This is a genomic window from Novosphingobium sp. RL4 (genome assembly GCF_035658495.1).
Classification (GTDB): domain Bacteria; phylum Pseudomonadota; class Alphaproteobacteria; order Sphingomonadales; family Sphingomonadaceae; genus Novosphingobium.
This window is the reverse complement of record NZ_CP141945.1, coordinates 1,407,036-1,464,706: the sequence shown is the minus strand read 5'-3', so window position 1 is coordinate 1,464,706 and position 57,671 is coordinate 1,407,036. Positions and strand designations below refer to the sequence as shown.

Genomic DNA, 57,671 nt, shown 5'->3' with positions numbered 1-57,671 from the left:
TTCCACCGGCGGCAGGCCGAGCCGCAGGCGGAAATCGATCGTGGTAATGCCCTCGCCGCGCATGTCTGTAAGGCCGAGCAGGTAATCCGGGCCGCCCGGAATACGGAAGGTTTCGCGGTAGTCGAGGATCTCGCGGACCAGTGTCACCGGCACCGCGAAGATCTCCGCCCCCAGACCGAAGGTCACGGCCTGGATTTCCTGCCCATCCGTCATGCCGCGTGCATCCCGAAAGCATCGTCGTGGTCGTCCGGGCCGCCCATGGCGAGGTCCAGCGCGAAGCCGTTGGGACGCGCCTGCCCGTTGCCGCTGGAAGGACGCTTCGCGCCGATCTTGAGCGGGGCCTTGATCGGCGCCGCCTTGCGCACCGGCGCAGCGGTCCGGCCCGGCGCCTTGCCGACGTTGTCGACGCGGAAGTAAGCGATGCTGGCCTGGAGTTCCTCGGCCTGCGCCGCCAGTTCTTCCGAAGTGGAGGAGATCTGCTCCGAAGCGCCGGCGTTCTGCTGCGTCACCTGGTCCAGCTGCTGGATCGCCTGGTTGATCTGGCCCGCGCCGATGTCCTGCTCGCGGCAGGCGGCGCTGATCTCCGAGATGAGTTCGGCGGTACGGCGAATATCGGGCACCAGCCTGGAGAGCATCTCGCCCGCTTCGGTCGCCGCGTCCACGGTGTTGGCCGAAACCGCGCTGATCTCGGCGGCCGCGCCCTGGCTGCGTTCGGCCAGCTTGCGCACTTCCGAGGCAACCACCGCAAAGCCGCGTCCATGTTCGCCGGCACGCGCCGCCTCGACGGCCGCGTTAAGGGCCAGCAGGTCGGTCTGGCGGGCGATTTCCTGGACGATGCCGATCTTCTCGGCGATCGTGCGCATCGCGCCCACCGCACGGTCCACCGCGATACCGCTGGCTTCGGCGTCCTGGGCGGACTGGCGGGCGATCTTCTCGGTCTGGGCCGCGTTCTCGGCGTTCTGCTTGATGTTGGCGGACATCTCTTCCATCGATGCCGAAGCCTGTTCGGCGGCGGCGGCCTGTTCGGTGGCCCCCTGCGAGACCTGCTCGGACGTCGAGGAAAGCTCCTGGCTGCCGCTGGCGACATTGTTCGCCGCAACCGTGGAATCGCCGACGACACCGCGCAGGCGCTCGATCATGCGGACAAGGGCATGGCCCAGCTTGTCCTGCTCGGACAGCGGCTTGTGGCTGACAGTCAGGTCGCCGTCGGCGATCTTGTCGGCCAGACCCGCGCTGACGCGCAGGTTCGCGGTCATCTTGTTGACGGTATCGACAAGATCCCTGATCTCGTCGTTCGAGGTCACTTCCACGTCATTGTCGAGATCGCCGATTGCCACCGCGTTGATCGCGGTGCCGACCCGGGCAAGCCCGCGCGAGACGATCAGCGAGATCCACACCGCGCCCACCAGCGCGCCAAGGATGGCGACGATGGCAACCGTCAGCAGCGTGGCGCGCGCCGAGGAATAGAGCGCATCGGTCTGCCGGTCGACCTGCTGCATGTCTTCCCGCGCACGGGCGACCAGATCGTCGGTCTGCTTGGTCACGCGGTCCAGCACGTCGCGGGCGCTGCCCAGCGCCAGTGCGGCCGCTTCCTCGTTCTGGTTGGCCCGCGCAAGGGTGCGGATGCGCGTGTCCAGCGGCTTGAAGTTCTCGAACGAGGACCGCATTTCGCGCCAGGTCTGCTTGGTTTCGGGCAAGGCATTCGCATCGCCCTCATCCAGCAGGCGCTCGAACTCGGACATCGAGCGCGTGGCCTTGTCGTCGAATTCCTTCACCAGTTCCGGGTCGTTCGTCATCGTCATGTTGCGCTCGTTGCGCGCAAGGGTGCCGAACACGACCTGCACCTGCTGGGCCCGGTCGAGCCGGGCGGCGGGGCCGCTGATGAGATCGCTGATCGCGGTGTTGAGCGTGCTCAGACGCGTCAGGCTGACGCCGACCACGACGGCCAGCAGGATCAGGATTATGGCGAATGTCACGCCCAGCTTCATTTTAATCGTAGCGCGCATGGGAAATGGAACCTTGGGACCCGGATGGGGGGAAAGAAACGGTAATCGGCGTCGGCGCGTCAGGCCGCGTGAGTGCTGAACGCCTCGTCCTCGCTGTCAGGCCCGCCGGTCGAGAGATCGAGCGCAAAGCCGCGGGCGCGGGCCTGCTGGTCGGCGACCGAGAGCGAACGGAGCGTGCGGGTGGGAGCGGCTGCCTTGCGGGCGGCGGCCACCGGCTGGCGGAATGTCACCGGCGCGGCCTTGCGGCGCGTGCCGTTCCCGTCGGTGCGGAAGTAGGCGATCGAAGCCTGAAGCTCCTCCGCCTGCGCGGCGAGTTCTTCCGACGTCGTGGAGATCTGCTCCGAGGCGCCGGCGTTCTGCTGCGTCACCTGGTCGAGCTGCTGGATCGCCTCGTTGATCTGCCCCGCGCCGATATCCTGTTCGCGGCAGGCCACGCTGATCTCCGAGACCAGTTCGGCGGTACGGCGGATGTCGGGCACCAGCTTCGAGAGCATGTCGCCGGCTTCGGCAGCAGCCTGCACGGTCTCGGTCGAGACGGCGCTGATTTCGGCTGAAGCCTGCTGGCTGCGCTCGGCAAGCTTGCGCACTTCGGATGCGACGACGGCAAAACCGCGCCCGTGCTCGCCCGCTCGCGCGGCCTCCACCGCCGCGTTGAGGGCGAGCAGGTCGGTCTGGCGGGCGATTTCCTGGACGATGCCGATCTTCTCGGCAATCGTGCGCATCGCGCCGACCGCACGGTTTACCGCCACGCCGCTGGCTTCGGCATCCCTGGAGGACTGGCGGGCGATCTTTTCGGTCTGCGCCGCATTGTCGGCGTTCTGCTTGATGTTGGCGGCCATCTCTTCCATCGAGGCCGAGGCCTGCTCGGCAGCGGCCGCCTGTTCGGTGGCGCCTTGCGAGACCTGCTCGGAATTGGCCGAAAGCTCCTGGCTGCCCGCCGAAACGTTCTCCGCCGCGACCGTGGCATCGCCGACCACGCCGCGCAGACGCTCGATCATCGTGTTCACATGGCCCAGCAGGTCGCTGATCTCGTCGTTCGAACGGATCTGGGCCGTGCGGGTAAGGTCGCCCTCGGCCACCTGGCTCATGGCATCCCCCGCCGACTTCAGGCCCCGCGAGATCAGCAGCGCGAGATAGGCCGCGGCGGCCACGGTGATGATGAACCCGGCAACACCCATGCCGATCATGAGCGAGCGCGCCGACCCGTAAGTGATCTCGGTGTCCGCGTCGGCCTTGGCCATCTTCTCCTGCTGGAGCTGGACGAGGTTTTCGACCGTCTTGGTCACGGCCTGGGCCCGGTCGCGCGATTCGCCCATGGTGAGCGCGGTGGCGGCGGCCTTGTCGCTGCGGCTGAGCTCGCTGACGTGCTGGTTCACCGGCTTGAACGCGTTCCACTGGTCGCGCAATTGCGCCCACGATGCCCGCGTCTCTTCCGAAGCGTTGGCATTGGCCTGTTCGACCTGTTCCTCCACCCGGTCGCGCCAGGTGACGATGCGGGTTTCGAGTTCGCGGATCTGCACCGGATCGTCCGTCAGGACGAGGTTCTTCTCGGAACGGACCATCATACTCACCCCGCCGTCGATGGCGCGGGCGCGGTCAAGCTGCTTTGCCGGCCCGGCCACGAGATCGCCGACCGAATCGTTCAGCGTCGACAGTCGGGAAATGCCGATCCCGATGATCGCTGCCATGATGATGAGGAGGAGGACGAAAGTACCTCCGAGCTTCAGCTTGATGGTTGCACGCATGATGGCCCCCCGGCTCAATGAAGTGTGGATGGCTGGATCGCGGCGGAATCGGTTCCGCCGACCAGTGAACGAAAGATGGCGGCAAGATCGGGCAGGACGACCACGCCGTCCTGCCGGCGAACCAGTTCGCGCACGAAGTCGCGCCGCCAGCGCAGGCCCACGGCGGGCGGGCTCTCGCTCGCGCTCTGCCGGAGCGTCGTCACCTCGTGGACCTTGTCCGTGCGGATGCCGATCTGGAACGTCTCGCCTTCGGCCTCGGTCTCGATCACGACGATGCGGCTGTCCACCGTGGCTTCGGCCGCGGGCATGGCGAAGGCCAGCCGCAAGTCGGCGATCGGGATGATCTTGCCGCGAAAGTTCACCACGCTGCCCAGCAGCGGCGCCGCGCCGGGAACGCGGGTTTCGGGCAGGAGATCAAGGATCTCGCGAACCAGCGTGGCCTCCAGCGCGAAAGTCTCCTCGCCGAGGTTGAAGGTCAGCACTTCGAGCTGGCCGGCGGCATCCCACCGGGTGGCTGCCTGGTCTTGGAACGGTTCGCTCATGGCTTATCCGGCGGCGCGAAGCCGCTCCTCCTGGTTCTGGCCCAGCATGACGAGCTGGACGACATCGAGGATCAGGGCGACACCGCCGTCGCCGAGGATGGTGGCCCCCGCGAAAGTGGCGACGTCCCGGTGCAGCGGCGACATCGACTTGATGACGGTCTGGTGGCTGCCGATGATCTGGTCCACCACCAGCCCGACGCGCTCGGCGCCAGTGGCGATGACGACGATCTTCTGATGCGGATCGGGCCGGGTGCCGGTGTCGAAGATCTCCCGCAGGCGCAGGAACGGCACCAGCCGGTCGCGCAGGGTGATGAAGCTGCGGCCGCGCGAACGCAGGTCTTCCTCAAGGCTGAGTTCGAGGCATTCCTCGACCGCGCCGAGCGGGATCACGTAGCGGCCGTTGCCCACCCGCACGAGCAGCCCGTCGATGATCGCCAGCGTCAGCGGGATGCGCAGCACCACGGTGGAGCCCTCGCCCGGCGCGGACGTGATGTCGATCGCGCCGCGCAGGCTCTCGATGGTGCGCTTCACCACGTCCATGCCCACGCCGCGCCCGGACAGGCTGGTGACCTGCGCCGCCGTGGAGAAGCCGGGATGGAAGATCATCTGGAGCAGTTCGTGATCGGAAATCTGCTGGCCGGGCTGGATCAGCCCCTGCGCCTCGGCCTTGGCGCGAACGCGCACGCGGTCGATCCCGCGCCCGTCGTCGCGGATGGTGATGAGCACTTCGCCGCCCGCCTGATGGGCGGAGAGGCGAACCTGCCCAGCGGCAGCCTTTCCGGCGGCGATCCGGTCTTCCGGCGTTTCCAGGCCGTGATCGCAGGCATTGCGGATCAGGTGGACCATGGGATCGGCCAGACGCTCGATCATGGTCTTGTCGACTTCGGTGGTCTCGCCCTCGGTCGAAAGCTCGATGGTCTTGCCGGTCTCGCGCGCAAGATCGTGGACGAGGCGGCGGAAGCGGCTGAACAGGCTGGCCACGGGAACCATGCGCAGCACCATCATGGTATCGCGCAGTTCACCCGCGAGCCGCTCGATCTCTTCGGAGATCGAGCGCAGCGCCAGTTCGTTGCCGACCGCCGAACCGCTGCCGGCGGCGAGCTGCGAAAGGCGGCTCTGGACGATCACGAGTTCGCCCACCCGGTCCATCAGCTCGTCCAGACGCTCGGCGGGAACGCGCACGCTTTCGCCCGCCTTGGCCGCCGGACGGCCGGCGGGATTCGCGCCGTCCTGCGCCGGTGCGGCCTGAGGCGCAGGTGCAGCCTCCACGGCGGCGGGGAGCGCGGCGGGCGCCTGATCTGCCGGTAATTGGGCAGCCGCCTCGGCAGGAACATCGTCCAGCGGCTCGATGGTGAGTTCCATGTCGTCCATCACGAAGATGAACACGTCATCGATGTCATCGCGCGAGATGTCGCCGCGAAGTTCGACATCCCAGCCGATGTGGCACTCGGTCGGCACCAGATCGGCCAGCGGCGGCACGGCATCGGTGCGCGCGGCGATCCGGCAATCGCCAAGATCGCGCAGTTCGTCCAGCAACATCAGCGGGTTGGTGCCGTTGGCCATGGCATCGGCGGGAAGCCGGAAGAACAGCCGCCAGCCGTTCCGGGCGGGGGAGGCGGCCGCAGGAACCGCAGCGGCAGTGGCATTGGCAGTGGCAGTGGCGGGCACCGTGTCCGCGCCGTCGATCGCGGCCTGGAGCTGGGCGAGGATCGCCGTGCCTGCGGCCTCCAGCCCGGCGCCGTCGCCTTCGATCAGCGCGCGCATGTGGTCCCGCGCCGAGAGGATCACCGCGACCAGTTCCTGCGTCGCCGGGGCCAGCCCCTTGCGCACGCGGTCGAACGCGGTCTCGCAATGGTGAGTGAAATCGGCCAGCGCATCGAAGCCGAACATCGCGCCCGAGCCCTTCAGCGTGTGCAGCCCCCGGAACACTTCGTCGATGAGCGCGCGGTCCTCCAGCCGGTGGCCGAGGTCCAGCAGGCCCTGCTCGATCTGGTCGAGCAGGTCGCCCGCCTCGACGCGGAACGCCGCGACCGGATCCTGCGTATTCAACGGCCCAGCACCTTGCGGGAGACCTTGATGAGCTGCTCCGGCACGAAGGGCTTCACCAGCCAGCCGGTGGCGCCGGCCGCCTTGGCCTGCTGCTTCATCGCGTCATCGCTTTCGGTGGTGAGGAAGATGATCGGAATCCCGGCCTGCTCCGGCGCCTTGCGCAGTTCGCGGATCATCGTCAGCCCGTCCATGTTGGGCATGTTGAGATCGGTGATGATAAGGTCGAACCGCTTGGCGCCGGCCGCGTTCAGCCCCTCGACGCCGTCTCCCGCTTCGGTGACGTCGTAGCCCGCGCCGGTCAGCGCGATGCGGATCGCCATGCGCAGGCTGGGGGAATCGTCGACGGTAAGGATCGAGGCAGTCATTGCGGCAGTTCTCCGTGGAACCAGAATTCGAGGTCCTGGGGGGTGGGGTCCGTCAGGAAGCCCGCGCGTTCGAGCAGCGCGGCAACCGGACCGCCGGCAGGATGCGCCAGACGCAGTTCACGGCCCGCGCGCATCCAGTGATCCCGCGCAGAGTAGACGATCTCAAGAAATGCAAGATCGACTTCGACAAGTGACGACAGGTCAAGATCAAGATCCTGCCCCGCATCGAACCCGGCAAGAATATCCTGCCTGAACTGATGCGCGGAACGCACCGTTACGGAACCTGGAACTGCTACGACCTGGCGCATCGCTTCCTCTTGGTATTGCCCATGAGCGCGATCGTTTCGGCGCAGCGGGCGGCCTTGTTATTTCTAGACGAAATCCCGCCGCGCCGGACTTTCCGGATCGGATTTTTTAATCGTTTGCGGCAGATCTTGTCGTTTGCGGAAAATGGCGTGCCCGCAGCGAAATTCCGCGCGGCGGCGCGGTTGCGGGGCGGACCGGGTTCGCGGACGCCCAAGGCGCTGGACCGGCGGCGGCATTTCCAATAGGCCTCTGCCCTGATGACGGCTCACCTTGCAGAACCCGACCTCCGGGATCACCGGAACAAGCGCCTGAAGGCGATCCTCGGCGGTTCCACCGGCAATCTCGTCGAATGGTACGACTGGTACGCCTATTCGGCCTTCACGCTCTATTTCGCACCGCACTTCTTTCCGAGCGAGGACCGCACCGCCCAGTTGCTGAGCGCGGCGGCAATCTTCGCGGTGGGGTTCCTGATGCGGCCGATCGGGGCATGGCTGATGGGCGTCTATGCCGACCGGCACGGACGCAAGAGCGGGCTCACCCTGTCGGTCGCGCTGATGTGCGCGGGATCGATGCTGATCGCGGTGACCCCGTCCTACCAGACGATCGGCATCGGCGCGCCGCTGCTGCTGGTCCTTGCCCGGCTGATGCAGGGCCTGTCGATCGGCGGCGAATATGGCGCCAGCGCCACTTATCTCTCCGAAATGGCGGGCCGCAACAACCGGGGCTTCTTCTCCAGCTTCCAGTACGTCACCCTGATCGCGGGGCAACTCGTGGCGATCTGCGTGTTGCTGACGCTCCAGGCGGTGCTGAGCGAAGCGCAGCTTGACGCATGGGGCTGGCGCATTCCCTTCGTGATCGGCGGAGCGCTGGCGGTGATCGTGTTCCGCGTGCGGCGCGGCATGGCGGAAACCGAAAGCTTCGAGAAGGCCCGCGCCGAAGGGGCGCCGCAATCCGGCTTCCTCGAACTGATCCGCAGCCACCCGCGCGAAACGCTGACCGTGATGCTGCTGACCGCGGGCGGGACGATCGCCTTCTACGCCTATTCGATCTACATGCAGAAGTTCCTCGTCAACACGAGCGGGCTCAGCCGGGAAACGGCCTCCGCGATCAACGGCATCACGCTGTTCGTGTTCATGCTGCTGCAGCCGCTGGCGGGCGCCCTGTCCGACCGGATCGGGCGCAAGCCGCTGATGATCGGTTTCGGCGTGCTGGGCGTGCTGTTCACCTATCCCATCTTCGCGACGCTGGCGACCACCAGGAACCCGGTCACCGCCGGATTGCTGGTCATGGCCGGACTGGTAATCGTGACCGGATATACCTCGATCAACGCGGTGGTGAAGGCCGAACTGTTCCCCGCCCATATCCGCGCGCTGGGCGTGGCCCTGCCTTATGCGCTGGCCAACACGCTGTTCGGCGGCACCGCCGAATTCGTCGCGCTGTGGTTCAAGCAGGCCGGGGTCGAACACGCCTTCTACATCTACGTCACCGTGATGATCGCCATCTCTCTGGCGATCTACATCCGCATGCGGGACACCCGCCAGCACAGCCGTATCCTGGAAGACTGACGGACAGGATCAGGAGCGCCTCCGATGTTGCTTACCCAATTGCTCGTTCCCACCTACACGCAGATGCTGCGCGGGCTGGCCGCATGGCTGGACAAGGCTTCCACACAGGAAACGGCCGACGGCGGCGATGCCGAGGCGCTGCTGTCCGCGCGGCTGGCGCCCGATATGTTCCCGCTCGCCGCGCAAGTGCGATTTGCCTGTTTCCAGGCGCAGGAAGCCGTTCATCGCCTGAAGGGCGAACCCGTGCCCGAGGCCCTTCTCGAAGTGCGCCGCGAAGGCTGGAACGCCGCAGAGCAGCCCGGCACCATCGCGCAGGCAAAGGCCCGCGTGGCCGAGGCGCTCGACCTGCTGAGCGCACAAGGGGCCGACACGCTTGAGGGCGGCGCCGATCTGCCGATGACGATCGAACTGCCCAACGGCATGAAATTCGACATGACCGGCAGCGAATTCGCGCGCGACTGGTCGCTGCCGCAGTTCTATTTCCACCTCAACGCGGCATACGCGATCCTGCGCAGCCATGGCACCGAACTGGGCAAGGCCGACTATGTCTCGCACATGTTCGCCTACTTGCGCCCGGATACCGCGCCGCAGGCCTGACACCCCCTCAGGCCGGCGCCGCCGATTGTCTCCCATGAGGAGACAGTCTGTAGCCTGACCGCAGACTAGTGGCATGGCTCCGCAGCCCATAGCGCCGGAGCCATGCAGACCCAGACCGCATCACGCCGGACCTGCCCGTCCCGCCCCAAGCCCGCCAAGGCGGGCGAAGCACGATGACGCCGTCCATCGCCGACCGTTTCGGCGTTACCGATGCGCTGTTCTCGCTCAAGTGCCTGGCAGCGGCGGCGCTCGCCTATTACCTTGCGCTCACCTTCCAGTTTCCCAAGCCGTTCTGGTCGGTGATGACCGCCTATATCGTCGCCAGTCCGATGACCGGCGCGGTCCATTCCAAGGCGTTGTTCCGCCTTTCCGGCACCGCGATCGGCGCGGCGGTGGCGGTGATCCTGCTGCCGAACCTGCGCGGATCGCCCGAATTCCTCACGCTGGCGCTGGCCGGCTGGCTGGGCCTGTGCATCTACCTCGCCGTGATCGACCGCACCGCGCGGGCCTATATGTACCTCCTGGCCGGGTTCACCGCGATCCTCGTTTCCATGCCGATCATCGACCGCCCCGAAGCCGTGTTCACAACCGCCGTCTCACGCGTACAGGAGATCGCGCTGGGCTTCTTCTGCGCCGGGCTGGTCCATTCGCTGGTTTTCCCGCGCAGCGTTTCCGACCGCCTGCTGGCCCGCGTCGACGCGATCGTGCGCGATGCCGAGCGCTGGTCGATCGACACGCTGGACGAAGCGGGCACCGTCCGCCTCGCGCGGGACCGGCGCCAGCTGGCGCTCGACATTGCCGAACTGCACCAGCTTTCCATCCACCTGCCGTTCGACACCGGCCGCAGGCGGCTGCGCGTCGGCGCGGTGCGGGCGCTCCAGCAGCAACTGGCGATACTCGCACCGCTTGCCGCCGCCGTGGAGGACCGGCTTCACGAGCTTCGCGGCGAAGGCCATGCCGATGCCCGGCTGGACCGGCTCGCCGCGCAGGCCCGCGACTGGCTGGACCGCGATGACGGCGGCTACCGCGAGGAAGCCGCAACCTTGCGCAGGCGGGCACAGGCGCTGGAGCCCGAGGTCGGCCCGGACATGGCAGCGCCGGACCTGCTGAAGCTGGGCCTGCTCGTTCGCCTCGGCGAACTGATCGAGGCGCATTGCCACTGCCGGGACTTGCGCCGCCAGCTCCACGCCCCCTCGCGCGCCGCCGTCAGCACGGACGTGCCCGCCCTGCTCGGCAGCGCGGTGCCGCGCGCCCTTCACGAAGACCGGGGCATGGCGCTGCGCTCCGGCCTCAACGCGGTGGCCACGGTCTGCATCGCGGTGGCTTTCTGGCGGCTCACCGCATGGCCGAGCGGGGACGGCGCGGTGATGATCGCGGCGATCTGCTGCTCCCTCTTCGCCGGGTTCGACCAGCCCGCCGTGCTGCTCAACAAATTCCTCGCCGGCTGGGTGATCGCCACGTTCGCCGCCATCGCCTATGCTTTCGCGATCCTCCCGCGCGTGACGGAGTTCGGCGTGCTGATCGCCGTTCTCGCCCCTTACCTGCTGGTGGGCGGATCGCTGCTGGCCAGGCCGCCACGGGCGCTCATGGCAACCGGGCTGCTGCTGGGCCTGCTCAACACGGTCGGCCTCAACGAGGAATATGCCGAGCATTTCCCGACCTTCATCAATGCCGCCATCGCCCAGCTCGCCGGCGCGGTGCTGTCGGCGGTGATGCTGCGCATCTTCTCCACGGTGGGCGCAGGGCGAAGCGCGGAGCGCATCGTGCAGGCGAGCTGGCGCGACATCGGCCGGTTCGACGCTCCGGGCGCGCCCGCGCCGGGTGCCTGGATCGGCGTGGCGCTCGACCGGATCGGCCTGCTCGCGCCGCGCCTTGTCGCCACCGGACGCGATCCCGGCGCGGCCCTGCTGGACGGACTGAACGATCTGCGCGCCGGAGCCGCCCTGCTGCGGCTGGGCAAGCTCGAACGCTCGTTACGCGGGGATGCGGCGTCGGCACTGGCCGCGGCAAGGCAGGCCGTCGCCGCGCACTACCGCGCGCAGGCCGCCGCCCGCATGGCCATCACCCCGCCAAAGATGCTGGAAAGCACGATCGATCACGGCATCCGCACCCTCGCCGCGTGCGAACCCGCCCATGCGCGCGAAGGCGTGCTGGCGCTGCTGACGCTGCGCCGCGTGTTCTTTCCGCACGGCCATCCGCCGGGCAGGCCGCCCGCCCCGGACGGCATTCTCGAGCGCGCGGCCTGACCCCCTCGCCATGGCCGCTTCGCGAAATGCTTGTAATCCGGCGCCGGTCCGGGAATGGCAGCCTGAAGGATCGGAACGCGGCAAAGGGGAGCGCGGCATGGAACTCGAAGACTTGCGCAGCTTCGCCATGGTCGTGCGGCATGGCGGTTTCTCGGCCGCCGAACGCGCCACCGGCGAGGCGCGCGGAAAGCTGTCCAAGCGGGTCGCCAAGCTCGAGCGCGAACTCGGCACGCGGCTGCTGGAACGCTCCACCCGCAACGTGCGCGTCACGGATGTCGGCCAGGAAGTCTACCGGCAGTGCGAAGTCATCGCCGATGGCCTCGCCGCCACCCGCGCCATCGCCGAGCGGGCGCGCGAAGACGTTTCCGGACTGCTGCGGATCAGCTGCCCGCCGGGCCTCGCCCGCTATCTCGGCGCGGAGGGGCTGGCCTCATTCCTCGCCCGCTATCCGCAAGTGCGGCTGGACATGCACCTCACCAGCCGCCGGGTGGACATCATCCGCGAAGGTTTCGACATCGCCCTGCGCGTCGACGTGGAGGAGGAAACCGATCTTTCGCTGACCATGCGCCAGCTCGGCCGCAGCCAGCGCATCCTCGTCGCCAGCCCGGAATTCCTCGCGGGCCTGCCGCCGATCGGGATCGACATGCTCCAGAGCCTCCCGACGCTCACGATCGGCGAACACGCCGAGCATCACCGCTGGGACATGACGAGCGAAACCGGCGAACGCGCCCGCATCTTCCACCGGCCCCGGCTGTGCAGCAACGATTCCACGATCGTGCGCGAAGCCGCGCTCGACGGACTGGGGGTGGCGCTGCTCCACGAACAGGGCTGCCGCGCGGACCTGCTACAGGGGCGACTGCTGCGGGTCCTGCCGCAATGGCATACGCGCGAAGGCATCGTCCGCATGGTCTTCGCGGCGCGGCGCGGCATGTCGGCAGCGCAGCGCGCCTTCATCGACCACTATGCCGCCCAGCCGTTCTTCCCGCCGCTGCCGGACACTCCTGATTGCCCGTCTCCCCGCGCCACGAACCGATAGATCGCAAGCGCGAAACCAGCTACTGCCCAACCGGGCTCTGGTACGTTTAGGTGTCGTTCAACACGATTACGAACTAGCCATGACGCAAGCTTTTGCGTATAGTCCCCAGATCACCGTCCAGAAACGCGCGTCGGTGACTGAGAGACACACTGCGCTCCCCGCAAACAGGAGAGCCGGATATGGACCTCAATCAACTTCTCTTTCACCATCAGATCGCCGTGATGCGCGGCCATCCCGGCGAAGCTCCCTCGCGGGGTTCGCGGTTCGATATCGTTGCTCACTACGAGCGGCGCATCGCCCGCCTGCGGCGGGAAACGGGCACTACGCCCTACCCGGACTGGTCGCGTTGATGAGGCTGGAAACCGCTTCGTCCGGGGGCGCGAGCCGATCCTAGATCTCGTGGAAACGCCGTTGCCGGCGACGTCGCCTGACCGCGCCGTCGTCCCCGAAGCAGTGGGCCGGGCCCACCGGACGCTGATGCACGCCTGCGACTTCTGGGTGCGCCATGCCCGGCTCGCCCCCGCGCCTTGTTCCGCAGCACCGCGCTTTCCGGGGCGGCCCGTGCCGGCAATCCCTTCGTCTCTGGCGCTGTCCGCCTTTACGCGGATGAGCGGCAACCGGTTGCACGAACTCGACCGCTTCCTTTCCGTCCTGCTGGATGCCGTGGCCGCGGGACATGGCGGCCACGATCACGATGACCGCCATTTCGCCAGCCGGCACAACACCTCCGGCAAGCTGCTGGTCGTCGAAGGCATGCTCGGGATGGAACACCACGCCCGCGCGCGGCTTCTGGCCATCGGGCGGATTTCCGCGCTATTGCGCCATTGCCCCAGCCCCGCCGATACACCCGCCCTGCGCGCGGACCTGCAACTGGCACTGGGCCGCGACACCCCCTGCCCGCCGCGCGCAGCGCCCGATTCCCCGATCCTGACCCGCGATTCCGTGCTCGTGATCTGCCGGTTCTATGCCACGCTGGGCGACCGGGTCCTGGCGGCGGCGGCCCGATAAGCGAGAACCCGGCGAGTTCGCTGGGGACTCCGCCAAGGCGATGTTAGGCTCTCTCGTCGGGTGCGATTCCCGGCAGGCGGATCAAGAGGTCTTTCGAACTCCAGTACCAAGGAACAGGGCATTGCAAGCGGACATGGTCACCCTCGAAGCCCTGATAGTCGGAACGACTATCCTCGTTCTCATCTTCGGTTCGCGGGCGGTCTCGTCCCGCTGGCAGCAGGCCCGGGTGCGGCGCGCGGTCAGGGTTTCCAAGTAGGCCGCCGGAGGCGGCCGGCAGGCCCTTCTCGCAGGCTCAATCAACTTTCGGCGAGCAGGGCCAGTTCCTCTGCGCTGAACACCCGCCCCCGCGTCAGGAAGCGTTGCTCGCGGCCGTTGTCGAGGCTGAACATCCCTCCGCGACCGGGAACGACGTCGAGGATGAGTTGCGTGTGGGCCCAGGCTTCGCCCTGCGCGCGGCCGATATAGATCGGCGCTCCGCCCACTTCGCCGAGAAGCCGATCGCTTTCGCCGATGCGGAACTCCCCTTGCGGATAGCACATCGGCGAAGATCCATCGCAGCACCCGCCCGACTGATGGAACAGCACAGGACCGTATTCGGCCGTCAGTTCGGCGATCAACGCAAGTGCCGCCGGGGTTGCGGCGACCCGTTCTACCTCATTCGTCACCCCGGCGAACTCCCTCCAAATCCGCTGCGTCGGCCCCGTCCGGAGACAACGGACCGGCGCAGCGTCGCTGAATTCAACCGGCCATATCGAGAACCACGCGTCCTTCGATCTGACCCTTGTGCATACGGTCGAATATGGTGTTGATGTCTTCGATCCGCGCGGTCTCGATCGTCGCCTTGACCTTGCCCTGCGCGGCAAAGTCGATCGATTCCTGAAGATCGAGCCGGGTGCCGACGATCGAACCCCGCACGGTAATGCCGTTAAGCACCATGCCGAAGATGTTGAGCGGGAAATCGCCCGGCGGCAATCCGTTGAGAGCCACGGTGCCGCCCCGCGCGACCACGCCGACCGCCTGCGCGAAAGCCTTCTCGCTCACCGCCGTAACCAGAGCACCGTTCACTCCGCCGCCGGTTTCGCGCTTGATGATCGTTGCCGGGTCTTCGTTTCGCGCATTGACGGTGATCGTCGCGCCAAGCCTGCGGGCAAGGTCGAGCTTGGCATCGTCGATGTCGATGGCCGCGACATTGAGGCCCATTGCCACTGCGTACTGCACGGCCATGTGGCCCAGCCCACCGATCCCGCTGATCGCCACGTAATCGCCGGGTTTGGTATCGGTCATCTTCAGGCCCTTGTAGACCGTGACACCGGCGCAGAGCACCGGTGCGATCTCGGTGAAGCTGATGTTGCCGGGCAAGTGGCCGACGTAATTGGGATCGGCGATCACATAGTCGGCGAAACCGCCATTTACCGAATAGCCGGTGTTCTCCTGCGTCTCGCAAAGCGTTTCCCAGCCGCCAAGGCAATGAACGCAGTGCCCGCAGGCGCTGTAGAGCCACGGCACCCCGACCCGGTCGCCTTCCTTCACATGCTTTACGCCCGCGCCGACCTGGCTGACAAAGCCGACGCCTTCGTGGCCCGGTATGAACGGCGGGTTGGGCTTGACCGGCCAGTCCCCCTCCGCGGCATGAAGGTCGGTATGGCAAACGCCCGACGCCTGGATCGCGACCTGTATCTGGCCGGGGCCGACTTCGGGCACCGGCACTTCGTCGATCGTCAGCGGCTTTCCGAATTCACGCACGACGGCAGCCTTCATGGTCTTGGCCATTGGGTAATTCCTCTCGGGACTAGGTCCGGTTTTCGGGATTGGGGGGCGCGCCCCGCCATCGGGAGAGAGCGGAGCGAGGCGCGCCGGGGGGCGAAGCTCAGAAAAATCCGAGCTTCCGGGGGCTGTAGCTGACCAGCATGTTCTTCGTCTGTTGGTAGTGGTCGAGCATCATCTTGTGCGTTTCGCGCCCGATACCGGACTGCTTGTAGCCGCCGAACGCCGCATGGGCGGGATAGGCATGATAGCAGTTGGTCCAGACCCGGCCGGCCTTGATCTCGCGGCCGAAACGGTAGCAGGTATTGGCATCGCGGCTCCACACGCCGGCACCGAGGCCGTAAAGCGTGTCGTTGGCAATGGCGAGCGCCTCGTCGGCGTCCCTGAAGGTGGTAACGGAAACGACAGGACCGAAGATCTCCTCCTGGAATATCCGCATCTTGTTGTGTCCCTTGAACACCGTCGGCTTTACGTAGTAGCCGCCCGCAAGCTCGCCTTCGAGTTGCGCGGCCTCGCCCCCGATGAGGATTTCGGCGCCTTCTTGGCGGCCGATATCGAAGTAGGAGAGGATCTTCTCGCGCTGCTCGGAAGATGCCTGCGCGCCGATCATCGTCGCCGGGTCAAGCGGATTGCCCTGCAAGATCGCGGCCACGCGCTGGAGCGCACGTTCCATGAAACGGTCGTAGATCTTCTCGTGGATCAGCGCGCGGCTCGGACAGGTGCAGACTTCGCCCTGGTTGAGCGCGAACATCACGAAACCTTCGATCGCCTTGTCGAAGAAGTCGTCGTCAGCCGCGGCCACGTCCTCGAAGAAGATGTTGGGCGATTTGCCGCCGAGTTCCAGCGTGACCGGGATCAGGTTCTCGCTGGCGTATTGCATGATGAGACGGCCGGTCGTCGTCTCGCCGGTGAAGGCGATCTTGGCGATGCGGCTGGACGAGGCCAGCGGCTTTCCGGCCTCCAGGCCGAAGCCGTTCACGATGTTGAGCGTGCCGGGAGGCAGCAGGTCGCCAACGATTTCAGCCCAGACCATGATCGAGGCGGGGGTCTGCTCGGCCGGCTTGAGCACCACGCAGTTGCCCGCCGCCAGCGCAGGCGCCAACTTCCATGCCGCCATCAGCAGCGGGAAGTTCCAGGGAATGATCTGCCCGACCACGCCCAGCGGTTCGTGGAAGTGATAGGCGACGGTATCGTTGTCGATCTCGCTGAGCGTGCCTTCCTGGCCGCGGATCACCCCCGCGTAATAGCGGAAATGGTCGATCGCCAGCGGCACGTCGGCGGCCATTGTCTCGCGGATCGGCTTGCCGTTGTCCCAGGTCTCGGCCGTGGCGAGGCATTCCAGGTTCTCCTCCATCCGGTCGGCCACGAGATTGAGGATGCGGGCGCGTTCTGCCACCGAGGTCTTGCCCCAGGCATCCTTGGCGGCATGGGCAGCGTCCAGCGCGGCCTCGATGTCGGAAGCGTCGGAACGGGCGATCTGGCCCACGACCTTGCCATTGATGGGGGAAGTATTGTCGAAATAGCGCCCGGCGTTCGGAGCGACCCAGCGACCACCGATGAAGTTGTCATAGCGGGCGGAGAAAGGAGCCTTGAATGCGGCCCGTTCCTGAACAAGTGCGTCCACGGATATATCCTCTCTTGCGGCGCCTGATGGCGTCTCGTCGTCAAGGAGTGTTGCGCAGTTGAAACGATTGCGGAAGCGGGGGGCCGTGTTGCTAGCCGCCCTGCTGTCTCAACGGCGAGACAGTTTCACCGAACGGATGATCTGCCTCAGCGCGAAAGCCCGGCCTTCGCCATGCGGCGATAGAGAGTTGCCCTGCCGACTCCGAGAATGCGTGCCGCCGCACTGGCGTTTCCGCCAGCTTGCGCCAGCGCGCGGCGCAGGATCGTGCGGTCTCCGTCCTCGAACGATGGGCCGCGCGTGTCGGTGCCGAGCAACTGGTCCAGCGGGCGTGGCTGTGCCAGCATCGCGTCGGTCAGGCGCAGTTTCATCCTTGCGCCGCGACTGGCGCCGATCACCAGATCGTCACGATCCGTCGCGAGAAGCGCGGAGCCATGAGTCGGGTCCTCGGACAGGAACACGATCCGCGCACCGGCGAAATGCTGGCAGAAATAGTCCCGCTCGATACGCCGCGCGGCATCCCGCACGAGCGCCGACACCAGTTCCGCCATCGCCGGGCCATGATCCTGCCGATAGCTCGACACGTCGAGCGCACCGATCAGGCGGCCGCTGTGATCGTGAAGGGGGGCATCCATGCAGCTTATGCCGACATTGCGGCTGGCGAAGTGCTGGTCCCGGTGGATGACGACCGGCTGATCCTCGAACAGGCAGGTGCCGATGCCGTTGGTGCCTTCTTCCGCCTCTCCCCAGCGGCCGCCCTCGACCAGCCCGACGGCATTGAATTCATCGGCATCGCCGTCGCACACGCGGCGATCGAGCACGATGCCGGTCGGGTCGCTGAGGATGACACCGCAGCCGGATCGGCCCACTGAACGAAACATCTGGTCAAGCACCGGCTGCGCCACCGTGAGCAAGGCGGCATGTTCGCTGCGCCGATGCGCCAGCAGGGCGGCTTCGACGCGCGAACGCTTGGCTCCGGTGCCGGGATCAAGCCCATGATGCAGGAGCGAGCGGCACCAGGATGCAGTAACCGCAGAAGTGCCGGCGCTGCTCGGCGAGCGCACCGCGTCGAGTACCACGTCGATATGGCGAGGGCCGTTCCGACTCATCTCATCTCCTGCCGGGAAGATCACCGGCATCCCCCGCGAAGTCAAACGCTGAGCGATCAGTACGTGACCGTCACCGTCACCGTGTCCGTGTAGGGGCCCGGTTTTACGTACTGGTGCGTCGGAATCCGGCCGTAGGCGGTAACGGTGGCGGTATAGCTGAGCAGTCCATTGAAAGGCAGCGATACCCCGGCCGTGCCGCCCGAACCATCGCCCCACAGGGCGGTGTAGGTCGCGTCGGAATAGATGTTGTAAACCAGTTGTTCGCTGCCCTGTACCATGCGCCGAAGCGGGATGCTGCTCGCCCCGCCCGGGCTCAGGGCCACGTCGATATTGCCCAGCAAGGCGGCCACGCCCGAACAGTTTATCGTGACCGTGGCATTGGCATCGCGGGGGCCGGGCGAACTGGGATCGTATGGCCCGAAGGCAAGCCCGGTCGTCGAAGCGGAGCAGGTGCACAGGACGCAAAGCGCCTGCGCCGGCGATGCGAGGGACGATCCGGCGGCCATCGCCAGAAGCAGCAGGGTTTTACGCATCATTCTCCAGCCTTCGATGGGACCGCCGTGCAGGTAACGGCCAGCGGCGCCGCCAGCGCGTCGGCGGGAGCGCTGGACGGCAGCAGGACACGGCATCGGCTCCCGCCAGCCCTCTCCACCGTCAGGATCGCGCGTGCCTGATAATCGGCAAGGAAGACCTCCCCGTCGTAACCCGTGAACATGGCGTCTCCTTCCCCCCCGGTCACGACAAGGCCGGGTGGCAAGGGAGAACCTCCCTCATCCACCAGACGCAAGCGGACGGGATGCACCTCGCGACTGCCGAACGAGACCCGCGCGGCCTGTCGCCACCCCGGCGCGACGACCTGTTCGGCAGCGCCGAGTTCGCCCGAAATCGGCAATTCGGACGGATCGATCGATATCCGGTTGGCGACATAGGGCTGAAGACCGGTCACCACGGCCAGCCGCCCTCCCCCCGCCCTTCTGGCGGTGGGCTGATTTTCGAGCATGACGTCCACCGCGCTGGAGCCCGGCACCTCCACCACCGCCAGGGCATTGTCGACGCTGGGCGTGGCGACCAGCCCTCCGCCCGTCACGACGAGAGCGCCGCGCGCCTCAAGCCGCGCCATGATATCGCCGCCCCGCCGGGCCGCAGCAATATCGAGTTGCCCCGCAGCCGCGCGCAGGGTTGCCGCTCCCTCCACCCAGACACCGCGATCGTCTTCATATCCGCCCACCGCGCGGTACCCCAGCCCCCGACCCGATGGCGCCGCCTTCTCATACGTCGCCGCGGCGCTTTCCTGGTCGGCATAAAAACCCACGTGGCGCCCCTGGCCCAGCGGCAAGGTCAGGCTCGCGAATCCCGATGTCACGGTGCCGTCGTCGCTGTCGAAACGCTGCGCCCCGAGGGACAGAAAAACCCGGCCCACGTTGGTCGAATACCCCACCGACGAAATCGACTGGTGGCGACGGCCCTCCACGATGCGCAGGTAGCTTGCATTGAGCCCGCCCAGCCTGCCCAGCACCAGACTGCCCGAGACGGTGAGTTCCCGCCGCGCTTCCCGCTCGCGCACATTGTCGCCCACCTGCCTGAAGCCCGCATCCGCAGCCCGGTAGCTCGCCGTGATCGAGTAGCCCGGCGTCAGGCGCTGGAACTGGACCTGATAGAGGCGGCCGTGTCCGGCATCGCCCTGCGAGGCGGCCGCGCTCAGCCGCATTTCACCGATGGGCTGGATCACCAGTGTCGCCGCGCCCCCTGCCATCCGCGTCCGCCCGCTGCCCTCGGCGCGGCCTTCCAGGGTCAGGACCGGGGTGAGGCCCCGGCGATAGGAGGCAGCCGCAAAGGCTTCGCCATAGGCGAAACTGCGGTAGCCATAGTCCTCCCGCAGCGCTCCGGCCTCCAGCGAAAATTCCGATAGGCCGGGGCGCAGCAGTGCCGTGCTTGAATAGAAGCTGCGGCTTACGGTCCGCTCGTTGCCGGCAATATCGCGCACGATCATCGTCACTTCCCCCGCTCCGGTGAAACGGGGCCGGTAATCGAACGCGAACCGGCCGGGTTCGACTGCGAGCGACTGGCTGGCGGCTCGCGATGCAAGCTCGACCGTGGAAGGCAGCAGTGCGCTGCCGCTGACAGAGGGGAGCGGATAGGTTATCCGGGCGGGATCGAGCGAGAAATCGGTTCCGAAGCGAATACCTCCGAAGCGGGCCGACTGGCTCCACGCGGATCCTCGCGTAAATGTGTCCCCCACCGAAAGGCGCTGGTTTTGTTCGGGAAAATCGCGGACAAAGGTGCTGTCGAGGCGGGTAACGGATGATCGCGTGCTTTCGGCCAGTGCGCTCGTGCCCGCCACGCCCCACGGGCCGGATACTCCGGCATCGACCACGGCGGAGACAAAGTTATCCCGCTTTTGCCGCGTGAAATGAAGGTCGTAATCGATGAAGGCCACGGGGACCGCCTCCGCAACCGGCACCGCGCGCTCGCTGGCGCCGATGCGCGTTTCCGGCAGATGGGCCGGATCGACGTCGAGCAGCAAGTTTGCGCCATCAGGATCGAGGCGGCCGGAAATGTCCTGTTCGCTGCCGATCTCCAGATAGCTTTCGCCCTCGATCTGCACCTCGGTACGAAACGCGGTGACTATGCCCCACTCGCGCAGGTCGGACACGCGAACGAAAATTCGTTCACCATCCACGACGACGAGACCCAGCCGCTGGAGATCGCGGCCGTTCAGCACGATTCCCACCGGCATAGGCGTCTCGCCCTGCTGCGCCTCGGCCGCCGTGCCGCAAAGACAGGCTGCGACGGCAAATGCCGTCCATGCCGGACGATAGCGTGAACGCCTCGCCATGGCGCCTCCCTGTCACTGGCCCGGGCCGGCCGAAACGGCGGCTCGTGACGGGGTGATCGATCCTTCGTCGGTCTGGATGAGGACCTCGGCGATCGGGCTGGCCTGTGAAAGCGCTACAGGAATCTCGAAGCGCCCTCCCGCCAGGAGGTAAAATCCGCGCTCGACCCGCTGCCCCGCGCCGGAAGACGGTTTGAGTTCCAGTGAGATAGCCCGGATGTGCCGGCTTCCGCTATTGGTGAGAACAACCGATTGCCCTCCTTCAGGCGTCCTCACCAAGGTCCACGAGATATCGGGGGAGGCCCCGTCCGGCGCCCGAAACACGGGCACGCTGATGCGCAGGAGCGCGCGGATTTCCCCGGGCACGGTAACGCTGACCGGCGTGAGCAGTTCATCGAACACCAGCCGCCAGGTCTGTTCGATGGCGCCTTCGGCCGGGGGCAGACTGCAGCGGATGAGGCGCGACTCCTGCGCCTTGAGCGTCACGATCGTCGGATTGATCTGAAATCCCACCGCCGTTTCCAGCACGTCCGCGCCGCGTTCGTCCTTGGACCAGCGATAGCCGCGAACCTGCACGCTCACCGGCTGGTCTCCGTCATTGGCGATGCTGAGCGAGCAGAACTGCTTGCCGGCCTGCACCTCCACCCGGATCGGCGTCACCCGCAAGGCGCTGGCGCCCGCGCTTGCGCCGAATGCGGACAATGCCGCCAAGACGGCCAGCGCGCCGAGGACGAACCGCCGGGGACCGGAAGGCCCCATGTTCAGTAATTGACCGTGACGGTCACACTGTCGGTATAGGCGCCGGCCGGGACGTTCTGCGACGCCGAGATACGGCCGTAGACGGTCAGGAGCGAAGGCACAGCGGTAGCCGTGGTCGCGGTGGGCGTATCGGTGCCGGGCGTGTTGCCCCAGTTGGTCGTGTGGTTGATGTCGCTATAGAGAGCGTAGGAAAGCCGGTTGGTGCCGTTGGCCATCTGCCGGGTGGTGACGGTCGCGCCGCTCGTCGAACCCGGATTGAGGCCCACGGTGAAGGACGTGCCGCTGGTGCAGGTGACGGTAATCGTGCTGTTGGCATCCTTCACCGATCCCGAGGTAGGATCGTAGGTCCCGAATGCCAGCGGGGTGGCCACCACGATGCAGGCCGACTGGACGGTGGCGGTGACGGCCATCGGCGTGGTCGCGGTGGCCGCATGGGCGCCGGTGGTCATGAAGGACGCAGCGAGCATGGCAATCGCGGTGGCTGCGGAACACGTCCCGGGGCGGAATGAGATGCGATGTGAGTTCATGTCGCCGCATCTAACGGAAAGGCTTTGAGAATCTCATTCGCACCGGGTTTCGGTCTTTGCGGAGAAGCCAGACATCTTTGCTTCAGACCCACGCTCGCCCAAAGGCAAGGGCCGGGCCCTCGCGCGAAGGTCCTATGCCCCTAATCTGTTTGTACTAATGCGGAAGCGCTGATACCGTCCAGGTCATCCGGGCGGCTTGGGCAAAGGTCCAGCGCGCTTCATTTTTCGCGGTGCGCCGATTGATAACAGGACAGCTTTGATGACCCTTCGCCCCGTCGCAAGGCACCGCCGCCACTATGTCATGGCGGGGCTCGCGCCGCTCTGCATCCTTGCCTCCATCGCGCCGATGCCGGCCATGGCCGACGAGCCGATGGAAGCCTTGATCGGCAAGGCCGGCGAGCGGGACTCGGACGGCGCCGTGCTGATCGACCTGCGTTTTCTCAACACCGCCGCCACTCCCGCCACAACCACGTTGCCCGATCGGGTGGAAGCCCTGATCGGTGCCGAAGGCCGGCAAACCTCGGTATCGCTCGAACGTGCGCCCGGTACGCCCGCGCAGATCACCGTCGCGCCCGGCGGCTTCGGCCGGGCGCGCTACCGGCTTCCGGCAGACAAGGCCTCCGATGGAGCGCTCGTTTCGATCCCGCGGTGGAGCGGGCAACAGATTGCCCTCCATCTTGCCCCGCCGCCCCTGCCATCATCGGAAGCCTCGCCCCCGGCACAACTCGCGCAGAACGAGCCTGTAACCCATCCTGTCGCCGCTCCCCCGTCCGACCGGAGCGCGGGTAATGCCTTCGTCGACAATCTCGCACCTTACGAACCGATCTACGCAGTCTACGGGCCCGGCACCAATACCGAGGCCCGTATCCAGCTCAGCTTCGAATACCGGCTGTTCGGCTCCCGCCACGCTGCCGACCTTCCCGGTTCCTGGCGGGACGGCCTTCATCTGGCCTATACCCAGCGCATGTTCTGGGACCTGCGCGCCCGCTCGATGCCGTTCCGCAACATCGACTATCAGCCCGAGATCATCTACGTCACGCCCAGCAAAGTGCTGGAAAACGGCATTTCCCTGGCTCTGCAGGGCGGCTTGCGGCACGAATCGAACGGCCGCGACGGGGACGATTCCCGCAGCATCAACAGTATCTACATTGCCCCGATGGCCGCGATCCCGCTTGGCCAGGACCGCCGCCTGATGATCGCGCCGCGCCTGACGTTCCCGGTCGGAAGCACGTCCGGCAACCCGGACATCCTCCACTACCGCGGCAATACCGGATTGTTCGTGCAGTATGGCGAGGAAAACGGCTGGCGGCTGTCTGCCACCACGCGCCTGAACCTGTCCTCGGGCAAGGGCGCGGTCAACGCGGACCTGTCCTATCCGCTGCCCCGCCTGCTGGGCGGCGGGCCCGATCTCTACCTCTTCGTTCAGGGCTTTGCCGGCTACGGCGAGAACCTGCTCGACTACAACCGTTCCACCACACGCCTGCGCATAGGCTTCGCCCTGGTTCGTTAACTGCCCAGGGCGGCCCGCTCGATATCTTCCGCGGCGGAGGAATCGAGCACGTCCAGCGTCCTGACCACGACCTGATCCCGTCCCTGACGCTTGGCATCATAGAGTGCTTCGTCGGCAAGGCGATAGAGCGAACGGAAATCCGCCCCGGTCGCGGCTTTGGCCAGCCCGATGCTTACGGTGACGTTGCGCCTTCCGATCGCCTCGCCATGATCGCATGCGGCGATCTCCCGGCGAACGTCCTCGGCAAAGCGCTTGAGCGCGAAGTCTTCGAGACCGGCCACCATCATCGCGAATTCCTCGCCGCCGAGCCGCGCGACGGTGCAGGTCCGGCTTTCGTGAGGGCCGATCTGCCGGGCGATCGTGGCCAGCACGACATCGCCTGCCTCGTGTCCGTAGACATCGTTGATCGACTTGAACCAGTCGACATCGATCAGCAGCAGGGCGACCGTGGCCCCCTGTTGCTGCGACTGTTCGAGGACGGTGCCCACCCTTTCGATGAAGCCGCGCCGATTGGGCAAGCCGGTCAGCGAATCGCGGCGGGCCAGTTCCTGGGCCTGCGCCTCAGCCTGGCGCGCCATATCGCGCTCGATCCGCAGCCGGGCGTGCGAACGCGATGCGGCAACCGACAGCCACAAGGTCTGCCACGCCGCCGCGAAAAGGATCAGTATCTGCGAGCCGCCGCCCCAGAACATCGTGTTGGTGTCGATGAACTCGATCGAACCGAGGACGACCATCGGCACGGACCATGCCCCCGCGAAGCTGCGCGCCTCGTGGCTGCCCCGGCGCCAGGCCTGGGCGATGCAGAATGCAACCGCCAACAGGTTGGCCAGCACGAGGATGCCCAAAACCCCGGCCAGCGCATCGATCGGCCCCGAGCGCATGAAGGAAAGAGGCACGCCCAGCAGCGCCACGCAGCCGGTCAGGACCAGTGCGGTCCGCCGTGCCCAGCGGCTGACATATCCTTCGTCCAATGCGGTTACCGCGCTCAGGGTCGCCAGCGAGATCGCCAGGCATGAAAGGCCCGTGCAGATCTGCGCGGAAACAGCGCCCGCCATGCCCGGGAAGAAGAACAGGTGGAGCTGGGACCAGCAGGCGCCCCACACGATCATGCAACTGGCCCAGGCCGCCTGCCAGGCCGAAAACTGCCGCCGCACCGCCACGGCCAGCGATGCATTGTAGATGGCTCCCGCCAGCAGCAGCACGAGCGCGGCGCCGATCGACGTCGCCAGTCCGGTCGTTTGCGTGCTCTCCTCGCCGCGGCCTACCAGCCTCATGCGAAGCAGGTTCGCGCTGGCCACCTTGTCGAACCGCATCGTCACGCCCACCAGCGGAACATCGCGGTGCGGCGCACGAAAGGCGAGCTGCCCGCCCGCACGCCAGTGCGAGCCGAAATCGCCGCTGCGCACGTCCTGCCGTTCCATCGCGCCGTCGGCATAAGTGAAGTAGACGAAGAGCCTGTCGAACCGGGAACTGTGGATGATAAGAGAGAGATCGTCCTGCTCGTCGGCCCCGATCGGCAGCATGTCATGCAGCCAGAGCGTGCCTTTCTGATAGCCTTGCGGCTTTCCGGTGCAGGCGAAGTTTTCCGGGATCGCGTCGCCCGCGGGCACCACGGAGCTGACGGCGTGGCACAGGGGCTGCCCCAATCGCAGGACTTCCGCCGATGCGACGCCCGCCGATCCCATGCACAGAAATGCGCAGAGGAAAGTCAGGGCCCGCACGGCACGACGGAAGAATGGCGATTCGCAAACCATTGCGCAGCGACCTATGGCACATCCCCTAGTTCAACAAGGTTACTCGATTAACCAAAATCAATTGCATGGACTAACCGGCAGGGAACAGCGCCAGGGAGGGATGCTCCTTGATGGCCGCACGGGAATAGTGCTCCTGTTCAACGCCATACTCGGGCGAGAACGTTGGCGCCCCCGGCACCTTGAGGGCGCTCGAGCATTACATGGATATGCCGATATCGCGGCAGTCCAGAGCGAGTTCCGATGACCCTGAACCAGTGGCTTTCCATCGCCACCCTGTGCGGCATGATGATTCTCTTCGTCTGGGGCCGTTTCCGCTACGATGTCACGGCGATCATCGCCCTCCTTGCCGCGCTGGCGCTGGGCCTCGTCCCGCCGGAGAAGGCATTTTCGGGGTTCTCCGACGATATCGTCATCATCATTGCCTCCGCGCTGGTGCTTTCCGCTGCCGTGCAGCGGACCGGTGTCGTCGAGCAGGCAGTGAACTGGGTCAGCCAATGGGTACGACGGCCCGGTTCGCAACTGTTCGTGCTGACGGCGTCCGTCGGCGTCGTTTCCGGTCTCATCAAGAACATCGGCGCATTGGCGATGATGATGCCGGCCGCCTCGCAGATGGCCCGGCGCAGCCATTCCAACCCCTCCCGCTTCCTCATGCCCATGGCGTTCGCCTCGCTGCTCGGCGGGTTGACCACCATGATCGGCACTTCGCCCAATATCATCGTCAGCCGCGTGCGCGAGGAGCTGACCGGCGAGCCCTTCCGCATGTTCGACTATCTGCCGACGGGGCTCGGCATGCTGGTGATCGGGCTCGTGTTCCTGCGCTTCGGCTACCGGCTCGTGCCCGCGGACCGGCGCGCCGCCGCGACCATGGGAGAAGCGCTCAACATTTCGGACTACACGACCGAGGCCACCGTCTCGGAACTGTCGAGTGCCATCGGCGAGACGATCGGGGAGTTCGTCGACCACCACGACGGCGAAGTAGAAGTGACGGCCCTCCTGCGCGCCGGCCTGCGCGGAGACGTGCATCCCGACACGCATATCGCGCAGGGCGACGTGCTTATCCTCTCCGGCGATCCCGACGCGCTGGAACGGGCCATCGTCCGCTCGCAGCTCACCCTCGACGATCATGAGGAGGACGACGAGCATCAGCGCGCCCGTGACGAGATCGGCGTGATCGAGGGCGTGGTAACGACGGAATCGGCCTTTGTCGGAAATACGGCCGGCCGGTTGATGCTGAAGGAGCGGATGGGCCTGCGCCTCGTGGCAATATCGCGCCGCGGCGAGAGCCTGCGCAACAAGCCGGGCAATGTCGTGCTCGCGGCCGGCGACGTGGTTGTGCTTCAAGGCGTCCTGGAGGAGATGCCCGGCCGCCTCCAGCAACTTGGCGTACTTCCGCTGGCACAGCGGCATATCCGGCTCGGCATGAGCCGCAGCGGCTGGCTGGCACTGGCGATCCTCGCGCTGGCGATGATAACGACGGCAACCGGGCTCATTCCGGTGGCTGTCGCGTTCTTCGCGGCGGCTGGCGCGGTCATCATCACCGGTGCCCTGCCGGTGAACGATGCCTACGAAGCCATCGAATGGCCGATCCTGGTGATGCTGGGCGCCCTGATCCCGGTCAGCGAAACCCTCCAGACAACGGGCGCATCCGACATTCTGGCGAGCGAGTTGTCGAGGCTCGCACGGGACATGCCGCCATGGGGTGCGGTGGCGATGGTACTCGCCGCTTCGATGGCGGTTACGCCGTTCCTCAACAATGCGGCAACGGTGCTGGTGGTGGCTCCCATCGCCGCCGTCTTCGCGACCGACCTTGGCTACCGGCCGGACGCCTTCCTCATGGCCACGGCGATCGGTGCCGGGTGCGACTTCCTCACCCCAATCGGGCACCAGTGCAACACGCTGGTGATGGGGCCGGGCGGCTATCGGTTCGGCGACTACGCCCGGCTGGGCGCCCCGCTTTCCCTGCTCGTGCTGGGAATCGGGACGCCGCTCATCATCTACTGCTGGCCGCTGTAGCGGCTATTACGCGAACGGACGGTCGATGGCGACCTGCGGCTGCGTGAACCACTGCGCGCCGGTCTCGGTAACGAACATGTGATCTTCCAGACGCACGCCGAACTTCTGCGGAACCACGATCATCGGCTCGTTGGAGAAGCACATGCCCGGCTCCAGAGGCGTCTTGTCACCGCGCACGAGATAGGCTGGTTCGTGGATCGAAAGGCCGATGCCGTGGCCGGTACGGTGCGGTAGGCCCGGCAGGTTGTAGTCAGGCCCCAGCCCGGCCTTTTCGAGCACGACACGCGCGGCATAGTCGACCGCTTCGCAAGGCTCGCCGGGACGCACGGCGTCGAAGGCGGCCTGCTGGGCTTCCTTCTCGATGTCCCAGATGCGGCGGATATCCTGCGAGACATCGCCGAAAGCGTAAGTGCGGGTGATGTCGGAATGGTAGCCCTGGATGGTGCAGCCCGTGTCGACGAGCACGAGCTGGCCTTCCTTCAGCTCGCGGTCGCCCGGAAGCCCGTGCGGATAGGCGGTCGCCTCACCGAACTGGACGATGCAGAAGCTCGACCCGCTGGCGCCGAGCTTGCGATGCGCGGCATCGATGAAGTGGACCACCTCGCTCTGGCGGATACCGGGGCGCAGGATGCGCGCGGCAGCCTGATGGACCAGCAGGGTCATGTTCTTGGCCTGCTGCATCAGCGCAAGTTCCGCGGCGGACTTGACCATGCGGCACTGCTTGATGACCGGCATCGCATCGACCGGCCTGGCCGAACCGCCCTGCCGGATGCGCTCGGCGAAGTGGAAGGGCAGTTCCGGGTCAATCGCCAACGTCTTCGCGCCGATTTCCGCAAGCACCCGAACCACCAGTGCGACCGGATCTTCGTCTTCCTGCCACGAACGGATGTCCACCGGAATCGCGAGATCGGCTTCCAGCGTGCCGATCTCGAAATGCGGGCAGATCATGATCGGCTTGCGTCCGGGGACGAGCAGCATGGCGACAAGACGTTCGGTCTGCCCCCAGGGCAGGCCCGAGAAGTAGCGCAGCGAGGCTCCGGCATTGACCAGCAGCGCATCGGCGCCGAGCCGGTCCGTCAGTTCCGCCGCGCGTGCCATCCGCGCCTCGCGCTCGGCCACGGCGATGGCCGGGGCGCGGTCGGCCCAGGCTTCGAGCCCGGCCAGTTCGATCTCTGCGGTCGATCCGCCAATCATGTCGTTATTCCTTTATGCGAAGCGCTGGATATCGAACGGCGCGAGCGGCAGCTCCGGCTGCTTGCCCGCGACCATCGATGTGACCAGCCGCGCCGTGATCGGCGCAAGTGTAAGCCCTAGGTGCTGATGACCGAAGGCATAGAAGAGATTGGATGCCTTCGTCGAGCGGCCGATGGCGGGAAGATAGTCCGGCAGGGTCGGGCGGCAGCCCATCCAGCGGCGGAACGGCCCTCCGATGGGCAGGCCAAGCTCCGCGACATGGCGCTCCAGCCGCTCCCACTTGCGCGGATCGGCAGGCGCATCGACCGTCCCGAGTTCGACGAAACTCGCCGCCTGCACTGCGCTTCGATAGCGCGTGACGATCATCGAGCGTTCCTCGAAGACCACCGGCGGCAGGTCGGCAGCCCACACGCCGGCATCGGCGCGGACGTGATAGCCGCGTTCGGCGATCATCGGCACCTTGTGGCCGAGATGCTCCATCAATTCGCGCGAGCGCACGCCCGCACAGACCAGCACCTGCTCGGCATCGACACCGCCGATCTCGACGCGGCCTCCCGCCATCCGCAATTCCCCGCGCCGGGCCACGAAAGTACCACCCCGCTCGGCGAAAGCCTTGCGCAAGGCAGTCCGCAAATCGCCGAGGTCCGCGATCTGGCCGCTACCGGAGAAACGGATCGCGCCGGCTACCGGCTGCTTGCCGAGACCGGACAGCATCGCCAGTTCGGCCGGTGTCGCCTCATGCACTTGCGCGGTACCGGTTTCCGCCGCCTGCCATGAAGCACGGCCTTCGCGAGCGGCGCTTTCCCCGTGCCAGAGCACGAAATGGCCATCCTGGCGAAGCAGTTCCGGCGCCCCGATGCGCTCGGTCATCGAAATCCACGCAGGCATCGAGCCGGCCAGAAGCGGTGCCAGGGCCTCGCAGCCCTTGCGGAACCGCGCCGGACGGGCGGCGGCAAGCAGGCGCAGCCCGAAAGGCACCCATTCCGCCATGGCGGCAGGCGGGAAGCCCAGCGGTCCGCCGCGCAGGAACAGGCGCTGCGGCAGGCTGCGCACCATGTCCATGGAGGCAAGCGGTTCCACCTGTTCGACCGCGATGTGCCCCGCGTTGCCCCAGGATGCCGCCTTGCCCTCGGTATCGTCATCGACAAGCGCAACCTGGTGCCCTGCTTCGAGCAATTCGATGCCCGTGCAGAGCCCGACCACCCCGCCACCGACAATTCCAATGGACCCCACAAAAACTCCGTTGCATAAGTCAGACTATATCGTATACCATATATCAATCACCGCCCGTCCGCACAAGGCTTTGCACCGCGCCATGAACGTCTCGATCCACCGAAATCACAACGTCCCGGTTCGCCGGGGCGGTGAAGGGTCGCGATTAACAAAACGCAATCGCTGGTCGGAAAAGGTCGCATTGCAGCGTCATTTGGGATCATCTACCGTATACGTTAGATCGGAGGCGTATCGCGCCGTCGAGAGTTGTATGGAGATTCATTGGTGACAATCGTCGTCCGCACCCTTGCTGAACGCATTTTCGACGTGATCCGCGAAAGGATCGTCGAAGGAAAGCTCCCCGTGATGGAGCCGGTCCGGCAGGATGCGCTGGCCGCAGAACTGGGCGTGAGCAAGATCCCGCTGCGTGAAGCGCTGGCGCGGCTCGAACATGAGGGTCTGCTGACCAGCCAGGCCAATCGCGGCTGGTTCGTCCGCCCGATGTCGAGCGATCAGGCCGAAGAGATCTATCTCCTGCGCCTTGCGACCGAACCCGCCGCCGCAGCCTATGCCTGCACCAAGGCCGATGATGCCGACCGGCAGGCCGCGATCAAGGCCTTCGAAGTGCTTGACGCCGCGGCCAAGGAAAATCTCAGCGACGTTGCCGTGCGCAACCGCGAATACCACGTCGCCCTGGTCCGCCCGGGCAAGCGCCTGCTTACCACGCAGCTTGTCGAGCGCCTCGAAGTGCTCGCCGAACGCTATGTGATCGCCCACCTCGAACCGGCGGGCCGCGGCGACCGCGCGCATATGGAACACCGTGACCTGCTCGATGCCTGGATCGCCGGAGAGGCGGACAAGGTGCAGGGCCTGCTCACCCAGCACATCGCCAGCACGCTTGACGACTTGCGCGCTCATTTTACCGCCAGCCAGACAACCGGCTGAGACCATAACCAGGGGGATCCATGCTCGGACCGCGTAAATCGATAGAAAAACTCTCACAACGCGACTCCGGGCATTCCCTGGCCAAGACCCTGAGCTGGCCTCACCTGATCGCCCTTGGCGTCGGCGCCATCGTCGGCACCGGCATCTACACCCTGACCGGCGTCGGCGCGGAGCGCGCGGGACCGGCCGTGATCCTCGCCTTCGCGATCGCCGGCGCGGTCTGCGCCTGCGCCGCGCTTGCCTATGCGGAAATGGCGACGATGATCCCGGCCGCCGGCAGCGCCTACACCTTCTCCTATGCCGCCATGGGCGAAACCATCGCCTGGATCGTCGGCTGGAGCCTGATTCTCGAATATTCGCTGGCCTGCTCCACCGTCGCGGTCGGCTGGTCCGGATATCTGGTCGGCTGGATCCAGTCGGCGGGCATCCATCTGCCCCACGCGCTGCTGGTCGGCCCGCACGGCGGCGGCATCGTCAACCTGCCTGCCGTGCTGGTGGCGCTGGCCGTCATGGGCATGCTGATCGCCGGCACCCGCGAAAGCGCCACGCTCAACATCGTGCTGGTCATCATCAAGCTCGTCGCGCTCACGATCTTCGTCGTCATGGCGCTGCCCGCCTTCCAGGGCGGCAACCTTGAACCCTTCATGCCCTACGGCTTCGGCAGCACCGAAGTGGAAGGGCAGAAGCGCGGGGTCATGGCCGCCGCCGCCATCGTGTTCTTCGCCTTCTACGGCTTCGACGCAGTCGCCACTTCGGCCGAGGAAGCCAAGAACCCCGGCCGCGACCTTACCATCGGCATCATCGGCTCGATGGTCGTCTGCACCGCGATCTACATGGCCGTTGCGATTACCGCGATCGGCGCCCTGCCCTTCCAGCAGCTTGCCAACTCGCCCGAACCGCTCGCCCTCGTGCTGCGCCAGCTCGGCCAGCCGGTTGCCGCGCACCTGATCGCCTTTGCCGCCGTGCTCGCCCTGCCTTCCGTCATCCTCGTGATGATGTACGGCCAGAGCCGCGTGTTCTTCGTCATGGCCCGCGACGGCCTGCTGCCGCGCAGCCTCGCCAAGATCAGCCCGCGCACCGGCGCCCCCACCCGCATCACGCTGATGACCGGCATCTCGATCGCGGTCGTCGCCGGTATCTTCCGTCTCGACGAGATCGCGGAACTCGCCAATGCCGGCACCCTGATCGCCTTCATCTCGGTCGGCGCGTGCCTGATGATCCTGCGCCGCCGTGCGCCGGACCTGAAGCGCCTGTTCCGCTGCCCGCAGCCTTACGTTGTCGGTACGCTGACGATCCTGGGCTGCGCCTATCTGCTGTTCAGCCTGCCCGAGAGCACACTGGTCCGCTTCGGCGCCTGGAACGTGATCGGCCTCCTCGTCTACTTCCTCTACGGCCGCAGCCGCAGCGAAGCCGGACGCGAGGCAGCGGCGGCAGTGGCCTGACACGGCCGCGCTGCCGCTCCCTTCACCCGTAACGATACCGATCCCAAGGAGATCGCGATGAAACGCGCCCTCGTGCTGGCTGCCGCCCTGCTTGGCACCGCCCTTTCGCCTGCTGCGCCTGCCCTTGCCAAGACCGCCTACGACGGCGTCTGGCTGTTCGACGACACCCCGCCCACGCCGGGCGTGACGATGATGGAAGTCACCTCGAAGGGCGGCAAGATCGCCGGCACCGTAACCACCAAATGGTACGGCCCGGTCGAGATGATGAACCCGCGCGTCGAGAACGGCGAACTGAAGTTCGAGGCCCGCAACCTCAACGACAAGGAGCACCTTACCCGCCCGTGGAGCGTCGCGCTTGAAGGCGGGCAGGCCCATCTCAAGGGCAGGATCTGGGAATCCGAGGTCGACAGCAAGGGTTACAAGGGCAAGGCGAAGGACGCCAGGGCGCGCGCCTTCCAGTTCGCCGCACTGCCCCCGCTCGGCACGCCGATCCCCAACAGGCTGGCCGCCACCCCGCCGATGGGCTGGAGCAGCTGGAACAAGTTCGCCGAGCACATCGATGACAAGACCGTGCGCGCGCAGGCCGATGCCATGGTCTCTACCGGCCTTCGCGATGCCGGCTACCTCTACATCAACATCGACGATGGCTGGCAGGGCAAGCGCGACGCCAATGGCGTGCTACAGCCCAACGAGAAGTTTCCGGACATGAAGGCGCTGACCGACTATGTCCATTCCAGGGGGCTGAAGATCGGCATCTACTCCTCGCAGGGGCCGCGCACTTGCGCCGGCTACGAAGGCAGCTACGGCCACGTCGCGCAGGATGCGAAGACTTATGCCGAATGGGGCTTCGACTACCTGAAGTACGACCTGTGCTCGGGCGAGTGGTTCTATGCCGATGCCGATACCGTGAAGCGCAGCTACTACGAAATGGGCGCCGCCCTTCAGGCGACGGGGCGCGAGTTCATCTTCTCGCTCTGCGAATATGGCCGCTTCGACGTGGGAAGCTGGGGCCGCGACGTCGGCGGCCAGCTGTGGCGCACGACCGGCGACATCACCGACGACTATCCGACAATGGCCAAAATCGGCTTCGACAAAAACGGCAAACCCGATTGGGCCGGGCCGCATGGCTGGAACGATCCGGACATGCTCGAAGTCGGCAACGGCGGGATGAGCGCGGACGAATACCGCACGCACATGACGCTCTGGGCCATGTCCGCCGCGCCGCTGATGATGGGCCATGACTTGCGCGAAACCAGTGCCGAAACGCTGGCGATGCTGACCAACAGGCGCGTCATCGCCGTAGATCAGGATGCCAGGGGCGTCCAGGGCAAGGCCGTGCGCAAGGCGGGCTCGATGGAAGTCTGGGCCAAGCCGCTGGCAGACGGCCGCGTTGCCCTGGCCCTGTTCAACCGCGGCGAGACCGCGGCCTCGCTCTCGCTGACACCTGCCGATGCCGGTCTGGCCGCAATCTCGCAGGTCGAAGACCTGTGGACCGGGGTCAAGGCCGCGAAACTGCCCGCAAGCTACACGGTCCCCGCTCGCGGTGCGGTGATGCTCACCGTCGGGGGCTGATCCCCGACATCCTGCCGGCACGCGCAAAGTCCCACCCTGGGCGCTTGTCGGCAGACCTGCCGCCGGAAGCCGGTTCGGCATCCGGCGGCATTCGCCGCTTGCACGATCCCTTCACCTCGATTTGCGCTTTGTTATTGCGAGGCATTCGCACTTGCGATAATGGCAGCGGCACAGGGGGCCGGGACTCGATTCCGCATCGCTTTTGCGCGACTCCCGTAGACCAAGGGAAACGTGCAAGTTGGGCGGTAACGGCGAAAGTCTCGATGTGCTTGATGGGGCGGACCGTGCACCGCCTGCTGCGCGGACAGAACCGCCTGCAGATCCCGGGCAAACCGTGCGTCCTGCCGCCGCCCGCCGCGCTCCCGCGAAGAAGAAGAACAAGAAGGCCCGCGCCTTCTGGCTCAAGCAGCTTCACACCTGGCACTGGGTGAGCGCCGCGGTTTCGCTTGCGGGAATGTTCCTGTTCGCCATCACCGGCATCACGCTCAACCATGCGGCATCGATCAGCGCGGAACCCAAGGTGGTACAGAGCGAAGGCAAGATCGCGCCCGGCCTCCTGCGTAGCCTGCCCCCCGCCGGAGACGGCACCGCGCCGCTTCCCGCCAATGTCGCCAGGGCAGTGGCCGCCGCCGTTCCCCTCGATCCCGCCGGTTTCCCGGCGGACTGGTCCGCCGAGGACGAGGTCTATGTCGCCATGCCCGGCCCGGGCCGCGACGCATGGGTCAGCATCGACCGTTCCAACGGCGCGATTTCCGCCGAAGTGACCAATCGCGGCACGGTTTCCTACCTCAACGACCTGCACAAGGGCCGCAACACCGGCTCGGTGTGGTTCTGGTTCATCGATCTCTTCGCGGCGGCCTGCGTCGTGTTCACGGTGACCGGCCTGTTCCTCCTCCAGCTTCACGCCAGACATCGGCCCTCGACCTGGCCGCTGGTCGGGCTGAGCCTGCTGATCCCGCTCGCGATCGCCCTGATATTCATCCACTGAGACAAGAAGGCACCGATGACGACATCGAAGGTACTGCCAGCGCTTCCACTTCTGGCCCCGGCGCTCGTCGCCGGGACCATCGCCACCCCGGCTGCCGCGGCGACCGTGAGCGTGACGATCCCGCGCATCAACGTCGCGGAATACCATCGTCCCTACGTCGTCGGCTGGCTCGAACCAGCCGCCGGCGGCCCGGCCCGCACCGTTTTCGTGTGGTACGACGTCAAGAAGGCCGGCCGCGAGCCCGGCACGAAGTGGCTGGCGGACCTGCGCACATGGTGGCGCAAGGGCGGCCGTTCGCTCAACCTGCCCGCAGACGGCCTGAGCGGCGCCACCCGCGCGCCCGGCACCTACCAGATCCCCCTGCCCGCCAATCTTCCGGCGGGACAGTATGTCTTCAAAGTGGAAGCCGCGCGTGAAACCGGCGGGCGCGAACTCGTCTCGGTTCCGGTCACCGTTCCCGTCAAGAAGGCCGGCTCGGCATCGGGCAGTTCCGAACTGGGTGCGATCACCATCCGCTGATCTCGAATTCTCGAACATTCACGATTTTTCAAGGACATGACATGCGCTACAGCCATATCCTGATCGCCTCGGCCGCCGTGGCCGCCGCTCTTGCCTCGCCCGCTTCGGCGCACCGCCAGTGGCTCCTGCCGTCCACCACCACACTCGCCGGCACCAGCGAATACGTGACCGTCGATGCGGCGGTATCGAACGATCTGTTCTATCCCGACCATTTCCCGATGAGCCCCGAACAGGTCACCGTCTGGGCTCCTGACGGCAGCGAAGGCAAGATCGAGAACCCGGCCACCGGCCGTTACCGCGCGACGTTCGACGTCAAGATCGACAAGCCCGGCACCTGGAAGATCGGCACCCAGCGCTCGGCGATCATGGGCAGCTTCAAGGTGAACGGCGAAGACTGGCGCCTGGGCGGACGCGGCCGCCCGATGGGCGCCGGCGGTCCCGGTGCAGGCGGCCCCGGTGCGGGTGGTCCCGGTGCGGGTGGTCCCGGTGCGGGTGGTCCCGGAGGGGCGCCCGGCGCCGGCGGCGCGCCGGTGCGCAGTGTCGCAACCGTGGCGGACATTCCGGCCAATGCCACCGACGTGAAGCTGACCGAATCGATTTCCGGCAACTACATCTACGTGACCGCCGATGCGCCGACGAAGACCGTCTTCACGCCCACCGGCAAGGGCCTGGAAATCGATCCGATCACGCACCCGGACGAGCTGGTGTCCAACGAAGAGGGGCAGTTCCGCTTCCTGATCGACGGCAAGCCCGCCGCCGGCGTCAAGGTTACCGTGGTCCCCGGCAGCAAGAAGTACCGCGAGGCCGAACAGGCCCAGGAACTGACGACCGGCGCCGACGGCGTGCTCCACGTCAAGTGGCCGGTCGCCGGAATGTACTGGATCAACGCCAGCGCCAGCGACAACAAGCCCAGCGAAAAGCGCGCCACCGAGCGCCGCATGAGCTACACCGCCACCGTCGAAGTGGTCGCGCCCTGAACGGCACCTAAAGCGACCTGAACGACACCAAGCCTCCCTTGGCCTCCCCCTTGCGACTGGCCGTGCCGCTCGACATCGATCCGGGCGTCCTTGCCGACTGGCGACAGGACGCCCCGGTCATCGACCTCGGCGGGGAGACCATGGGAACAACCTGGCGCCTCCGCCTGGCGGCGCCCGAAAACTTCGACCGGACCGCGATCGTCGAGGCGATCGAGGCCCGGCTCGAGGATATTCTTGCCCAGATGAGTCACTGGCGGGCGGACTCGGTGCTCGGCCGGTTCAATCGCGCTGCGGCGGGAACGTGGATCTCGCTGCCGCCCGCCTTTGCCGGTGTCATGACCGCGGGGTTTGCCATCGCCGAAGTGACCGATGCCGCCTTCGATCCCGCGATCGGTGCCATCGTCGATCTTTGGGGTTACGGCCCCGTCCCGGTCGCGGCACCGCCGAGTGCGGACGCGCTTGCCGGGGCCCGTGCGGTTTCCGGCTGGCGGAAGCTGACCTTCGATGCCGACAGCCACCGCCTGCTCCAGCCCGGCGGCCTGCGGCTGGACCTTTCCGGCATCGCCAAGGGCCATGCCGTCGATGCCCTTGCCGCGCTGCTGCGCGAAAGGGGCTGCAACCATTTCCTTGTCGAGATCGGCGGTGAGCTCGTCGGTTCGGGGATGAAGCCGGACGGCGATCCCTGGTGGGTCGATCTCGAAACGCCGACCTGCGATATTCCGCCCTTACGCATCGCCCTGCACCAGCTCGCCGTGGCGACCTCGGGAGACTATGTGCGCGGCCGCCACACCATCGACCCGCGCAGCGCCCTGCCCGTGGAACATGCCATGGCCGTCAGCGTGGTCCATCGCAGCGCCATGCTGGCCGATGCCTGGGCCACTGCGCTCTGTGTCGAGCCGCCCGAGGCCATGCGCGAACGGGCCACCCGCGAGAATCTGGCGGTTCGGGCGCTGTGCCGCGCGGGAGACCAAGGCGAGGGCCGGATCGAGGAGTGGATCAGCCCCGCCCTTGCGGCCCTCCTCGTCGCGCCCTGACCGGCCTTACCCGCCCCTTCGAGAACCCCCGCCCCGACGATTTTGCAACATAAGCGTTACACTTGTAACAAAGTATATTGCGAATGCGAATGACTCTCATTATCGGAGCCGCCAAGGGAATTCCAAACATGAGGGGAATTATGTCTTCCAAGCCTTCGTCCTCGGCTGCGCGCCGCACGTTCCTTGCGCTTTCCTGCATCGCGCCCGTGTTCAGCGTTGCCCCCGCCCATGCCCAGCAGTCCGACGGCCAGCGCGTGCTCGGCGGCGTCACCGTCAGCGATTCCGCGATTGACGAGCAGCCCGGCCGCAAGCTCGAATCCCCCAAGCGCACCCGCCCCGTGCTCGATACGCCGCAGACCATCACCGTGCTTTCCAGCGAAGTGATCGAGCAGCAGAACCTGCTGACCCTGCGCGACGTGCTCTCCACCGTCCCCGGCATCACTTTCGGCGCGGGCGAAGCGGGCACCGGCCCCGGCGACAACATCACCTTCCGCGGCTACAGCGCCGCGAACGACATCACCATCGACGGCGTGCGCGACAGCGCGCAAGTGACGCGCACCGATCCGTTCAACCTTGAGCAGATCGAAGTCACCAACGGCGCGAACTCGGTGGTTTCCGGCGCCGGTTCGACCGGCGGCAACATCAACATCGTCAGCAAGCGCCCCAAGGCCGATGATGCCTATGTCGCCACGGCCGGCGTCGGCACCGACAATTATTACCGCGCCACCGTTGATCTCAACAAGCGCGTGAACGACCTCGTCGCCTTCCGCCTCAACGGCATGTGGCACCGCAACGACGTGCCCGGCCGCGACGTGGAAGACTACAAGCGCTGGGGCGTGGCGCCCTCCGTCACCATCGGCATCGACAGCCCGACCAGCCTGACGCTCCAGTACTTCCACCAGGAGGACGACAACGTCCCGCAGTACGGCGTGCCCTATTACAGCGGCACCGTGCCCGGCGTTCACCGCAGCGACTACTTCGGCTATCGCAACGTCGACAAGCAACGCATCAACATCGACCAGATGACCGCGATCTTCGATCATGCGTTCAGCGACACGGTCTCGATCCGCAATCTCGCCCGCTGGCAGGATTCGCGCCAGCTTACCGTGGTCAATCCGCCGCAGGGGACCTACTGCCTGACCACCGGCGTGACGCCAACCGGCGGCAGCTGCGGCACTGTGCCGGCCGGTTACTATCAGCCTTCAGGCCCCCGCGGCACCACGCGCGACATCCGCAACCAGCTGCTGTTCGACCAGTTCGACATCAAGGCCGTGTTCAACACCGGCGCGATCGAGCACACCATCGATCTGGGCGGCTCGGCCACCTGGGAAAAGTATGACCTGAACAACGGCAACTCGCTGCGCAATGCCGATGGCACTTCGGTCACGCTTCCGCTCATCAACATCGACAACCCGAACGATGTCGTGACCGGTCCGACCGGGTTCACGTACGGCAGCAACCTCTACACCGGCCCGGTCAACTTCATCCGCACCGGCCACACGCTGGGCGAGCAGACCAACGTGGCCGCCTACCTGTTCGACACGATGAAGCTGGGCAAGCTGGAACTCAGCGCCGGCGCCCGTATCGAGCGCAACGTCGGCACGACCCGCGCCGACACCATCGCCGCCTCCACCACGTCCACCGTGACGCAGGGCCAGGTCACGCCGGGCACCGAGACGCGCAGTGCCGACACGCTGTTCTCCTACCGCGTCGGCCTGAACTACAAGCCGGTCGAGGCGGTCAGCCTCTATGCGGCCTATGGCAATTCGCGCACGCCCTCCAAGAATTCGGTCAACGGTTCCTGCACCACGGCGGGCGAGAACGGCGCCACCACCTCGACCTGCAACGTGAACCCGGAAAGCGCCCAGAACTACGAGATCGGCGCCAAGGCCGAACTGTTCGACGGCGGCCTGCTGCTGACGGCGGCGGCATTCCGCAACGAGCGCGACAAGTACGCCGTGATCTCGGGCGATCCCGCCGTTCCCAACCAGCAGCTCGACGGCAAGTCGCGGGTGGACGGCATCGCGCTGGGGGCCAGCGGCAAGATCACGCCCGACTGGTCGATCACGACCAATTACACCTACCTCAAGAGCAAGCTGCTCCAGTCGGTGTCGGACTACTGCCTTGCCAACCCCGGCGCCGTCACCGGCACGCGCACCTGCACCAACACTCCCACCAACCCCAATCCGGGTGCCGGCCAGTACCTGACCCAGACCCCGAAGCATTCGGCCAGCCTGTTCACGACCTACCGCCTGCCGTTCGGCCTGACGCTGGGCTACGGCTTCACCTATCAGGGCAAGTTCCTGCTTTCCGCCGCCGTTCCCGCCACCGCGACAGCAGCCGCCGTCAAGGCGATCTCCTCGGACGACTACCTGATCCACCAGGGCTTCCTGTCCTATGACTTCAGCCCCAACCTCTCGGCGCAGCTCAACGTCAAGAACATCGGCAACAAGCTCTACTACCAGCGCATCCGCAACAACGGCTGGGCCACACCGGGCGATGCCCGCTCGGCGGTCCTGACCCTCACCGCGAAGATGTAAGCGGGAAAACCTCTCCCAACGGCCGGCGGGCGCGCATCAGGGCGCCCGCCGGTTTCTCTTTTTGATGCGCGTCCCGGTTTCTCTTTTTGATGCGCGTCCCGGTTTCTCTTTTTGATGCGAGTCATTGTCAGGAGCGCCGTCCTCGGCAAGAAGAGCGCCCATGGTCATCGAAATTCCCGAACTTTTCTCCGCCGACGAAGTGCGCGCATTCCGAGAGGCGCTGGAAGGCGCCGACTGGGCGGACGGCCGCGCCACCGCCGGTCATCGCGCCGCGCAGGTCAAGGACAACGAGCAGCTTCCGCTGGGCCATCCGCTGGCGCAGCAGCTTGCGGACCGCGTGCTGGCCCGCCTCATGCAGACGCCGCTGTTCATCGCCGCCGCCCTGCCGAGCCGCGTGCTCCAGCCCCGCTTCAGCCGCTACGACGGGCGCGGCCACTACGGCAACCACGTCGACAACGCGATCTTCCCGATCCCCGGCACCGGCGAACACTTGCGCAGCGACATCTCCAGCACCCTGTTCCTCAGCGATCCCGACGAATACGACGGCGGCGAACTGGTGATCGAGGACATGTTCGGCAGCCACACCGTCAAGCTTCCCGCCGGGCATCTGGTGGTCTATCCCGGCAGCAGCCTCCACCGCGTGGAGCCGGTGACACGCGGCACGCGCTTCGTCTCGTTCTTCTGGACCCAGAGCTTCGTCGCCGCGCCCGAACGCCGCCGCCTGCTGCTCGAACTCGACGGCGCGATACAGGGCATCGCGGGCGACCATCCCGAACATGGCTCGATCGACACGCTCACGCAGGTCTACCACAACCTGCTGCGCCAGTGGTCGGTGACGTGAGCGACGCGCCGCTTCCCGCGCTGACGCAGATCCCGCCCGACCTGCGCAGCCTTGCCGATTACGAACGCCGCGCCCCCGCCCATCTTTCCGCCGAGGCGTGGCATCATATCGAGGAAGGTTCGGGCACCGGACAGACCCTGCGCGCCAACCGCGAGGCCTTCTCGCGCCGGGCCCTGCTTCCGCGCGCCATGGCCGACCTGCGCGGCGGCGGCACCGCCATCGACCTGTTCGGCCGCAACCACGCAGCGCCGCTGATGATGGCCCCGGTGGCCTACCAGCGCCTTGCCCATCCCGACGGCGAACTCGCGGTGGTGCGCGCCGCCACCGCGCTAGATACCGGCACGATCGTCAGCACCCTGTCCAGCGTGCCGCTGGAGGAGATCGCCGAAGCCGCCCGCTCCTTTGCCCGCGAACTGGGCCGGCAAGCCGCGCCGCTCTGGTTCCAGCTCTATCTCCAGCCGGACCGCGAACACAGCCTCGCCCTCGTCCGCCGCGCCGAGGCGGCGGGATACGAGGCGATCGTGCTCACCATCGATGCCGCCATCAAGCTTTCGGGGATGACCCTGCCGCCCGGCGTCTCGGCGGCGAACCTCGCAGGGATGCCGCTGCCACGGCAGACCGCAACGCTGGGCGGGCGCATCCTGTTCGGCACCCCGCTCGCCGATACCGCGCCGCGCTGGGAAGACCTCGCCTGGCTGCGGGAGGCCACCTCGCTTCCCGTGCTGGTCAAGGGCATGGTGCTGGGAGAGGACGCCGCCCGCGCGGTGGACATGGGCGCAGACGGGCTCATCGTCTCCAACCATGGCGGCCGCGTGCTTGACGGGCTGCCCAGCGTGCTCGACGTGATCGAGGATGTGGCAGGGGCAACCGGGGGCCGCGTGCCCCTGCTGGCGGACGGCGGCTTCCGCTCCGGCACCGACATGGTCAAGGCGCTGGCGCTGGGTGCACGCGCGGTGCTGCTCGGCCGCCCGCAGCTTCATGCCCTCGCCGTGGCGGGGATGCCGGGCGTCGCCCATGCGATTCACCTGCTGCGCACCGAACTCGAAGCGGCGATGGCCCAGCTCGGCTGCGCCACAGTGGCCGAAGTGACGCGCGAACGGGTGACCGGCACGCGCTAGGGCATGCAGGCGGGCCAACTGCTCATCTTCTGTAAATCTCTGGAATTGCATCGCCGGCGCGCCGCCCGGTTCTTCGGCGCGACAATGGTGCGAAGCTGTCACCAATTAATACAAATTGCGACGCCCCAAAAAGCGCGAAGTTTGTCATGGCGATGGCAAAACAAGATGAGGGAATTTCGAAGTGGTGCGATTTCGTTTCGGCCTGATGGCGTCGGCTGCCCTGTTCGCGTGGCCCGGTGCTTCCGCTTATGCCCAGTCAGGCTCCACCGGGGCCACCACGTCCACGCAATCCACGCCCGAGGAACCCGGCGAGGAGAACGAGATCGTCGTCTCGGGCCAGAAGCCGCGCGGCTCGGTAATCGGCGACATCGCCCCCGAAGTGACCTTCGATGCCGGCGACGTGCGCGCCCTTGGCGTTTCCAGCGTCACCGAACTGCTTGAGGAACTCGCCCCGCAAACCGAAAGCGCGGGCGGCGGTTCGCCCGTCGTCCTGCTCGAAGGACGCCGCATCGCCAGCTTCCGTGAAGTCGGCACGATCCCCACCGAAGCGATCCAGCGGGTCGAGATCCTGCCCGAGGAAGTCGCCCTCAAGTATGGCTATGCCGCCACGCAAAAGGTCGTCAACATCGTGCTGCGCCAGCGGTTCCGCGCCTATACCCTCGAAGGCGGCGCCAAGCTCGGCACCCAGGGGGACGGGCTGAGCGTCAATCCCAAGGCGGACTTCCTCGCGATCCGCCGGGGCGAGCGGCTCAACCTCGACGTGAACTACTCGCAGGCCAATTCCATCACCGAGGCCCAGCGCGGCCTTGCCACCAGCGGCGGCGACGGCCGCAATCGCACGCTGCGCCCGGAAACGCAGGCCTTCACGCTCACCGGCACCTGGGCCAAGCCGCTCTCCCACGTCTGGCTGGCCACGGTGAACGGCGAGCTGACCACGACCGACAGCCGCGCCCTGCGCGGCAGCGCCCTGTCCTCGGTGACGATCCCGGGCGGCACGCCTTACGCCAGCGGGGCCGAGGACGAGACGTTCCTGCCCACCGTGGACGGCCTCTCGCCGCTGACCAACACCAACAGCAAGCAGACCGGCCACCTCGGGCTGACGCTCAACGGCACCACGCAGAAGTGGCAGTGGACGGTCACCGGCAATTACGACCGCACCGACACCCGTTCGATCCAGCAGCGCCCGCTCAACCTGGCCGACTATGCCGCCGCCGTGGCCGCCGGCGATCCGCTCGCCGATCCCTCCCTGTCGATCGCGAGCGAATTCCTCGATTTCCAGGCTCCCAACCAGACCCGCAACAGTACCGACAGCGTCGACCTGAACTTCGTGGCAACGACCACGCCGCTGCAGATGCCCGCCGGCGGGATCACCACGACCTTCAAGCTCGGCGGCACTTTCGACCGGTCCGACAGCACCGTGACCCGGCTCGGCATCGACCGCGACACCGGCGTCGACCGCGATCAGGGCGAGGCGTCGGTCAATATCGACATCCCGCTCAGCAGCCGGGGCGTGCCGCTGTTCCCCGGCGCCGGGCGCATGTCGATCAACGCCAACGCGGCGGTGCGCCAGATCGGCGACTTCGGCACCCTGCGCACGCTGGGGGGCGGCTTCAACTGGAGCCCGACCAACCGCTTCAGCCTGATCGCCGCCTACCGCGACGACCAGAGCGCGCCCAGCGCCGCACAGCTGGGCGACGCGGTGATCTCCACCGCCAACTTCGACCTGTTCGACTATACGACCGGCCAGTCGGTCCGCGTCACCGCGCTGACCGGCGGCAACCCCGACCTCGAAGGCTCGCGCCTGCGCAACTTGCGGCTTGGCGGCACGTTCCGGCTGAACGACCCGAACATCACCCTCAACCTCGATTACAACCGCACCTGGCAGCGTAACCAGGTCGTCGCCCTGCCCGGCGCGACGCCCGGCGTGGTCGCGGCCTTCCCCGAGCGCTTCACCCGCGATGCCGATGGCAATCTCGTCTCGATGGACCTGCGCCCGATCAACATCGCCAGCGAGGACAAGTCGCAGCTGCGCATGGGGATCACTTTCACCAAGACGCTCAAGACCCCGCAATCCCAGATCGACGCCATGCGCGAGAGCTTCCAACGCCGCTTCCCGAACGGGTTCCCCGGCAGGGACGGAATGGGCAGGGACGGGGCTGGCCGGGAAGGCGGCGAAGGCGGCCCGCCGCCGCAGGGCGAAGGCGAGAACGCCGCGGCCCAGCAGGGCGGCGCCGCCACCGGCACTGATGCCGGCACGCGCGGACCTGGCAGCACCGGGGGCGGCAGCGGCGGCAGCGGCGAGGGCGGCGGCGGCGGTGAAGGCGGCGGTCGCCCCGGCGGCGGCTTCGGCGGTCCGGGCGGAGGCGGCGGTCCGCGCGGCTTCGGCGGGCCCGGCGGCGGGCGCGGCGGACGCATGACGTTCTCGCTCTACCACACCTGGGTCTTCTCCGACCGCGTCGTGCTGCGCGATGGGCAGCCGGAGATCGATCTCCTCAACGGCGGCACCATCGGCGCCAGCAGCGGCGGCACGCCCCGCCACAAGCTGGAACTCCAGACCGGCTATTCGCAGAGCGGCCTCGGAATGCGCCTGACCGGAAGCTGGCAAAGCGGCACCACGGTGGACGGCGTGGACGGCTATGCGGCGACCAAGCTGCGCTTCGACGATTTCGCCAAGTTCGACTTGCGGCTCTTCGCCGATCTCGGCCAGCAACCCAAGCTGGTGGACAAGATCCCGTTCCTGCGCGGCGCGCGCGTGACGTTCTCGGTCTCCAACCTGCTCGACTCCCGCCAGAAGGTGCGCGACGGCAACGGCGACACGCCCTACGCCTATTCGCCCTATTACCTCGACCCGGTGGGCCGGGCGTTCCAGCTCACGTTCCGCAAGCTGTTCTTCACCGCGCCTCCGGGCGGCCAACGGCCTTCGGGCGGCTTCCGCCCCTGAGCGCGCCCGGCCCGGCAGGATCGCGGGGTTGGGCCGATAGCAGGACCGGGGCCGCGGGTAACGGCGGGGATGTGCCTGCCGTTACCCGGGCCGGTCAGTGCGGGCCGATCAGGCGCGGGCTCAGCCCGGCAAGCCGGCCCGTGCGCGCCCAGCGCCGGGACGACGGCTTCGGGGCTTTTATTTGCGAATGATTTGCATTAGCATAATGGTGCGACCTGGAGTGCCCCGTTATGTCCTTTCATTTTCCCGTTCCCGTGCCTTGCGCGTCCTGCTCCGGCAGTTCCGTTCCGGGCGATCCCGAGCCCCTGCAGGATTTCAAGCCCGCCTTTGCCCGCCGCACCCTTCCCGCCAGCGTGCTGGTCGACATCGCCCGGTGCTGGCGCAGTGCGCGCGAGGATGGCGAACATGCCCAGCCCAGCCTCGCCGCCCGGCTCGATCTGTTCGACTGCGCCATGCTCGCGCCGGTGATCGACAGTTTCTGCCTGCTCTTCGAAGCCGCGCTGGGCCGCCCGATGCGGCTGGGCCTTGCGCACCGCCTCTCATCCGACGAACGGCTGATGGTCAGCCTGCTCGAAGGGCCTGAACTTCGCCCCGTCACGCTCGCCTGCGCGGAGCCGCGCGGCACCCTGCTGGATGGCGCGATCCATTCCACGCGGCTGATGATCGCGCTCACGCTCATGCAGGCGCGCAAGGTGCGCGTGCGCTGATCCTCAGCCTCCGTCCGGCTCGCTGGGAAAGCGGGCTTCCGCCACGAAGGCGCTGACCGTCGCGGCGCGCTCGTCGCTGCGGATCGCCAGCGCCAGCGTCGCGGTCGGCATGTCGCCTTCGAGGTCGTGATAGGTCACGCCCCTGAACGAGGCGTCGCGCATGGAATGCGGCACCAGCGCCACTCCGAGTTCCGCCGCCACCAGTGCCAGCACGGACGCCACCTGCGGCGCGGACTGGCCGATCACCGGATCGAACCCGGCCCTTCGGCAGGCCTCCAGCGTGGCATCGAACAGCGTGGGACCAAGCGCGCGCGGCGTGAGGATGAACGGATCGAGCGCAAGCTGCTCCAGCCGGATCGGATCGCCATGCGGCATTCGCGAAGAGGCCAGCGCCGCGATCAGGGGTTCGTCGGCCAGATGGAACAGGCGCAGGCCGGTCTTGTCCACGGCATCGGGGCGCAGGAACGCCACGTCCAGCGAACCGTCCCCGAGCCCTTCCACCAGACCGTTGGAATTGTGCTCGGTCAGGCTCAGCTCCACCTCGGGAAAGCGCCGCCGATAGATGCGGATCGCCTGCGGCACGAGCGGGTTGAACGCCGCCGATCCGGTGAAGCCCACGCGAATCCGCCCCGTTTCCCCTGCCGCGGCCCGCTGCGCGGCGCTCACCGCTTCGGCAACGATGCCGGGAATCGCGCGAACCCGCTCCTCGAAGGCCCGCCCGGCCTCGGTCAGTTCGGCGCCTTGCGGAATGCGGTGGAACAGCGGAGTGCCCACTTCACGCTCCAGATCCTTGATCTGGTGGCTGAGCGGCGGCTGCCCGATGCCCAGGCGCTGCGCGGCGCGGGTAAAATGGCGCTCCTCGGCCACGGCGAGGAAGTAGCGAATATGCCGGAGTTCCACATCATACCTAAAACATATCAAGATCGCCATCATCATGAATTGGACAGATGACGATCACAAGCCCAATTCGGGCCCAGGAGATTTGATATGGCGACTCTGGCAATTGAGGAAACCGGCACGCAGGCCCGTGCCGACTGGTTCATGACTGACGAGCGGCAGGTGGAAACCCGCGCCGCGCCTGCGCTGGAACCCGTGGTGTTCCTGCCCGGCCTGCTGTGCGACCAGTCCCTCTGGAGCCGCCAGATCCGCAGCCTTGCCGATGTCGCCGCGCCGATGGTCGCCGACCTCACGCTGGACGACACGATCGGCGCCATGGCCGAACGCACGCTGGCCGCCGCGCCGCGCCGCTTCTCGCTGGTGAGCCTGTCGATGGGCGGCTATGTCGCGCTGGAAATCATGCGCCGCGCGCCGGAACGCGTGAGCCGCCTCGCGCTCATCAACTCCAGCGCCCGCAGCGACACGCCGGAACGCACCCTGCAACGCAAGGCGGGCATCGCCTCGCTCCAGCGCGGCAAGTTCCTTGGCGTCACCCGCAAACTGCTCGGCGATCTGGTCCATCCCGATCACACCGAAGGCCATGTCGCGGACGAGATGCGCGCCATGGCGTCACGCGTCGGCGGCGAGGCGTTCATCCGCCAGCAGCACGCGATCATGACCCGTCCCGATTCGCTCGAGGGCCTGAGCCGGATCAAGGTGCCGACGATGATCGTCGTCGGTGACGGCGACCGCATAACCCCGCCCGATCACGCCCGCGAAATCCACGAGCGGATCGCCACGTCCAGCTATCACGAGATCGGCTCTTGCGGGCACATGGCCGCGCTGGAGCATCCCGAGCAGACCAATTTCCTGCTGCGCGGCTGGCTGCAACGCGAAGCCGCCTGACCGGGAAAGGGCGTCCGCCCCGCTCCTTGCCGGGGCCGCCCGATCAGAACCTGCTGCGCAAATCGCCCTCGGTCAGGATGGCGATCGGCCGGCCTGCATCGCGCAGTTCCTGCGCCTTGCGGTGCTGGGGCGCGGCGCTGACCCAGCGGCCGTAGGGGTTCTTCGTGCTGACGACCAGCATCGTCGTGGTCATCCCCACCGAAGCCACCACGCGCCCGCCCGCCCGCGCCACGAACTGTGCCAGCGGGCCATCGCGCGGCTCTCCCAGAATGGCGACACGTTCGCCCGAGAGCGGACCGTCTGTGGCGGGCTGAGGCACCTCGATCTTCTTCCTGGCCGGGGCGGTCATCCACCCGTCGAGCCCGAGACCGGTATGTTCGATGGCACGGACGATCACCATGCCGGCCGCGCGCGCATCGCTCAGCGCGTCGTGATGGCGGTGCTCGATACCGAGGAAAGAGGTCAGGATATTGAGCCGGTGGCTGGGAAGCTCGGGCCAGGCCCGCTTGGCCACGCGCACGCTGTCGAGCCAGCGCGTCTCGATCTCCGGCAGTTCGCCGATCCGGCAGGCTGCGGCAAGCGCGCCCTTGTCGAAGTGGGAATGGGCAACGGTGATCCGCCCGGCCAGATGCCCGGTGACGGCGGCGTGAATATCGCCGAAGCAGGGATGGCCCACGACCTGCTCGGGCCTGATGCCATGGATGCCCACGTTGAACGGCGAGAATTCGTCGCGCGGGTCGACCAGCGTTTCGTAGGCGAAAGTCTCCCGCCCGTTTCGAAAGCCCACGATGCCGATCTGGCAGATACTGCTGACCCGCGAACAGGCGGTCTCCACGTCGACGACGACGAAATCGGGTTCGGTCTCGGTCTCGGGGCTGGCGGCGGGATTCGGCTGGCTGGTCATCACCCCCGCGCCTTAGCAGGCCGCTGCCCGCAGGGCGAGGCGGGTATCAGAGGCTGATCTGCGCCATGATCATGATGAAGAACAGCAGTAGCGCGGTGGAGGCGAACCAGCCCAGCAGCACCGTGCGCCAAATCGCGCCGAAGCGGCCCACCCCATAGGCGCCGCGCAGTTGTGCATACATATGGAACGGCGGCACGAAGAACAGCAAGCCTGCCACGAAGCCCGCCCCGGCTGCCTGAAGCGCCATGCCCAGGATCACCAGCAGGGTCATGAAGCAGAGCGAATAAGTCACGAAGACCGTGTGATCGTAGAGATGGAACCGGCGGCTGAAGGGGAACAGCAGCCACAGGAACGGAACCGAGATCGGGATCAGCGCCCAGCTGTACTTGTAGGCGTAAGTCTGGAGCTTGTAGGCCGCGAGTTCGGGGTTCTTGCGGAACTTGCCGATAGCCTTGTCGAGCGGGCGAATATCGCTGAAATGCTGTTCGCCGCCATTCCCCGCTACCGCCGCCCGCGTCTCCTTCAGCACTTCGAGCGCCTGGTGCTGCTCGTCGATCCGCCGCTCGACCTCGGCGGTATCGCTGCCTTGCGCGCGCAGCGTCCGGCGCTGTGCCTTCAGCCCGTCCAGCTTCTGCTGGCCGGCCGTCACCGCCGTCTCGAAGTCTCCGCTCTCGACAGGTGCGGCGGCGATGGTCTCGTGATCCTCCACCGCGTGGAACACCGCGAACATCAGGAACACGCTGAACAGGAACAGCGCGATCGGCGAGACATAGCTTGCTCGGCGGCCGTCGATATATTCGCGCGTCAGCCGGCCCGGACGGCGCAGCAGCATCGGCAGGGTCCGCCAGATCCGCCCCTCGAAATGGAACACGCCGTGCAGCAGGTCGTGGAAGAACGCGCCGAGGCTGCGGTGGACGTGGGCGGCCTGTCCGCAGGCATGGCAGTGCGAACCGATCAGCGCCGTGCCGCAATTGAGGCACGCGGTTTCATGCGTATGGCCGGTGTCGCCCGCGTCCCGGTGCGGCTCGGCCGCGTTCGCGATGAGGCCGCCCTGCCCGATTTCGGCCAGACTTTCGCTGATCTCGTTCATGCATTCCCCCTGAAGCGCGGGAAATCTACCCTTTTGCGCCGCCGCTGAACAGCGGTTCCGCAAGAACCCTCAGCCCGCGCGTTCGGCCAGCTTCGCCTCGATCGCGCCCCACAGGCGGGAGAACTGCTGCGCGGCGGGGCTTTGCGGTGCATGGACGCCCACCGGCTGGCGCTGCACGGCGCATTGTTCGACCGCGCTGGCATAGGGGATGGAGGGCCAGTTCGGGTTCGCCTCGCGCGCCTGCTTGTGCAGCGCGCGGCGCAAGTCGAGCATCGAGAGCACTGGCAGGATCGGCGGATGGCGGCGGGTATTGCCCGCGATCTCGCGCACTACCAGCTCGAAGGCCCGCGCCGAAAGCGGCGATGGCGGCAGCGGCACGATCACCAGGTCGGCCGCGCGCACGACCTGGGCCGAAAGTTCGTTCATGACCGGAGGACAATCGAGCACGATGCGCTCATAGTTTTCCGAAAGCTCCCCGGCGAGTTTCGCCAGCCGCTTGCGCTTGCCGATCCGCATGAGCTGGGCATCGAGCGCGCGAATGCTTTCATCGGCGGGGAGGACGTCTATGTTCTCCCACGCGGTATGCTGGATCAGCCGCGATGCCGGGCGATCGCGCGAAAATACCTCTTCGGCGAGACCCGAGCGTCCCGGCTCCAGCCCGTAGAGGAAGCCGGAGCCTCCCGCCGCATCGAGATCCCACAGCAGCGTGCGCCGCCCGGTCTGCGCCGCACACCAGGAGAGATTGGCCGCGAAAGTCGTCTTCCCGACCCCGCCCTTGACGCTGTAGATGGCGATCGTGGCGCCGGGCGCGCGTTCGTGCCGCGAACTCGCAACAACGGGCCGCGCCCCTTTCGGGGCCGGCCCGCCGGCAGCCCCGGCAATCCGGGGCAACTTGTGTTTCTTGCCAACCACCTGAACGATGGTTGCCGGTCAGCGGCGATCCGTCAACCGGGAACGCGCAAGATCAACCGTCGTAATCGCCGCCCAGCGAGGTATTGCGGGTCGGAGCCGACGCGGTGATGCGCAGGGCTTCGGCCGACTGGCTGAGCGAACCGATTTCGTCCATCTCGTCGTCGTCGTCGGGCAGAACGCGCTGCATCGAGGTGACCAGCGTTTCCTTGAGGACCGCCGGGGTCACGGTCTGCTCCGCGATTTCGCGCAGGGCGACGACCGGGTTCTTGTCACGGTCGCGTTCGATGGTGAGTTCGGCACCGCCCGAAATCTCGCGCGCACGCTGTGCGGCCAGCAGGACCAGATCGAAGCGGTTGGGGATCTTGTCGACGCAATCTTCGACGGTAACGCGCGCCATGGGCACTCCGTATGAAATCTGGTGGATCGGTAAACGATGGCCCCTAAGCGAACGCCCGCAAGGAGTCAAGGAAAGCGCGCGCTGCTCATTGGGGAACGCCGAGCTGGTCCAGCACGAAAGCCGTCCATTCCGCCGAATCGCGGTAGCGTTCGAACCGGCCCGACTTGCCGCCGTGCCCGGCCTCCATGTTGATGCGGAACAGCAGCGGGTTGGCATCGGTCTTGGTGGCGCGCAGCTTCGCGACCCACTTGGCCGGTTCGTAGTACTGGACCTGGCTGTCCCACAGCCCGGTCGATACGAACAGCGAGGGATAGGCTTTCGCGGTCACGTTGTCGTAGGGCGAATAGCTCAGCATGTAGTCGTAATAGGGCTGGACCGCGGGATTGCCCCATTCGTCGTATTCGAAAGTGGTGAGCGGGATCGAAGCGTCGAGCATCGTCGTCACCACGTCCACGAACGGCACTTGCGCGACGATCGCCTTGTAGTCCTGCGGCGCCATGTTGGCGACGGCGCCCATCAGCAGCCCGCCCGCGCTGCCGCCCATCGCGGCCACCCGGCCCTTCGCCCCGTAGCCCTGCGCCACGAGATAGCGGGTCACGTCGATGAAGTCGGTGAAGGTGTTCTTCTTGTTCAGCAGGTGCCCGTCGTCGTACCAGCCGCGCCCCATTTCCTGCCCGCCGCGAATATGGGCGATGGCATAGACCACGCCCCGGTCCAGCATCCCGATCCGCGAAGGATCGACCGCCGGATCGGTCGAATAGCCGTAGCTGCCGTAGGCATACTGGAACAGCGGGGCAGTGCCGTCTCGCTTCACGCCCCTGGCATGGACCAGCGACACCGGCACCCGGGTTCCGTCCCGCGCGGTAGCCCAGACCCGCTCGGTCACGTATTTCGAGGGATCGTAGCCCGGCACCGGCGTGACCTTGAGCACGCGTTTCTCGCCGGTTCCGGCATTGATCTCGATCGTCGTCGTCGGCGTGACGAGAGAACCGTAAGTATAGCGGACCCAGCGCGAGGACGGCACCCTGTTGACGTCTAGCGCCATCCGGTAGGCAGGCTCGCCGGCCTCGACCGGGATCGATTTTCCGGCATCGGTCAGCAGGCGGATCATGCGGTTGCCGCCTTCGCGCTGGTCGATGGCGACGAAGCCCTCGAACGGCGCGAAATCCTCGATGAAGACGGTGTCGCTGGCGGGAGCGATATCCTTCCAAGCAGCCTCGCCCTTCGCCGCCCCGGCATCTGCAAGGGTCACCAGCTTGTAGTTCTTCGCGCCGCGATTGGTGCGGATCACCCAGCGATCGCCGAGGTGTTCGGCATAGTAGCGGAACTCCTTCTCGCGCGGGGCGATGGTGGTGAAGGCGGCCGGGGCGGGCGAGGCCGCAGGCGCGCAGCGCTGCTCGTCGCTGACGGTGCTCTGCACCACCACGCAGACGTATTTGCTGTCCCGCGTGCGCAGGATGCCCATCTGGAAGGTGTCGTCCTTCTCCTCGTAGAGCAGCCGGTCGCTCGCCGGGTCAGTGCCGAGCACATGGGCCTTCACCTGATAGCCGCGCAGGGTCACCGGGTCCTTGGCGATATAGAGCACGGTGCGCCCGTCCCCGCTCCATACGAGATTCGGCTCCACATTGCCGACGGTGTCGCTCATGACCTTGCCGGTCGCGATGTCCTTGACCCGCAGGACATACTGCCGCCGACCGACGGTATCCTCCGCCCAGGCGACTTTGGTATTGTCGTCGCTCACCGCGAAGTCGCCGAGCGAGAAGAAGCTGTGCCCCTTCGCCATGGCGGGCTGATCGAACAGCACCTGCCAGGCGCCGGTGGTCCCCGCCTTGCGGCGTTCGTTCACCGGATAGTCCGCGCCCGCGGCGAAACGGCGCGCATAGGACCAGCCGTTGTCGTCATAGGGAACGGAGCTGTCGTCCTGCTTGATATGCGAGACGGTCTCTTCGTAAAGCTTCTGCGCCAACGGCTTGAGCCGCGCCATCTGCGCATCGGTCCAGGCGTTTTCGGCGGCGAGGTAGGAGAGCATCTCGGCGTTCTTGCGGGTATCGTCGCGCAGCCAGTAATAGTCATCCTCGCGCGGGCCGCCGGGAGAAGGCACCTGATAGGGCTTCTTCTCCGCAACCGGCGGCGCTGTCGGCACGCTTTGCGCAAAGGCGGGCATGGCCGCCAGAGCCGCGCTCATGACCGTCAGGCCCGAAAGGAACTTCGACCGCATCGCCCATACCCCCTGCAACTGGAAGCCGGATGCTATCGGGCCGATGCGATCTTGGAAAGGCGCGATATCAACGGCGGAAGCAGGTCGCCTCGTGATCGTTTATCACCCCCGTTGCCTGAAGCCAGGCATGGACCACCACCGGCCCCACGAACGAGAAACCGCGCTTCTTCAGCGCGGCCGAAAGCGCGTCTCCGGCGGCGGACCGGGCGGCGCTGCCGGTGCCGTCGCCCTTCTGCGGCGCATCGCCCACGAACGACCAGACGAACCGCGAGAAGTCCTCGCCCTGCTCCTGCATGGCCAGGAAGGCACGCGCGTTGCGGATGGTCGCCTCGATCTTGGCGCGGGCGCGCACGATACCGGCATCGCCCATCAGGCGCGCGATCTCGGCAGGGCCATAGGCGGCGATGCGTTCCGGCTCGAAATCCTCGAAAGCGGCGCGGAAGGCCTCGCGCTTGTTGAGGATCGTGCGCCAGGACAGGCCCGCCTGGAAGGTGTCGAGCACCATCTTCTCCCAGAGCGCGCGGGAATCGCGGATCGGCACGCCCCATTCCTCGTCGTGATAGGCCTGCATGCGGGCATCGCCCTGGGCCCAGCGGCAGCGGTGGATCGTATCGGTCATCGGGCTTTCCGGAATGTGAGGTTGTAGCGGCACGGGCCGGTGAGAGGATGCGTGCCCCGCTCCACGCTGTCCACCCCGTGGAACACCATGCGCGAAGGCCCGCCCCAGACTACCACGTCGCCATGCAGCACCCGGTGGCGGCGCGGGCGATCGCTGCGGGACAGGCCGCCCCACAGAAACGTGGCGGCCTGTCCCAGCGAGACCGAGACGATCGGCGCCGAATGGTCGCGCTCGTCCATGTCCTGGTGGAGCGAGAGCTTCGTCTCGGCGTCGTAGCGATTGACGAGGCAGGCGTCGGGCACGAAGCCGGGATAACCCGCCTGCGCCGCCGCGCCCGCGGCCAGCGCCAGGAACCGGGGCGGGATCGCCGGCCAGGGCCGGTCGGTCCGCGGATCGATGGCCTGATAGCGATAGCCGCGCCGGTCGCTCACCCAGCCGGTCTCCCCGCAGTTGAACATGGCGACCGAGAGCCTTCCGCCGCTGCGGGTCTCCATGTGGCGAAATCCCGAAACGGCGGCGAGGGCCGGAATTTCGCCGATCAGCGCTTCCGCTTCGGCCAGCGCGAAACCGCCGAGCAGCACCGCGCCCGGGCCGAGATCGATGCGGCTGCGCGTGTCGGCGACGAGGTCAGGCTGCATCGTGGAAAATGATCCCCAGCGTATGGCGCCTCCCTGTGCGCAGTTTCGAGACGCCATGCCGCATCACCACGCGGTAATCCCCGCGCGATCCCTTCTGCGGGCGCTGGTTCACCGCGAAGACCACCCCGTCCCCCTTGCCCAGCGGCACCACGACCGGACGCGACTGCATTCGCGGGCGCTGCTCGGTCAGGACCAGTTCCCCGCCGGTGAAATCCCGCCCCGGAGAGGACAGCAGCACCGCCACCTGCAAGGGGAAGACATGTTCGCCGTAAAGGTCCTGGTGAAGGCAGTTGTAATCGCCCGGGCCGTATTGCAGCAGCAGCGGCGTGGGTCGGCGCTGGCCCGCCGCATGGCAGCGCGCCAGGAATGCGGCATGATCTTCGGGAAAACGGGTGTCGATCCCCATGCGCTCGTGCCAGCGGTTGGCCACCGGCGCGAGGGCGGGGTAGAGCGCGGCCCGCAAATCCTGCACCAGCGGCGGGAGCGGATAGGCGAAGTAGCGGTATTCCCCCAAGCCGAAGCCGTGACGCGCCATGTGGACATGGCTGCGGAACCGGTCGGAAGGGCCATAGAGCCCGGCCACGGCATCGCATTCCGCCTCGTCCAGCAGGCCGGGCAGCACGGCCCAGCCCTCATTATCCAGATCGGCGGCAATGGCCTGCCAGTCAATGCTATCGGTCTGCCTCATCGCAGCGGACCTAGCGCGCCGATCCGCCGCCTGTCACTCCGAAGCTTGCGATCAAACCGGATGCCAGGAACCCCTGCCCCCACTGGAGAAGGGAACAGGGGTTCTGGTTGGGACCTTCTGTTGCTCCGCTCCGGCCTAGCGGCGCGTTACTTCGGCGATCACCGCCTTGCCGCGCTGCACCGCCTGCGGCAGCCTGACCTTGCCGGACTGGATATCGTCGGCGAGCCCCATCAGCCGCTCGCCGCTGGCAGAGCCGGTTTCGGCCACTTCTGCCACGGAAACGCCCTTGTCGCGGGCGATCGCCTCGTCCCAGTCGGTGCGGATCGCGGCCCAGTAATCCTTCGTCGCCGCCCAGTAGCTGTCGGCCGCGGCCAGGCTGACGCTGTCGTCGCGCACATAGCTGTTCAGCACCGATTCCTGCACGAAGGGCACGATCCTGCCATCGGCGGAACCCGGTTCAGGCCCCTCCTTGATATTGTCCTGCCAGTGAATCCACCCGGCGGGGCTCGGCGAATGGCGGTTGATCGCGAGATAGCGGTCATAGGGCGGCTTGCGCACGGCATCGCGGCGGGCAAGCGGACGCCAGGTCCAGTTGCTGCGCCAGCGGCGCACCCCGCCTTCCTCGGTCCACTGCCCCCAGCCGCCATAGCGCGGGGAATCGTCCGTCTGCCACACCGTCTGCGACCAGCGCCCCTTGCGGAAGGCGGCGGGCACGGCCTCGACGTTCCAGCGCCCCTTCCCCGCGTAGACCAGCACGCTTTCCGGCTCGTACGTCCAGTCCTGCCGCCAGTGCTTGATGACCATCTGCTTGCCGTCGCCCTCGTCCACCACGAGCAGGTGCTGCAGCACGATGCGCCGCCCGCTGTCCTCGATCACGCGAACCGCTTCGTGCCCGCCCGAGACCTTGCCCGGAATCGGCGTGTAATCGGCGCGCCATGGCGTGGTCTCGCGCATGTCGAAGGTGACCTTGTAATTGCCCGCCATGGCAAGGATCGCAGCACGGTCCGCATCGAACGCCGCAGCCTCCGCCTCCGCCGAACGCCCGGCGACCGGCCCGTCCGCCATGGCAGGTCCGGCAAGGGCCAGACCGCCGGCCAGGGTCGCCGCGAGCAGCGCCGACTTGAGCATCATTCTCTTCATCTTCTTCGTACCCTCTTCGCAAGCGAGCGAGCAGCAGACCCCGCCGCCAGGCGAAGATCCGGCCCCTCACTGCATCGACGCTTGGGAACGCGGCAATTCCGGCACGATCGCCGGAGCGGGCGAACCGGATCAACGCCCTGCATCGATATTTGATAGTGATTTGATAATGATTCGCAGAAGCGATTTATCGAGAGGAACGCGCTCCCGTCAACCATGCCGGAAGATTTGCCGCTCAGGCGAAGCCCGCAAGCCGCAGGAATTGCGCAAGGCCGCCATTGGCGGCGCTTCCCAGCCGCACCAGCGCATTCGCGCCCAGCAGCGGGGCCAATGCGGCGCTATCGCTGCCGCCCAGCAGTTCGATGCGCCGCCCGGCGCCCGCGTTATCGGCAAGGCGCGCGAAACGCAGGCGTTCGCAGCCCGCTTCCCCTGCCGGATCGCCCAGCTCCGGGCAATCGGTCCAGCTTATGGCCGCGCCCAGCCCCTGAAGCGCGAGCAGGGCCGGAACCAGGAACAGCTCCGCCGCCGCCAGCGCCGCCACGGGGTTGCCGGGCAGGCCCATGACGAAACGGTCATCCCCAAGCCGGCCGAACCAGAACGGCTTTCCCGGCCGCATCCGCACGCTCGGCACCAGGACCGACAGTCCCAGCCCGCCAAGGGCCGCGCGCACCCGGTCATGCCGCCCACCGGACGCACCGCCGATGACGACGAGGATCTCCGCATCGGCGCGGCGAAGGCGCGCGGCGATCGCGGCATCGTCATCCCCCGCAATGCCAAGGTCCAGCACCGCCGCGCCGACCTGTCCCAGCCTTGCGCAAAGCGCGGGCGACAGCGCATCATAGTTCGCGGCGGCATGTGCCATTGCACCGGGAACCACGAGTTCGTCCCCGGTGGCGAGCAGCGCCACACGCGGGCGGGCGCGAACCTCCACTTGCGCGGTACCCGAGGCGGCCAGCCGCGCGATATCGAAATGATCGATCCGCTTGCCCGCCGCCAGCAGACGGTCGCCCTGCCGGAAATCACAGCCGCGCGGCCGGATATCGCGCCCGCTCACGCATTCGCCGATGGAAAGCACGGTGCCGAGCTGACGTCCCTGCTCGCGCCGCACGAGGGCATCGGCGCCGCCGGGCATCATCGCGCCGGTGGAGACATGAACCGCCTCGCCCGCCTGCAATTCGCCCTGGAACGCGTGGCCGGCGCGGCTTTCGCCGATGACCCGGAACGACGTCCCGCCACCTTCCTGCCCGCCATCATCCCCTCGGCATATCGCCCAGCCGTCCATCGCCGCCGCCGCGAAGCGGGGCTGATCCCCGGTCGCGGCGACATCGCGCGCGGCGATCCGGCCAAGACCCGCGCCCAGCGCCACGGTTTCGGTCCTGCCCGGCCCGCCCAGCATTCCGGTCACTACGGCATGGGCATCGTCTATCGCAAAGGATGCGGGCGCCGTCATCAGGCCGGGCAGGCCAGTTCCCGCAGCACGTCCACTGCCACGCGCCGGGTCTCCACGGCTTCGCCGATCAGCAGCAGCGTCGGGTCGTCATCGCTGATCGTGGCGACGAGGAAGGCCAGCGCCGAAAGCTTGCCCCGGATCAGGCGCTCGCTCGGAAGGGACACGTTGACCGCGATCATCACCGGCGTATCGGGATCGCGTCCGGCGGCGATCAGCGAACGGCCGATCTCGCCCGCCGCCGCGCGCCCCATGTAGACGCCGAGTGTGCCGCCCGGCCGGGCCAGCGTTTCCCAGTCCAGCCGCAAAGGCTCGCCCGCCTTGAGATGCGCGGTCACCAGCGTCAGGCCGCGCGCCACGCCGCGCAGGGTGAGCGAGGCCAGCCCGCTCGCCGCCGCCGCGCTGGCGGTGGTGATGCCGGGGCAGATCCGCACCGGAACGCCCGCCGCCGCAA

Annotated in this window: 52 protein-coding genes (2 of these 52 cut by a window edge); 22 read left to right on the top strand and 30 right to left on the bottom strand. The window is 67.0% G+C overall.

The window, feature by feature from the left end:
- The 7 genes in view from U9J33_RS23430 to U9J33_RS23400 are tightly spaced (at most 59 nt apart) and all read right to left on the bottom strand, a layout consistent with a single transcriptional unit that may run on beyond the window.
- On the bottom strand, window positions 1-213 hold the beginning of the coding sequence (locus U9J33_RS23430) for a chemotaxis protein CheW (protein ID WP_185999466.1). The gene continues 267 nt to the left of window position 1, outside the view; only the first 213 of its 480 coding nucleotides appear in the window; the start codon lies at window positions 211-213; its stop codon lies beyond the left edge, outside the window.
- Window positions 210-2,006 (bottom strand): methyl-accepting chemotaxis protein, encoded by a 1,797-nt coding sequence (locus tag U9J33_RS23425; RefSeq protein WP_054435952.1) that lies wholly within the window; start codon window positions 2,004-2,006, stop codon window positions 210-212. Before U9J33_RS23425 ends, U9J33_RS23430 begins: the two co-directional genes overlap by 4 nt.
- A gap of 59 nt (window positions 2,007-2,065) precedes the next feature.
- Entirely contained in the window at window positions 2,066-3,751 is a 1,686-nt protein-coding gene (locus U9J33_RS23420) for a methyl-accepting chemotaxis protein (protein WP_324699349.1), read from the bottom strand.
- Between the two features lie 14 nt (window positions 3,752-3,765).
- The gene (locus tag U9J33_RS23415; protein WP_324699347.1) at window positions 3,766-4,293 is read right to left on the bottom strand and encodes a chemotaxis protein CheW; all 528 of its coding nucleotides are present in this window, start codon (window positions 4,291-4,293) and stop codon (window positions 3,766-3,768) included.
- A gap of 3 nt (window positions 4,294-4,296) precedes the next feature.
- A complete protein-coding gene (locus tag U9J33_RS23410; RefSeq protein ID WP_324699346.1) occupies window positions 4,297-6,342 on the bottom strand; it encodes a chemotaxis protein CheA in 2,046 nt (681 codons plus the stop codon).
- Complete coding sequence (locus U9J33_RS23405) at window positions 6,339-6,707, bottom strand: response regulator (protein WP_054435948.1); 369 nt, start codon at window positions 6,705-6,707, stop codon at window positions 6,339-6,341. Before U9J33_RS23405 ends, U9J33_RS23410 begins: the two co-directional genes overlap by 4 nt.
- A complete protein-coding gene (locus tag U9J33_RS23400) occupies window positions 6,704-7,015 on the bottom strand; it encodes an STAS domain-containing protein (protein ID WP_082370197.1) in 312 nt (103 codons plus the stop codon). The genes U9J33_RS23405 and U9J33_RS23400 overlap by 4 nt, the downstream gene beginning before the upstream one ends.
- A gap of 21 nt (window positions 7,016-7,036) precedes the next feature.
- Between U9J33_RS23400 and U9J33_RS23395 the strand changes: the two genes are divergently transcribed.
- From U9J33_RS23395 to U9J33_RS23365, 7 genes are all read left to right on the top strand, one after another.
- Entirely contained in the window at window positions 7,037-7,258 is a 222-nt protein-coding gene (locus U9J33_RS23395) for a hypothetical protein (protein ID WP_324699344.1), read from the top strand.
- Window positions 7,259-7,270: 12 nt separating this feature from the next.
- The gene (locus tag U9J33_RS23390; RefSeq protein ID WP_324699343.1) at window positions 7,271-8,578 is read left to right on the top strand and encodes an MFS transporter; all 1,308 of its coding nucleotides are present in this window, start codon (window positions 7,271-7,273) and stop codon (window positions 8,576-8,578) included.
- 24 nt (window positions 8,579-8,602) lie between these two features.
- Window positions 8,603-9,175, top strand: coding sequence for a DUF1993 domain-containing protein (locus tag U9J33_RS23385; RefSeq protein ID WP_324699341.1), 573 nt, complete (start codon window positions 8,603-8,605; stop codon window positions 9,173-9,175).
- Window positions 9,176-9,348: 173 nt separating this feature from the next.
- Window positions 9,349-11,421, top strand: coding sequence for an FUSC family protein (locus U9J33_RS23380; RefSeq protein WP_324699340.1), 2,073 nt, complete (start codon window positions 9,349-9,351; stop codon window positions 11,419-11,421).
- Between the two features lie 97 nt (window positions 11,422-11,518).
- Window positions 11,519-12,457 (top strand): LysR substrate-binding domain-containing protein, encoded by a 939-nt coding sequence (locus U9J33_RS23375; protein ID WP_324699339.1) that lies wholly within the window; start codon window positions 11,519-11,521, stop codon window positions 12,455-12,457.
- 179 nt (window positions 12,458-12,636) lie between these two features.
- Window positions 12,637-12,807, top strand: coding sequence for a hypothetical protein (locus U9J33_RS23370; RefSeq protein WP_165913308.1), 171 nt, complete (start codon window positions 12,637-12,639; stop codon window positions 12,805-12,807).
- Window positions 12,808-12,868: 61 nt separating this feature from the next.
- Window positions 12,869-13,465: a hypothetical protein gene (locus U9J33_RS23365; RefSeq protein ID WP_324699338.1), complete on the top strand. Its 597-nt coding sequence runs from the start codon at window positions 12,869-12,871 to the stop codon at window positions 13,463-13,465.
- Window positions 13,466-13,761: 296 nt separating this feature from the next.
- On the opposite strand, the gene U9J33_RS23360 is transcribed toward U9J33_RS23365, so the two are convergent.
- The 8 genes from U9J33_RS23360 to U9J33_RS23325 form a co-directional block, all read right to left on the bottom strand.
- Window positions 13,762-14,130, bottom strand: coding sequence for a DUF779 domain-containing protein (locus tag U9J33_RS23360; RefSeq protein WP_324699337.1), 369 nt, complete (start codon window positions 14,128-14,130; stop codon window positions 13,762-13,764).
- A 73-nt stretch (window positions 14,131-14,203) separates the two neighbouring features.
- Window positions 14,204-15,235, bottom strand: a complete 1,032-nt coding sequence (gene adhP, locus U9J33_RS23355; RefSeq protein WP_132469689.1) for an alcohol dehydrogenase AdhP — start codon at window positions 15,233-15,235, stop codon at window positions 14,204-14,206.
- A 97-nt stretch (window positions 15,236-15,332) separates the two neighbouring features.
- Complete coding sequence (adh, locus tag U9J33_RS23350; protein WP_324699336.1) at window positions 15,333-16,853, bottom strand: aldehyde dehydrogenase; 1,521 nt, start codon at window positions 16,851-16,853, stop codon at window positions 15,333-15,335.
- Window positions 16,854-16,999: 146 nt separating this feature from the next.
- Window positions 17,000-17,959, bottom strand: coding sequence for a GAF domain-containing protein (locus U9J33_RS23345; protein ID WP_324699335.1), 960 nt, complete (start codon window positions 17,957-17,959; stop codon window positions 17,000-17,002).
- A gap of 56 nt (window positions 17,960-18,015) precedes the next feature.
- A complete protein-coding gene (locus U9J33_RS23340) occupies window positions 18,016-18,495 on the bottom strand; it encodes a spore coat U domain-containing protein (RefSeq protein WP_324699333.1) in 480 nt (159 codons plus the stop codon).
- Entirely contained in the window at window positions 18,492-20,795 is a 2,304-nt protein-coding gene (locus U9J33_RS23335; RefSeq protein WP_324699331.1) for a fimbria/pilus outer membrane usher protein, read from the bottom strand. Before U9J33_RS23335 ends, U9J33_RS23340 begins: the two co-directional genes overlap by 4 nt.
- Before the next feature lie 12 nt (window positions 20,796-20,807).
- Window positions 20,808-21,494, bottom strand: coding sequence for a molecular chaperone (locus tag U9J33_RS23330; RefSeq protein ID WP_324699330.1), 687 nt, complete (start codon window positions 21,492-21,494; stop codon window positions 20,808-20,810).
- A 59-nt stretch (window positions 21,495-21,553) separates the two neighbouring features.
- Window positions 21,554-22,000 (bottom strand): spore coat U domain-containing protein, encoded by a 447-nt coding sequence (locus U9J33_RS23325; RefSeq protein ID WP_324699329.1) that lies wholly within the window; start codon window positions 21,998-22,000, stop codon window positions 21,554-21,556.
- Window positions 22,001-22,337: 337 nt separating this feature from the next.
- Here U9J33_RS23325 and U9J33_RS23320 point away from each other — a divergent pair, with 337 nt between their 5' ends.
- Window positions 22,338-23,588, top strand: coding sequence for a phospholipase A (locus U9J33_RS23320; protein ID WP_185999455.1), 1,251 nt, complete (start codon window positions 22,338-22,340; stop codon window positions 23,586-23,588).
- On the opposite strand, the gene U9J33_RS23315 is transcribed toward U9J33_RS23320, so the two are convergent.
- Window positions 23,585-25,309: a GGDEF domain-containing protein gene (locus U9J33_RS23315; protein WP_324699328.1), complete on the bottom strand. Its 1,725-nt coding sequence runs from the start codon at window positions 25,307-25,309 to the stop codon at window positions 23,585-23,587. The genes U9J33_RS23320 and U9J33_RS23315 overlap by 4 nt on opposite strands.
- 273 nt (window positions 25,310-25,582) lie before the next feature.
- Between U9J33_RS23315 and U9J33_RS23310 the strand changes: the two genes are divergently transcribed.
- The gene (locus U9J33_RS23310; protein ID WP_324699326.1) at window positions 25,583-27,355 is read left to right on the top strand and encodes an SLC13 family permease; all 1,773 of its coding nucleotides are present in this window, start codon (window positions 25,583-25,585) and stop codon (window positions 27,353-27,355) included.
- 6 nt (window positions 27,356-27,361) lie between these two features.
- Here the strand turns inward: U9J33_RS23310 and U9J33_RS23305 are convergent, their stop codons facing one another.
- Both U9J33_RS23305 and U9J33_RS23300 read right to left on the bottom strand, forming a co-directional pair.
- Entirely contained in the window at window positions 27,362-28,549 is a 1,188-nt protein-coding gene (locus tag U9J33_RS23305) for a Xaa-Pro peptidase family protein (protein ID WP_324699325.1), read from the bottom strand.
- A 12-nt stretch (window positions 28,550-28,561) separates the two neighbouring features.
- Window positions 28,562-29,782, bottom strand: a complete 1,221-nt coding sequence (locus U9J33_RS23300) for an NAD(P)/FAD-dependent oxidoreductase (protein WP_054435933.1) — start codon at window positions 29,780-29,782, stop codon at window positions 28,562-28,564.
- Between the two features lie 264 nt (window positions 29,783-30,046).
- On the opposite strand from U9J33_RS23300, the gene U9J33_RS23295 reads away from it, so the two are divergent.
- From U9J33_RS23295 to U9J33_RS23240, 12 genes are all read left to right on the top strand, one after another.
- On the top strand, window positions 30,047-30,706 hold the full coding sequence (locus U9J33_RS23295; RefSeq protein ID WP_324699324.1) for a GntR family transcriptional regulator: 660 nt from the start codon (window positions 30,047-30,049) through the stop codon (window positions 30,704-30,706).
- A gap of 20 nt (window positions 30,707-30,726) precedes the next feature.
- Complete coding sequence (locus tag U9J33_RS23290; RefSeq protein ID WP_324699322.1) at window positions 30,727-32,148, top strand: amino acid permease; 1,422 nt, start codon at window positions 30,727-30,729, stop codon at window positions 32,146-32,148.
- A gap of 57 nt (window positions 32,149-32,205) precedes the next feature.
- Window positions 32,206-33,720 carry a glycoside hydrolase family 27 protein gene (locus U9J33_RS23285; protein WP_292636689.1) on the top strand — a complete coding sequence of 505 codons (1,515 nt, stop codon included), beginning with the start codon at window positions 32,206-32,208 and terminating at the stop codon, window positions 33,718-33,720.
- A 334-nt stretch (window positions 33,721-34,054) separates the two neighbouring features.
- Window positions 34,055-34,708 (top strand): PepSY-associated TM helix domain-containing protein, encoded by a 654-nt coding sequence (locus U9J33_RS23280; RefSeq protein ID WP_324699321.1) that lies wholly within the window; start codon window positions 34,055-34,057, stop codon window positions 34,706-34,708.
- A gap of 15 nt (window positions 34,709-34,723) precedes the next feature.
- A complete protein-coding gene (locus tag U9J33_RS23275; protein WP_132469693.1) occupies window positions 34,724-35,227 on the top strand; it encodes a DUF2271 domain-containing protein in 504 nt (167 codons plus the stop codon).
- Between the two features lie 41 nt (window positions 35,228-35,268).
- Window positions 35,269-36,204 (top strand): DUF4198 domain-containing protein, encoded by a 936-nt coding sequence (locus tag U9J33_RS23270; RefSeq protein ID WP_324699318.1) that lies wholly within the window; start codon window positions 35,269-35,271, stop codon window positions 36,202-36,204.
- A gap of 50 nt (window positions 36,205-36,254) precedes the next feature.
- Window positions 36,255-37,238 (top strand): FAD:protein FMN transferase, encoded by a 984-nt coding sequence (locus U9J33_RS23265; protein WP_420719924.1) that lies wholly within the window; start codon window positions 36,255-36,257, stop codon window positions 37,236-37,238.
- Between the two features lie 128 nt (window positions 37,239-37,366).
- Window positions 37,367-39,778, top strand: a complete 2,412-nt coding sequence (locus U9J33_RS23260) for a TonB-dependent receptor (RefSeq protein WP_369818192.1) — start codon at window positions 37,367-37,369, stop codon at window positions 39,776-39,778.
- Between the two features lie 160 nt (window positions 39,779-39,938).
- On the top strand, window positions 39,939-40,619 hold the full coding sequence (locus tag U9J33_RS23255) for a Fe2+-dependent dioxygenase (RefSeq protein WP_054435928.1): 681 nt from the start codon (window positions 39,939-39,941) through the stop codon (window positions 40,617-40,619).
- A complete protein-coding gene (locus U9J33_RS23250; protein ID WP_324699316.1) occupies window positions 40,616-41,737 on the top strand; it encodes an alpha-hydroxy acid oxidase in 1,122 nt (373 codons plus the stop codon). Before U9J33_RS23255 ends, U9J33_RS23250 begins: the two co-directional genes overlap by 4 nt.
- Window positions 41,738-41,918: 181 nt before the next feature.
- Complete coding sequence (locus U9J33_RS23245; RefSeq protein ID WP_324699314.1) at window positions 41,919-44,678, top strand: TonB-dependent receptor; 2,760 nt, start codon at window positions 41,919-41,921, stop codon at window positions 44,676-44,678.
- Window positions 44,679-44,908: 230 nt separating this feature from the next.
- Window positions 44,909-45,385, top strand: a complete 477-nt coding sequence (locus U9J33_RS23240; RefSeq protein WP_054436236.1) for a hypothetical protein — start codon at window positions 44,909-44,911, stop codon at window positions 45,383-45,385.
- 3 nt (window positions 45,386-45,388) lie between these two features.
- On the opposite strand, the gene U9J33_RS23235 is transcribed toward U9J33_RS23240, so the two are convergent.
- Window positions 45,389-46,285, bottom strand: coding sequence for a LysR family transcriptional regulator (locus U9J33_RS23235; protein WP_054436237.1), 897 nt, complete (start codon window positions 46,283-46,285; stop codon window positions 45,389-45,391).
- Window positions 46,286-46,372: 87 nt separating this feature from the next.
- Between U9J33_RS23235 and U9J33_RS23230 the strand changes: the two genes are divergently transcribed.
- Window positions 46,373-47,167: an alpha/beta fold hydrolase gene (locus U9J33_RS23230; RefSeq protein WP_197282960.1), complete on the top strand. Its 795-nt coding sequence runs from the start codon at window positions 46,373-46,375 to the stop codon at window positions 47,165-47,167.
- Window positions 47,168-47,210: 43 nt separating this feature from the next.
- Here the strand turns inward: U9J33_RS23230 and U9J33_RS23225 are convergent, their stop codons facing one another.
- The 11 genes from U9J33_RS23225 to cobA form a co-directional block, all read right to left on the bottom strand.
- Window positions 47,211-48,071 carry an exonuclease domain-containing protein gene (locus U9J33_RS23225; RefSeq protein WP_054436238.1) on the bottom strand — a complete coding sequence of 287 codons (861 nt, stop codon included), beginning with the start codon at window positions 48,069-48,071 and terminating at the stop codon, window positions 47,211-47,213.
- Window positions 48,072-48,117: 46 nt separating this feature from the next.
- Complete coding sequence (locus U9J33_RS23220; RefSeq protein WP_324699311.1) at window positions 48,118-49,161, bottom strand: DUF3667 domain-containing protein; 1,044 nt, start codon at window positions 49,159-49,161, stop codon at window positions 48,118-48,120.
- Between the two features lie 69 nt (window positions 49,162-49,230).
- Complete coding sequence (locus U9J33_RS23215; protein WP_185999441.1) at window positions 49,231-50,073, bottom strand: ParA family protein; 843 nt, start codon at window positions 50,071-50,073, stop codon at window positions 49,231-49,233.
- Between the two features lie 52 nt (window positions 50,074-50,125).
- Complete coding sequence (rpoZ, locus tag U9J33_RS23210; protein WP_054436240.1) at window positions 50,126-50,470, bottom strand: DNA-directed RNA polymerase subunit omega; 345 nt, start codon at window positions 50,468-50,470, stop codon at window positions 50,126-50,128.
- A gap of 85 nt (window positions 50,471-50,555) precedes the next feature.
- The gene (locus tag U9J33_RS23205; protein ID WP_420719901.1) at window positions 50,556-52,688 is read right to left on the bottom strand and encodes a S9 family peptidase; all 2,133 of its coding nucleotides are present in this window, start codon (window positions 52,686-52,688) and stop codon (window positions 50,556-50,558) included.
- 67 nt (window positions 52,689-52,755) lie between these two features.
- A complete protein-coding gene (locus U9J33_RS23200; RefSeq protein ID WP_324699310.1) occupies window positions 52,756-53,307 on the bottom strand; it encodes a DNA-3-methyladenine glycosylase I in 552 nt (183 codons plus the stop codon).
- On the bottom strand, window positions 53,304-53,945 hold the full coding sequence (gene alkB / locus U9J33_RS23195; protein ID WP_324699309.1) for a DNA oxidative demethylase AlkB: 642 nt from the start codon (window positions 53,943-53,945) through the stop codon (window positions 53,304-53,306). Before alkB ends, U9J33_RS23200 begins: the two co-directional genes overlap by 4 nt.
- Window positions 53,935-54,633, bottom strand: coding sequence for a 2OG-Fe(II) oxygenase (locus U9J33_RS23190; RefSeq protein WP_054436243.1), 699 nt, complete (start codon window positions 54,631-54,633; stop codon window positions 53,935-53,937). Before U9J33_RS23190 ends, alkB begins: the two co-directional genes overlap by 11 nt.
- Before the next feature lie 135 nt (window positions 54,634-54,768).
- The gene (locus U9J33_RS23185; RefSeq protein WP_324699307.1) at window positions 54,769-55,764 is read right to left on the bottom strand and encodes a DUF6607 family protein; all 996 of its coding nucleotides are present in this window, start codon (window positions 55,762-55,764) and stop codon (window positions 54,769-54,771) included.
- Window positions 55,765-56,005: 241 nt separating this feature from the next.
- Window positions 56,006-57,220 carry a molybdopterin molybdotransferase MoeA gene (locus tag U9J33_RS23180; protein ID WP_324699306.1) on the bottom strand — a complete coding sequence of 405 codons (1,215 nt, stop codon included), beginning with the start codon at window positions 57,218-57,220 and terminating at the stop codon, window positions 56,006-56,008.
- A protein-coding gene (gene cobA / locus U9J33_RS23175; RefSeq protein ID WP_324699305.1) for a uroporphyrinogen-III C-methyltransferase crosses the window boundary here: on the bottom strand, window positions 57,220-57,671 show its 3' portion. Its footprint extends 331 nt past the window's final position; the window shows 452 of its 783 coding nt (coding positions 332-783); the start codon falls outside the window, past its right edge; it ends in the stop codon at window positions 57,220-57,222. The genes U9J33_RS23180 and cobA overlap by 1 nt, the downstream gene beginning before the upstream one ends.

Excerpts from the sequence above, each read along its gene's own strand:
- U9J33_RS23405 (WP_054435948.1), bottom strand. The coding sequence starts at position 6,707 with ATGACTGCCTCGATCCTTACCGTCGACGATTCCCCCAGCCTGCGCATG.
- U9J33_RS23180 (WP_324699306.1), bottom strand. The coding sequence starts at position 57,220 with ATGACGGCGCCCGCATCCTTTGCGATAGACGATGCCCATGCCGTAGTG.
- U9J33_RS23385 (WP_324699341.1), top strand. The coding sequence starts at position 8,603 with ATGTTGCTTACCCAATTGCTCGTTCCCACCTACACGCAGATGCTGCGC.
- U9J33_RS23205 (WP_420719901.1), bottom strand. The coding sequence starts at position 52,688 with ATGCGGTCGAAGTTCCTTTCGGGCCTGACGGTCATGAGCGCGGCTCTG.
- rpoZ (WP_054436240.1), bottom strand. The coding sequence starts at position 50,470 with ATGGCGCGCGTTACCGTCGAAGATTGCGTCGACAAGATCCCCAACCGC.
- U9J33_RS23310 (WP_324699326.1), top strand. The coding sequence starts at position 25,583 with ATGACCCTGAACCAGTGGCTTTCCATCGCCACCCTGTGCGGCATGATG.
- U9J33_RS23415 (WP_324699347.1), bottom strand. The coding sequence starts at position 4,293 with ATGAGCGAACCGTTCCAAGACCAGGCAGCCACCCGGTGGGATGCCGCC.
- U9J33_RS23375 (WP_324699339.1), top strand. The coding sequence starts at position 11,519 with ATGGAACTCGAAGACTTGCGCAGCTTCGCCATGGTCGTGCGGCATGGC.
- U9J33_RS23335 (WP_324699331.1), bottom strand. The coding sequence starts at position 20,795 with ATGGCGAGGCGTTCACGCTATCGTCCGGCATGGACGGCATTTGCCGTC.
- U9J33_RS23200 (WP_324699310.1), bottom strand. The coding sequence starts at position 53,307 with ATGACCGATACGATCCACCGCTGCCGCTGGGCCCAGGGCGATGCCCGC.
- U9J33_RS23190 (WP_054436243.1), bottom strand. The coding sequence starts at position 54,633 with ATGAGGCAGACCGATAGCATTGACTGGCAGGCCATTGCCGCCGATCTG.
- U9J33_RS23240 (WP_054436236.1), top strand. The coding sequence starts at position 44,909 with ATGTCCTTTCATTTTCCCGTTCCCGTGCCTTGCGCGTCCTGCTCCGGC.
- U9J33_RS23380 (WP_324699340.1), top strand. The coding sequence starts at position 9,349 with ATGACGCCGTCCATCGCCGACCGTTTCGGCGTTACCGATGCGCTGTTC.
- U9J33_RS23370 (WP_165913308.1), top strand. The coding sequence starts at position 12,637 with ATGGACCTCAATCAACTTCTCTTTCACCATCAGATCGCCGTGATGCGC.
- U9J33_RS23320 (WP_185999455.1), top strand. The coding sequence starts at position 22,338 with ATGACCCTTCGCCCCGTCGCAAGGCACCGCCGCCACTATGTCATGGCG.
- U9J33_RS23260 (WP_369818192.1), top strand. The coding sequence starts at position 37,367 with ATGAGGGGAATTATGTCTTCCAAGCCTTCGTCCTCGGCTGCGCGCCGC.
- U9J33_RS23420 (WP_324699349.1), bottom strand. The coding sequence starts at position 3,751 with ATGCGTGCAACCATCAAGCTGAAGCTCGGAGGTACTTTCGTCCTCCTC.
- U9J33_RS23400 (WP_082370197.1), bottom strand. The coding sequence starts at position 7,015 with ATGCGCCAGGTCGTAGCAGTTCCAGGTTCCGTAACGGTGCGTTCCGCG.
- U9J33_RS23290 (WP_324699322.1), top strand. The coding sequence starts at position 30,727 with ATGCTCGGACCGCGTAAATCGATAGAAAAACTCTCACAACGCGACTCC.
- U9J33_RS23305 (WP_324699325.1), bottom strand. The coding sequence starts at position 28,549 with ATGATTGGCGGATCGACCGCAGAGATCGAACTGGCCGGGCTCGAAGCC.
- U9J33_RS23425 (WP_054435952.1), bottom strand. The coding sequence starts at position 2,006 with ATGCGCGCTACGATTAAAATGAAGCTGGGCGTGACATTCGCCATAATC.
- U9J33_RS23255 (WP_054435928.1), top strand. The coding sequence starts at position 39,939 with ATGGTCATCGAAATTCCCGAACTTTTCTCCGCCGACGAAGTGCGCGCA.
- U9J33_RS23285 (WP_292636689.1), top strand. The coding sequence starts at position 32,206 with ATGAAACGCGCCCTCGTGCTGGCTGCCGCCCTGCTTGGCACCGCCCTT.
- U9J33_RS23270 (WP_324699318.1), top strand. The coding sequence starts at position 35,269 with ATGCGCTACAGCCATATCCTGATCGCCTCGGCCGCCGTGGCCGCCGCT.
- U9J33_RS23395 (WP_324699344.1), top strand. The coding sequence starts at position 7,037 with ATGAGCGCGATCGTTTCGGCGCAGCGGGCGGCCTTGTTATTTCTAGAC.
- alkB (WP_324699309.1), bottom strand. The coding sequence starts at position 53,945 with ATGCAGCCTGACCTCGTCGCCGACACGCGCAGCCGCATCGATCTCGGC.
- U9J33_RS23230 (WP_197282960.1), top strand. The coding sequence starts at position 46,373 with ATGGCGACTCTGGCAATTGAGGAAACCGGCACGCAGGCCCGTGCCGAC.
- U9J33_RS23185 (WP_324699307.1), bottom strand. The coding sequence starts at position 55,764 with ATGATGCTCAAGTCGGCGCTGCTCGCGGCGACCCTGGCCGGCGGTCTG.
- adhP (WP_132469689.1), bottom strand. The coding sequence starts at position 15,235 with ATGGCCAAGACCATGAAGGCTGCCGTCGTGCGTGAATTCGGAAAGCCG.
- U9J33_RS23345 (WP_324699335.1), bottom strand. The coding sequence starts at position 17,959 with ATGAGTCGGAACGGCCCTCGCCATATCGACGTGGTACTCGACGCGGTG.
- U9J33_RS23325 (WP_324699329.1), bottom strand. The coding sequence starts at position 22,000 with ATGACCACCGGCGCCCATGCGGCCACCGCGACCACGCCGATGGCCGTC.
- U9J33_RS23225 (WP_054436238.1), bottom strand. The coding sequence starts at position 48,071 with ATGACCAGCCAGCCGAATCCCGCCGCCAGCCCCGAGACCGAGACCGAA.
- U9J33_RS23390 (WP_324699343.1), top strand. The coding sequence starts at position 7,271 with ATGACGGCTCACCTTGCAGAACCCGACCTCCGGGATCACCGGAACAAG.
- U9J33_RS23220 (WP_324699311.1), bottom strand. The coding sequence starts at position 49,161 with ATGAACGAGATCAGCGAAAGTCTGGCCGAAATCGGGCAGGGCGGCCTC.
- U9J33_RS23275 (WP_132469693.1), top strand. The coding sequence starts at position 34,724 with ATGACGACATCGAAGGTACTGCCAGCGCTTCCACTTCTGGCCCCGGCG.
- U9J33_RS23340 (WP_324699333.1), bottom strand. The coding sequence starts at position 18,495 with ATGATGCGTAAAACCCTGCTGCTTCTGGCGATGGCCGCCGGATCGTCC.